The sequence below is a fragment of the Gimesia sp. genome, from assembly GCF_048260065.1.
Classification (GTDB): Bacteria; Planctomycetota; Planctomycetia; order Planctomycetales; family Planctomycetaceae; genus Gimesia.
Window position 1 is genome coordinate 357,119 of the sequence record NZ_JBLXHC010000001.1, and the last position, 57,671, is coordinate 414,789.

35 protein-coding genes and 1 pseudogene (1 of these 36 cut by a window edge) are annotated in these 57,671 nt (G+C 51.1%); 30 read left to right on the top strand and 6 right to left on the bottom strand.

What is annotated here, in order from left to right; genetic code table 11:
* The first annotated feature begins 79 nt into the window (after window positions 1-79).
* Window positions 80-7,018 (top strand): hypothetical protein, encoded by a 6,939-nt coding sequence (locus ACN0YN_RS01315; RefSeq protein ID WP_417383170.1) that lies wholly within the window; start codon window positions 80-82, stop codon window positions 7,016-7,018.
* Between the two features lie 158 nt (window positions 7,019-7,176).
* Window positions 7,177-8,589 (top strand): TadE/TadG family type IV pilus assembly protein, encoded by a 1,413-nt coding sequence (locus tag ACN0YN_RS01320; protein WP_417383171.1) that lies wholly within the window; start codon window positions 7,177-7,179, stop codon window positions 8,587-8,589.
* A gap of 180 nt (window positions 8,590-8,769) precedes the next feature.
* Here ACN0YN_RS01320 and ACN0YN_RS01325 read toward each other — a convergent pair whose 3' ends face one another.
* On the bottom strand, window positions 8,770-9,345 hold the full coding sequence (locus ACN0YN_RS01325; RefSeq protein ID WP_417383172.1) for a TadE/TadG family type IV pilus assembly protein: 576 nt from the start codon (window positions 9,343-9,345) through the stop codon (window positions 8,770-8,772).
* 322 nt (window positions 9,346-9,667) lie between these two features.
* Here ACN0YN_RS01325 and ACN0YN_RS01330 point away from each other — a divergent pair, with 322 nt between their 5' ends.
* The 7 genes from ACN0YN_RS01330 (at window position 9,668) to ACN0YN_RS01360 (ending at window position 23,628) form a co-directional block, all read left to right on the top strand.
* Window positions 9,668-10,252, top strand: coding sequence for a TadE/TadG family type IV pilus assembly protein (locus ACN0YN_RS01330; protein WP_417383173.1), 585 nt, complete (start codon window positions 9,668-9,670; stop codon window positions 10,250-10,252).
* 66 nt (window positions 10,253-10,318) lie between these two features.
* The gene (locus ACN0YN_RS01335; protein WP_417383174.1) at window positions 10,319-10,693 is read left to right on the top strand and encodes an STAS domain-containing protein; all 375 of its coding nucleotides are present in this window, start codon (window positions 10,319-10,321) and stop codon (window positions 10,691-10,693) included.
* A 308-nt stretch (window positions 10,694-11,001) separates the two neighbouring features.
* Window positions 11,002-11,928 (top strand): DUF4132 domain-containing protein, encoded by a 927-nt coding sequence (locus tag ACN0YN_RS01340; RefSeq protein ID WP_417383175.1) that lies wholly within the window; start codon window positions 11,002-11,004, stop codon window positions 11,926-11,928.
* Window positions 11,925-16,997: a hypothetical protein gene (locus ACN0YN_RS01345; protein WP_417383176.1), complete on the top strand. Its 5,073-nt coding sequence runs from the start codon at window positions 11,925-11,927 to the stop codon at window positions 16,995-16,997. The genes ACN0YN_RS01340 and ACN0YN_RS01345 overlap by 4 nt, the downstream gene beginning before the upstream one ends.
* 9 nt (window positions 16,998-17,006) lie before the next feature.
* Entirely contained in the window at window positions 17,007-18,230 is a 1,224-nt protein-coding gene (locus tag ACN0YN_RS01350; RefSeq protein ID WP_417383177.1) for an ATP-binding protein, read from the top strand.
* Between the two features lie 32 nt (window positions 18,231-18,262).
* Window positions 18,263-21,835, top strand: coding sequence for a DUF5682 family protein (locus ACN0YN_RS01355; protein WP_417383178.1), 3,573 nt, complete (start codon window positions 18,263-18,265; stop codon window positions 21,833-21,835).
* Complete coding sequence (locus ACN0YN_RS01360) at window positions 21,832-23,628, top strand: hypothetical protein (protein WP_417383179.1); 1,797 nt, start codon at window positions 21,832-21,834, stop codon at window positions 23,626-23,628. Before ACN0YN_RS01355 ends, ACN0YN_RS01360 begins: the two co-directional genes overlap by 4 nt.
* 340 nt (window positions 23,629-23,968) lie before the next feature.
* On the opposite strand, the gene ACN0YN_RS01365 is transcribed toward ACN0YN_RS01360, so the two are convergent.
* From ACN0YN_RS01365 to ACN0YN_RS01375, 3 genes are all read right to left on the bottom strand, one after another.
* Window positions 23,969-24,532: a hypothetical protein gene (locus ACN0YN_RS01365; protein WP_417383180.1), complete on the bottom strand. Its 564-nt coding sequence runs from the start codon at window positions 24,530-24,532 to the stop codon at window positions 23,969-23,971.
* A 167-nt stretch (window positions 24,533-24,699) separates the two neighbouring features.
* Complete coding sequence (locus tag ACN0YN_RS01370) at window positions 24,700-25,236, bottom strand: hypothetical protein (protein ID WP_417383181.1); 537 nt, start codon at window positions 25,234-25,236, stop codon at window positions 24,700-24,702.
* Between the two features lie 442 nt (window positions 25,237-25,678).
* On the bottom strand, window positions 25,679-26,515 hold the full coding sequence (locus tag ACN0YN_RS01375) for a hypothetical protein (protein ID WP_417383182.1): 837 nt from the start codon (window positions 26,513-26,515) through the stop codon (window positions 25,679-25,681).
* Between the two features lie 488 nt (window positions 26,516-27,003).
* Here ACN0YN_RS01375 and ACN0YN_RS01380 point away from each other — a divergent pair, with 488 nt between their 5' ends.
* From ACN0YN_RS01380 to ACN0YN_RS01475, 20 genes and pseudogenes are all read left to right on the top strand, one after another.
* Window positions 27,004-28,422: a mechanosensitive ion channel family protein gene (locus ACN0YN_RS01380; RefSeq protein WP_417383183.1), complete on the top strand. Its 1,419-nt coding sequence runs from the start codon at window positions 27,004-27,006 to the stop codon at window positions 28,420-28,422.
* A gap of 12 nt (window positions 28,423-28,434) precedes the next feature.
* Window positions 28,435-28,698, top strand: a pseudogene (locus ACN0YN_RS01385) (hypothetical protein); the annotation flags it as partial.
* A 700-nt stretch (window positions 28,699-29,398) separates the two neighbouring features.
* Window positions 29,399-30,694, top strand: a complete 1,296-nt coding sequence (locus tag ACN0YN_RS01390) for an efflux RND transporter periplasmic adaptor subunit (RefSeq protein WP_417383184.1) — start codon at window positions 29,399-29,401, stop codon at window positions 30,692-30,694.
* Window positions 30,695-30,698: 4 nt separating this feature from the next.
* Window positions 30,699-33,770, top strand: coding sequence for an efflux RND transporter permease subunit (locus tag ACN0YN_RS01395; protein WP_417383185.1), 3,072 nt, complete (start codon window positions 30,699-30,701; stop codon window positions 33,768-33,770).
* 5 nt (window positions 33,771-33,775) lie between these two features.
* Window positions 33,776-35,125: a V-type ATP synthase subunit B gene (locus tag ACN0YN_RS01400; protein ID WP_417383186.1), complete on the top strand. Its 1,350-nt coding sequence runs from the start codon at window positions 33,776-33,778 to the stop codon at window positions 35,123-35,125.
* Window positions 35,126-35,135: 10 nt separating this feature from the next.
* Window positions 35,136-35,759, top strand: coding sequence for a V-type ATP synthase subunit D (locus ACN0YN_RS01405; protein ID WP_417383187.1), 624 nt, complete (start codon window positions 35,136-35,138; stop codon window positions 35,757-35,759).
* On the top strand, window positions 35,756-37,540 hold the full coding sequence (locus ACN0YN_RS01410; RefSeq protein ID WP_417383188.1) for a V-type ATP synthase subunit I: 1,785 nt from the start codon (window positions 35,756-35,758) through the stop codon (window positions 37,538-37,540). The genes ACN0YN_RS01405 and ACN0YN_RS01410 overlap by 4 nt, the downstream gene beginning before the upstream one ends.
* On the top strand, window positions 37,531-37,974 hold the full coding sequence (locus ACN0YN_RS01415; RefSeq protein ID WP_417383189.1) for an ATP synthase subunit C: 444 nt from the start codon (window positions 37,531-37,533) through the stop codon (window positions 37,972-37,974). Before ACN0YN_RS01410 ends, ACN0YN_RS01415 begins: the two co-directional genes overlap by 10 nt.
* A 27-nt stretch (window positions 37,975-38,001) precedes the next feature.
* Window positions 38,002-38,655, top strand: coding sequence for a hypothetical protein (locus ACN0YN_RS01420; protein ID WP_417383190.1), 654 nt, complete (start codon window positions 38,002-38,004; stop codon window positions 38,653-38,655).
* 14 nt (window positions 38,656-38,669) lie between these two features.
* The gene (locus tag ACN0YN_RS01425) at window positions 38,670-39,332 is read left to right on the top strand and encodes a DUF2764 family protein (RefSeq protein WP_417383191.1); all 663 of its coding nucleotides are present in this window, start codon (window positions 38,670-38,672) and stop codon (window positions 39,330-39,332) included.
* Window positions 39,316-41,124, top strand: coding sequence for a V-type ATP synthase subunit A (locus tag ACN0YN_RS01430; RefSeq protein WP_417383192.1), 1,809 nt, complete (start codon window positions 39,316-39,318; stop codon window positions 41,122-41,124). The genes ACN0YN_RS01425 and ACN0YN_RS01430 overlap by 17 nt, the downstream gene beginning before the upstream one ends.
* Window positions 41,125-41,171: 47 nt before the next feature.
* Window positions 41,172-43,325, top strand: coding sequence for a glycogen debranching protein GlgX (gene glgX / locus ACN0YN_RS01435; RefSeq protein ID WP_417383193.1), 2,154 nt, complete (start codon window positions 41,172-41,174; stop codon window positions 43,323-43,325).
* A gap of 15 nt (window positions 43,326-43,340) precedes the next feature.
* Complete coding sequence (locus ACN0YN_RS01440) at window positions 43,341-44,063, top strand: LOG family protein (protein ID WP_417383194.1); 723 nt, start codon at window positions 43,341-43,343, stop codon at window positions 44,061-44,063.
* Window positions 44,064-44,120: 57 nt separating this feature from the next.
* On the top strand, window positions 44,121-46,601 hold the full coding sequence (locus ACN0YN_RS01445) for a glycogen/starch/alpha-glucan phosphorylase (RefSeq protein WP_417383195.1): 2,481 nt from the start codon (window positions 44,121-44,123) through the stop codon (window positions 46,599-46,601).
* 183 nt (window positions 46,602-46,784) lie between these two features.
* Window positions 46,785-48,677: a PAS domain S-box protein gene (locus ACN0YN_RS01450; protein WP_417383196.1), complete on the top strand. Its 1,893-nt coding sequence runs from the start codon at window positions 46,785-46,787 to the stop codon at window positions 48,675-48,677.
* A 19-nt stretch (window positions 48,678-48,696) separates the two neighbouring features.
* Complete coding sequence (ppk2, locus tag ACN0YN_RS01455) at window positions 48,697-49,494, top strand: polyphosphate kinase 2 (protein ID WP_417383197.1); 798 nt, start codon at window positions 48,697-48,699, stop codon at window positions 49,492-49,494.
* A gap of 133 nt (window positions 49,495-49,627) precedes the next feature.
* A complete protein-coding gene (locus ACN0YN_RS01460; RefSeq protein ID WP_417383198.1) occupies window positions 49,628-50,959 on the top strand; it encodes a flavohemoglobin expression-modulating QEGLA motif protein in 1,332 nt (443 codons plus the stop codon).
* A 62-nt stretch (window positions 50,960-51,021) separates the two neighbouring features.
* Window positions 51,022-52,392, top strand: coding sequence for a ZIP family metal transporter (locus ACN0YN_RS01465; RefSeq protein WP_417383199.1), 1,371 nt, complete (start codon window positions 51,022-51,024; stop codon window positions 52,390-52,392).
* A gap of 486 nt (window positions 52,393-52,878) precedes the next feature.
* Window positions 52,879-54,342: a hypothetical protein gene (locus tag ACN0YN_RS01470; RefSeq protein ID WP_417383200.1), complete on the top strand. Its 1,464-nt coding sequence runs from the start codon at window positions 52,879-52,881 to the stop codon at window positions 54,340-54,342.
* A gap of 96 nt (window positions 54,343-54,438) precedes the next feature.
* Window positions 54,439-55,344, top strand: coding sequence for an SgcJ/EcaC family oxidoreductase (locus ACN0YN_RS01475; RefSeq protein WP_417383201.1), 906 nt, complete (start codon window positions 54,439-54,441; stop codon window positions 55,342-55,344).
* Here the strand turns inward: ACN0YN_RS01475 and ACN0YN_RS01480 are convergent.
* Window positions 55,338-55,694: a hypothetical protein gene (locus ACN0YN_RS01480; RefSeq protein ID WP_417383202.1), complete on the bottom strand. Its 357-nt coding sequence runs from the start codon at window positions 55,692-55,694 to the stop codon at window positions 55,338-55,340. The two genes, ACN0YN_RS01475 and ACN0YN_RS01480, sit on opposite strands and share 7 nt — an antisense overlap.
* 142 nt (window positions 55,695-55,836) lie before the next feature.
* Here ACN0YN_RS01480 and ACN0YN_RS01485 point away from each other — a divergent pair, with 142 nt between their 5' ends.
* Window positions 55,837-56,697 (top strand): hypothetical protein, encoded by an 861-nt coding sequence (locus ACN0YN_RS01485; protein WP_417383203.1) that lies wholly within the window; start codon window positions 55,837-55,839, stop codon window positions 56,695-56,697.
* A gap of 120 nt (window positions 56,698-56,817) precedes the next feature.
* Here the strand turns inward: ACN0YN_RS01485 and ACN0YN_RS01490 are convergent, their stop codons facing one another.
* A protein-coding gene (locus ACN0YN_RS01490; RefSeq protein ID WP_417383204.1) for a transporter substrate-binding protein crosses the window boundary here: on the bottom strand, window positions 56,818-57,671 show its 3' portion. Its footprint extends 1,495 nt past the window's final position; the window shows 854 of its 2,349 coding nt (coding positions 1,496-2,349); its start codon lies beyond the right edge, outside the window — the gene reads right to left on this strand; its stop codon occupies window positions 56,818-56,820.

Sequence of the window (57,671 nt, forward strand, 5' to 3'; positions counted from 1 at the left end):
CAATGAGATCGACGTTGCTGACTTTAACAATGTGCGTGTGGAAGGCACGACCGGCAATGATGTTCTGGATTTCTCTGCTGTGGCCTTTACTAATTTTAACAGCAGTTTCCAGGTCTACGGTCATAACAATAACGATACGATCACGACGTCTGACATTTCCGCAGGTGTACGGTATCAGGGGGGGCACGGTAACGATCACTTCATTATTGGTGATGCCGATGCAACTTTCATCTACGCGGGATCGAATAACAGCTCCGACAGCTTCACCACAGCCGGCACAGGTCTCGGTAAACTTGTCGCCTTAAACGATAACACTGTAATCGGTCTGGCGAGCGGCTTCAACGACGGAGTTGTGCGTATCAATGAGATCGACGTTGCTGACTTTAACAATGTGCGTGTGGAAGGCACGACCGGCAATGATGTTCTGGATTTCTCTGGTGTAGCCTTTACTGATTTTAACAGCAGTTTCCAGGTCTACGGTCATAACAATAACGATACGATCACGACGTCCAACATTTCCGCAGGTGTACGGTATCAGGGGGGGCACGGAAACGATCACTTCATTATTGGTGATGCCGATGCAACTTTCATCTATTCAGGGACAAATAACAGTTCCGATTCGTTTACCGGAAATGACAGTGGGCAGACCGTGACGATTCTGGCGCTGAGTAATAATACAAATATCGGCCTGGCAGACGGCTTTGAGAACGATGTGGATCTGATCGATGACGGCGGATTCTCGGGTGTCAAAATATTTGGTACCACAGGGAGTGATACACTGAATTTCGAAGAGGTTCAATTTGCCGGTACGATGTTGATCCATGGCCATAACGGGAACGATACCGTGACGGCCACCCTCGATCGCGGACATGCCCTGACATATAATGGGGGCTATGGCAACGACACCCTGTTTCTATCCCTGACTGATGCTGAAGCACAGGACGTTGCCGTGCAGACTGCCCTGGACGACTTCTTCGCTGTCTATGACGGTAGCACCCCTTACACATTTGGCACTGACGGTCCGAGTTCGGCTCTGGATGGTATTACGATCCAGGATTTTGAGTCAGTGCTGATCCCGCTGGTGGTCAGTGGTGCCGGGGATTATCGTGTGGTTCGTAATGACCAGGGAGCCGGGACCGCCGATGATGAAATTGAAATTTACCGGGACGGCAATCTGATCGCGAATCAACTGATCAGTCGGACGAGTGAAGTCCGTGTGCTCGGGGCTACGAACTCCAGTGACTCTCTGGAAGTGGATTTCAGCGGCGGTGACCCTGTTCCAGTGCATAATGTTTTCTTCAATGGACTGGGCGGCAGTGGATCTGATGAATTGCTGATTACCAACGGCAGCCACACCGACACCATTTACACCTATGAAAATGCCCATGACGGCAGCATCAGCCTGGACGGCTCCCTTATCAATTATGTCGGTCTGGAGCCGATTACAAACACCGGTACTACTACAAATGCGGTCTTCAATCTCACTGAAGGGGGAGATGTTGCAACACTGACCGATAACGGGGCGACTTCGAGTCTGACCGGAAGCAGCTTTGAAAATACCACCTTCACTAATCCGACTGGTTCATTGACAATCAATGGCGGTGGAGGTGGGGATCAGTTCCTGTTTGGTGGCGTTTACGACGTTGCCCTGGACCTGGTCGTGGATGCCGAGACGATTTCTGTAAACCATGATCTTACGGTGAATTCCTTCACGTCGACTGGGAATACCCTGTCATCCGGTAGTTATGATGATATTTTTGCGATTGCAGGGGATATTGATATCACGACCTTCAGCGGCAAGATCGATGTCCGCGGGCTGCTCGATGCCCAGAATGGTGGCAGTGGATCGATTTCGCTGAACGCAGCGACGACGGTGTATGTCTCAAGCAGCATCACGACTGATGGGGGAGACTTTACTTCTGCAGGTACCAGTTTTACTGTTGGGGGAATCATCTCTACAGGCAGTGGAATCGTAGATCTGGACGGCCATTCGGGCGACATCTCCCTGGGGAGCGATGTATCCGCTGCTGCTTTCTCGGCAACCGGGGGAGCAACATTCTCTACTGGCAGCGGTGATAATATCAGTGTCACGGACGGAAACATCGATATCACGACTTCCAGCGGTAAGATTGATGTCCGTGGTCTGCTGTCTGCTCAGAATAGTGGGGCTGCTGCGATTACACTGGATGCTGCAACGACGGTATATGTCTCGAGCAGTGTGACGACCGATGGTGGCAACTTCATTTCTTCAGGAACCGACCTGACTGTAGGCGGAGCCATTACCGTTGGTGCCGGTGATGTGAATCTGGATGCCCAGACAGGGGCGATCTCCCTGGGTGGCGATGTGACGGGGGCAGCTTTCTCCGCGATCGGTGGAACGATGTTCTCGACCGGCAGTTATGATGACATTAGTGTCTCTTCCGGGAATATCGACATTACAACTTCCAGCGGTAAAATCGAAGTGCGTGGTCATCTGGACGCTCAGAACAGTGGAACCGCGACGATCACGCTTCATTCAGGAACGACGGTTTATGTTTCCAGCAGCGTGACGACTGATGGAGGTAGCTTCGTTTCTTCAGGAACCGACCTGACTGTAGGCGGAGTCATTACCGTTGGTGCCGGTGATGTGAATCTGGATGCCCATACAGGAGCGATCTCCCTGGGTGGCGATGTGACGGGGGCAGCTTTCTCCGCGATCGGTGGTACCTCATTCTCGACTGGTACCTATGACGATATTCGCGCCACGGCAGGGGATATCGCCATTACGACTTCGAGTGGTGAGATCGATGTGCGAGGACTGCTGGAGGCCTCGAATAGTGGAACAGGGACGATCACACTGAATTCAGCAACGACTGTGAATGTTTCAAGCAGCGTTACCACGGATGGTGGCGGCTTTACTTCTTCCGGAACGGATCTGTTAGTAACAGGCGCCATCTCCGCGGGCACCGGTGCCGTCAATTTGGATGGTCATATCGGATCGATCTCGCTGGGAGGTGATGTGACCGGTGCTTCCTTCTCTGCAACCGGTGGTACGAGCCTGACTACGGGGACCTACGATGACATTCGCGCGACGGCGGGTAATATCGACATTACGACTTCCAGCGGCAAGATCGACTTGCGAGGTCTGCTGGAGGCTCAAAACGGTGGAACTGGTGCGATAACCCTCAATTCTGCCACCACCGTCAATGTTCTCAGCAGTGTGAGCACCGATGGTGGAGATTTTCTTTCTTCAGGATCGGATCTTTTAATCGGAAGTGCCGTTAACACCTCCGGGGGGAACATTGTCTGGGATCATGGCAATGTTGCGTTACAAAGTGATGTTAATACCGGGGGGGGCAATTTCACTTCCGGCAATGGTACCGGGGATCTGACGACCGGTACTTACGATGACATCCGGACTGCAGGGGGTACTGCCACATTTGACCACAAAACTACACAGGTCAACGGGCAAGTCAATACAGACGGCGGTGATCTGAACGTGACATTGCACCTGGTGACTGCCAATTATGGGCCAACATTATTTTATGTAGCCTCTGGGAATCTTGTCTTTTCAAACAGTTCGGTCCTGACGGTTGATGCCTCGGCCGTGGATCTGGAAGATGATGCTCCCTTCGACCAGTTCGATGTGATACGAGCCAACAATGGCGATGTGATTGAATCCGGCCTGAGTATAGTCAGTGGGCAGGATGCGAACGGTGACGATACGGCGTTTGTTTACGAAGTGATTACCTCTGGTTCGAGCGAGATTCTCCGGTTAACCGGAGCGCCTCTGTTGCCGATCGTTGCCAGTGGGGCAGGGGATTATGTTCTGCAACTGGAAGATCTTGGCACTGCCAGCACAAATGACGATGAGATCGTGTTGTACCGGGATGGAGCAGAAATTGATCGTCGGGCTTACTTTGCTACAAGTTATGTGGATATCACCGGTGCCATGGGGACCAGTGATTCGCTCACGATCGATTTTGATGGCGGGCTGCCTGTAGTGCCTGGTCTCGGCAGTGATGGTGGAAATCCCATCCCGATTGACGGAGTGACTTTTGACGGACTGGGAGGGGCGGGCAGTGACACGCTGATACTTGAGGGAGGCACTTTTGATGCCGTGACCTTTAACTACGATAATGCCAATGATGGGGATATCGAACTGGTTGACGGGGCGGTGACTTCCAGCGTGAATTTCCTGGGGCTGGATCCCATCGTGGATACGACGACCGCTGCTGTGAAAACCTTCAATCTGCTGGGAGGCAATGACTCGGTCTCACTGTCCCGCGTCGATGCGACCACTTCGGTTCTGAGCGGTGCGACGATCGAGAACACGACCTTCACGAATCCGACGGATTCCCTTGTGATCACTGGTGGTTCAGGAACTGATACGATTTCTGTTACCGGTGCCAATCTGGATCTGGGGACGGCGGGAATTGATCTCTCTGCCGAAACGATCAACATTCAGGCTGGACTGACGGCTGCCTCAGTCGCGACCAGTGGAGTCAACCTGAACGCCAACAGCGGAAAAGATATCACATCGACTGAGGGGGATATCACCTTTACTCAGTCGGGATACATCAGTGCCGGCGGATCAGATCTTTCTGCTGCCAACAGTACCGATGACGCTGCGATCACGCTTGTGGCCGGGAGTGGCGGCCATGATATAGCCGTGAGGTCTGTGACCACGGATGGTGGTAACTTTACTTCCACAGGCGGACGTCATTTGAATGTGAATTCCGACATCCTGACCGGGGGCGGTCTGGTTGATTTGAATCATACCAATGGGAATGTGACGTTGTATGGAGATGTGACGGCAAGTGCGTTTCAGTCGGACGGAGTGAATCTGAGTATCTCCAGCAATCACGATATCCACGTTTCGGGTGTGCTGGGGAGTGGTGAAGGGATTGATATCAACCACACAGGTGCCGTGAGTATGGGCGGGACCGATCTGATCTCCGATGCTGCCGGGGCAAGTATAATTATTAACGCTGGCAGCGGCGGTCATGATGTGACGGTGCGTTCGGTGACGACCAGTAATGGCGACTTTATTTCGACTGCTAATCGACATTTCACGGCTAACTCATTCATTAACACCGGGAGCGGTCTGGTTGATTTGAATCATACCAACGGGAATGTGTCGTTGTATGGCGATGTGACAGCGAGCACATTCCAGTCGGACGGAGTGAATCTGAGTGTCAGCAGCAATCACGATATCCACGTTTCGGATATCCTGGGTAGTGGCGAAGGGATTGATATCAACCACACCGGTGCCGTGAGCATGGGCGGTACCGATCTGATCTCTGATGCTGCCGGGGCAAGTATTATTATCAATGCTGGCAGTGGCAGTCATGATGTGACGGTGCGTTCGGTGAAAACTATCGATGGTGACTTCGTTTCTACCGGAAATCGTCACTTCACGGCTAACTCATTCATTAACACCGGAACTGGTCTGGTAGATCTGAATCACACTAATGGGAATGTGTCGTTGTATGGCGATGTGACTGCGAGCACATTCCAGTCGGACGGAGTGAATCTGAGTGTCTCTAGTAATCACGATATCCACGTTTCGGATATCCTGGGGAGTGGCGAAGGGATTGATATCAACCACACCGGTGCCGTGAGTATGGGCGGTACCGATCTGATCTCCGATGCTGCCGGGGCAAGTATAATTATTAACGCTGGCAGCGGCAGTCATGATGTGACGGTGCGTTCGGTGAAAACTATCGATGGTGACTTCGTTTCTATCGGAAATCGTCACTTCACGGCTAACTCATTCATTAACACCGGAACTGGTCTGGTAGATCTGAATCATACCAACGGGAGTGTGTCGTTGTATGGCGATGTGACAGCGAGCACATTCCAGTCGGACGGAGTGAATCTGAGTGTCAGCAGCAATCATGATATCCACGTTTCGGATATCCTGGGTACTGGCGAAGGGATTGATATCAACCACACCGGTGCCGTGAGTATGGGCGGGACCGATCTGATCTCCGATGCTGCCGGGGCAAGTATTATTATTAAAGCTGGCAGCGGCAGTCATGATGTGTCCGTGCGATCGGTGACGACCAGTAATGGCGACTTTATTTCGACTGCTAATCGACATTTCACGGCATTTTCGAACATCAATACCGGAACCGGGATTGTTGACCTCAACCATGGGGGGGGAAATATTACCCTATATGGAAACGTCAATGCGGGGGCTTATGAAGCCAGCGGTGCGAACTTCAGCATGTCCAGTAATCATGACATTGTTGTCAGCGGGAACATTAGTGGCTACGGCATCAGTGCGATTCACTCCGGTTCTATCAGCCTGGGCGGGACCGATCTGGTTTCAACGGGAACACTGGGCAGCATCAATCTGCAGGCCGGTGGCGGCAGTCATGATATTGTCCTCAGGTCGGCTACCACCAGCGATGGGAGCATTCTCATTTCGGGTGGTCGTCACCTGACATTGAATGAGGATCTGGAAGCAGGCGGGACAGGTGCCGTTAACCTGGTTCAAGGTGGTACCCTGAATCTGGGAAACCATGATATTACGTCATCATCCTCAGTATCGATCTCGGCTGCAGCGATCAATGGTGGTTCCAGCTCATTGATTTCGTCAGGAACTGATCTGACTCTCATCAGTGGAAACAATATTGACGTGGGAGATGTTATATCCGGCGGTGTCTTCAATGCCTCTGCAACGACGATGACGCTCTACGGGACTCTGGACTTTGGTGACACAATGGGGTTCATCTACGGTAACCTGGTTGTGGCGTCGTCCGGGGAACTGGTTTTTGATCTCTTTTATGATAACGCTTTTCAAATGTTGATCGTAACGGGTGACCTGACGTTGATCGCCGGGAATACGGTTACTGTCGATGTGGGATATGACTATTCTCTGTCCGAAGGTCTCGGTCTGCTTCCTCTGGCACAGACCTTTGGTGACGAGACGGGCAGTGTTTCCCATGTTCAGAAGCAGGGAGATCCAGCTGAGCTCGCTAAGATTGATGATGTCTTTTCCAACCCCGATGGGATTTTTGCTTCAATCTGATTTTTTTAAACGCACGGAGGCATTTACTGTTACCCGGATGCTCAACAGGCATCCGGGTTTTGCCACTTTCTAATGCGTATGAAAAAAGCCTGGGAGGTTGTGATCTGCAGGAAACTGAAACTGTGGATTTTCGATCAATCAGAATGAGAGCGATGAATATGGGCCTGCCTAGTCAGAATAAAAAACAGCGCCGGGGCGTTGTGACCCTGGAACTGATCCTGGTCATGCCAGTCATGATCATTTTTGTGCTCGCCGCAGTTGAGTTTGGTGTCTTACTGTCTCAGATTAAGCAGGTAGAATTTGCCAGTCGCGAAGGTGCGCGGCTGGCTGCAGTGCAGACTCCTGGCGATCTCTCTACCGCAATCGGGACTGTCTCCAATCGCGTTGAGCGGGTATTACAAACAGGTGAAATTCCCGGGTACTGCAAAGTCATTCTGCAACACAATGTGGCAGCAGCGAGCAATCCCACGCAATCGACGGGAAGTTGTAACTGTCCGACTCCCACGACGCCTGCGTTACCTTCTGGGACTAATCTCGCTGCAGTGCGGGTGACGGTCTGTGTGGGGATGGAGAAACTGGCTCCTGATTTACTGTCATCATTCGGTCTTTCCCTGAACGGGAAAATCGTTTCGCAAACGACGACCTGGCCTTATGTCGAAGTACAGAATGTAAATTACTCCGGGAATATTTATGTTGCTAACACTGTTCCCCCCGGTCCGGCAAATGTGACACTGGTTGACCCGAGTACTGCCAACCGGTCGATTGCCTCAGCAGCAGGAACGGGAACCGGGCCCGCTCCCCTGGGGACGACCGATATTGTATGGGATGACGACAACCAGCGGATTATTTATTCGGACAGGTTCCAGCAGTCGATTGTGGCAGTGGACCCGGCGACCGGGGATCGTACTGTGATTTCTGCATCATCCGGCTCAACTGTAGGTTCCGGTCCTGCATTACTGAATGTTTCCGGGCTGGCGCTCGAACCTACCGGCACGATTCTGGCACTCACCAGCTTTTCGGGATTGATCCGGATCAATCCGGCTACGGGGGATCGGACGGTGCTTTCCAGTTCATCTGTGGGAACGGGGTCTGTCTGGCTCATGGGAGACAGTGTAGCGGTCAACGCGACTGGTGAGATCTATGTCGTGGGACGTAGTCCTTCGCTGGCTGGCGTGTATGCAGTGAATGCTGTGAGTGGAAACCGGAGTGTCGTTACAGCTGATACATTCTCGACTCCGCCACAAATCAGGATTGGAAATCCGGCAGATGCGATCTTCAATGCCTCTGGAGAGCTGTTGATTGCCAGTAACCTGAATATTCTTTCGATCAATGTCGCTTCCGGGACGAGAACACAAGTCTCGGGGGCAGGACTGGGTACCGGTTCTGCCATTACGTCTCCTCAGGGGATTGCCGTGCAGACAGACGGGACCATTCTGGTGAGTGACAGCGCATTACAGGCAGTGATGGCAGTTGACCCTGTCAGCGGGAACCGGACCGTGTTTTCGGGATCAGGAACCGGGACCGGAAGTAATTTTGGAGGCGGGATTCGTGACTTGACGATCGTGCCGTAGTCAGGCACAGATTGGGTCATCTGGGGGCCTGCTCAAAGGAACTGACGACCCGCAGTTGAGTCGTTTTAGATTTTGAACTGAATACTAGACTGTGTCCAGTTTTACTGTAGCGTCTCCAATGCCGTTTGGGACGAGTATATTAGATTGAATGACGCTATGGTTAAATGTGATGCGCTCTAGTTAGTCGAGGCCGGCCAGGGCACTGATTTCAAATCGTTTCCCGGTCAGCGAGAAACCAAATGAAGAGAGGAGATCTGGCAGCGGGGATGAGCCGCTGGAATCGGTCAGGTTCACACAGACTGTGACTTTCGTTTCTGTGGCTGAAGGAGTTGGTCCTACGGGAGAGCCGTTAATGTTTGAGTTCCCCATGGTTTCAGTGGGATTGGTACTTTTCTGAATGATGACGAGCACGTTACCAGCACCAGGAGATGCAGGTTGCTGATTGACGTCCAGATTTAAGGAATTGATGGCGAGATATTGATGAATCAGGTTACCGACAGAATTTGTTGTAGATCCGTAGGTCGCAGATTCACGGGCGCCTTCGACGGTGGCAGTAGTGATGGTCTGCTGCAACATCGAATACAGACTGAATTCCATGATGGCAAGTGTCATGATCAGAATAATGGGGAAGGCCAGGATGAACTCAAGCAGGACGGAACCCCGTCGTTTTTTTCTGGCCGCACTTCTGACAAAGACATCAGCCGTTGTTTGAGAAATGATTGATTCTTGAGATTGTGTTTGATTTTTAAGAGCCATGGTTAATCCTGCAGAAGTGTTAACAGAAAGATACATATGTATACATTTCGATAATGCTTGTTAGCATATCATCTGTGCCATCTTAATTGAGCTGACAACATTTCAAGTGGAATTCAATTTGTCATTCAGGAAGAACTTTTGTTCGAATCAGTATTACAAAGAGGGCAGAGTCCTCTGGTAACCAGGAACGCAAATTGCTTGCCAGAGTGTGTGTCGGTTCGAAAAAAAATAAGTTTGAAAGTAATTAGTTTTAGAGTGTGAAACAGAAATCTTTTATCCGGTAATTAACTGGCATAAATATCTATTTGAATGAATGCTTCTTATGAGACGAATTGAATTCCGAAAACGATCCTTCCAGAAAAATCGACGGGGAATCGCCATCGTCTGGCTGATTCTTTGGGCGAGTATTTTCCTGACTTTTTTTTGCGTGTTTTTTGAAGTCGCAACACTCTGGCAGGCACAGGTAGAGTTGAATGACTCTCTGGATGCCGCGGCACTGGCAGCGGTGAGTGAGTGGAAGACGCAGCGCGATATGAGTAATTTTTCAACCGAAATTCCCAGAAATGTTGGAATTGATTACGCTGCCGCTAATCCTGTTATGGGGGATACGGTCTTCCTGGGAGACAATTATGATCCAGGTAATTCACCCAATCAAAACAGTTTGTGTTCCGGAAATCTTGTATTTGGGAATCTCACCAGTTCCGGCAGCGATTATATTTTTAATGCAGGAACAAGTGGAGGATTACTGGCCGTAAGGACCCAGGCAACGATTCCTCTCTATGGATTTTGCCAATCGCTGTTAGGCGTCACTTTCTTAAATGTGTCTGCTTCGTCTACCGCGTTTTATGACACGGGGAGCGGTAGACCTCGGCTGGTGCGGGTTACATCTTACAGTTGTTCAGATTGAGCCTCTTGAGTGCACTCATCCAATGAAATGATGTGATTGAAGAAGTTTATTACTGCAGGAAGTAAAATGAAGGTAACCAATTTCGAAATATTCGAGACTACGATCAGAGATGAGAAGCTGGTCGTGATACCTCAAGGCTCCACGCAGGAGTTTTCTCATAAACAGATTCAAATCGAATCCAATCATCTGATAAGGCTCTTTAATTCACCAGAGTTAAAGAGTGTGATTGTTGATCTCAGCCAGGTTGATACCCTGGACAGTGTTATGATCAGTGCTCTCACCCGCTTACTGCAACTGGCCAGACATACGGGAGGACAAGCTGTTTTCTGTAACGTTAGTGATCGGATGCAGGCTGTATTAGAACGCATCAAACTGGGAACGCTTTGGCCTGTCTTTGACTCTCTCGACAGTGCCGTCGCCTGCATCACTCTGAAGCAGTAAAGCACAGTATCTGATTAATGAGATGACTGTGTTTTCCTGGCACTCGAAGGACTCCTGCCTGACTTCGCCTCAAGTTATGCTGTTAAGATTATTCCGCTGCTTTCTATCTCCCTCAAGATCCGACAGGTTCGTATCACTCCCCCTGAGCCCGCTTGCATTCAGGTAGCGGTATGTGATTTAAGATTTCGTGAATGTGACGATCTCGACAATCTGTCACCAGCGGTGAGTTGCTCTACGAATGTTGATAATGTCATAATGTCCTCTATCACATTTCTGATCGATTCACCTGTCTGACAGCGGAGACTGAGATGACGCCCACCGCACCGAAAAAGAAAACCCAGGAAAAAACCGAACCGGAGATTTCCTGGCTGGAAGCGGATAAAGAATATGGCTTAGGCGTGTTGAACGGGAAACTGGTTGCGCGTAACCCCAAGGGAAAAAAACTGGCAGCTGTTCCCAAGTGGCTCAAAGAGACTGAATTGGCTGACCAGTTGCTGGCACTCTGTGACTGGCTCGCAGAGCATGAAGCGGAATGCAGACACCGCGTGGAAATCTGGATGCTGCGTTCTCTGCCGGTCCCCCGGGAAGCGATAGAAAAGATCTGGTTCGATCCGGGCTGGTCCGAAGCACTGCAGAACATGGTGGTCACTCCCGTCGATGCCAAAGGGAAGCCCAATCCCGAGCAGACCGGTTTACTGCGCGACATCGTGAGTAATAAGGGAATCGGCGTCGTCGATCGGGATGGGGAGACCCAGTGGCTGAAAGCCGCCCAGGTGCTGATCCCCCATCCGATTCTCATCGATGGTCTGGAGGATCTGCGGGAAATTGCAGTCGATATGGAATTTTCGCAGTCCGTAAATCAGCTGTTTCGCACCGTCTTTGCTGCGACCGAAGAACAACAGGACTTAAAACAGATCATGGATTTTCGAGGGGGGCGATTCGACCAGTTGAACTTCGCCACATCGCTCTGCAAGCGACTGGGATACCCGGTCCGCGGCGGCTATGCCTGTAATCGGATCTGGGAGGACGAAGTTCCGCTGGAAGCACGCTACTGGGTGGGAGACGATTATCCCGAAGCGGAAACGACGACCTCGGAATTAATCTTCGTCGACGATGATCAGGTTCCCCGGCAGATTTCCACCGTTGGGCCGGTGACCTTCAGTGAAGGGATGCTGATGGCTTCGCAGATTTATGCCAAACGTAAAGTTGAGAAAGAGGAAGGGGACGCAGCATGACGACGGTGGCAACCAGACTGGCAGCAGGCGGACTGTTACCGGCAAAGACGAAGGCAGATCCGACAACGACGGAATCCATTGTAGCCCGTGCCTATCAGCATCCGGTTTTGGGTAACCGATGTGTCGTAAGACTGGCTTCAGATCGACTGGGCGAGGCGGAAGACCTGGCGATGGAATTTCTCGGCTTTGAAGCGCCTGAAGTCTCAAAACCAGTGGCGGTCCAGCAGCGTGAGATTCTCAGCTTTGCCGCTTGGGCGCTGATCAACGATCCTGATAATGCCCGCTTTGCCCTCGATCTGGTCAAACAGATGAAGAAGATCTCGCGCAGAGCAAAATCCAAACCGGGGCATGCCTGGGATGCTTATACGGCAATCGCAGACGAACTGGGACGTTCGGCCCGGCATTTCCTGCCTCCGTATTGGGAAGAGGTAGGGCAGACTTATAAAGAATTGAGCAATCAGACCTATGCAGGACGCGCATTGGGAAAGTCACTGGTGGCGGAACGCGTGCACGCACTCGAATCGGATCGCGAACGGCGGCGCGATGTCGTCCTGGAGTTTGCGCTTTCCGGTTGTCTGTCGGCCAAGGCCCTCTCCGAGTATGTTCAGGATTTGCAGGGGCAGTATCAGCCTGAAGAAGCATTCGAAATATTCCGGGATCTGTGTACGCGCAGGACTCGGGGCGGCATGGCTCCCTGGGCGAGTCTGGCCAAAGATTTCATGAAGCTTGCGAAAGCAGCGGGCCTGAATGCGGATGAGGAACTGGAACGCTGGCTGGAGGGGGTGATTGATGTTCCCGCGATGGAACGGGCACCGCTGCAGTTCTGGAAGTCCTGCAGTAAACACTGTCAGAAGCTTGTCGCCCGAAACCCTGCGTTTGCTATTGCTTTACTGCAGCATACCAAACCCGTGGACGATTATCGCAATCTGGGGAAAACGGAGGCCTGGCTTGAACTGCTGGATCAGTGGGGGACGTTCGAATTTCTCTGGGAAGACGGGCATCAGGGAGCTCCGCCTCTGGGAGAGCCGATTGCAGTCTGGCTGGGCCGCCTGTTGAGAAATGTGCGTCCCCTGCCGGACCGATTACTGGATCTGTTCCAGAAACTGGTTCCCCGATTGCGCGCCGAGGGCGCACCTCTCGCGCTGGCAGAAAAACAGCGATATTATTACCGATCGATTGATATCGATCTCCTGGAAGCAGCACTGGCTAATGGCGTGCTGGTAGCCGATCCACCAGCGGCCGCACCGATTGATTTTCAGGGATGGCTTGCCCGGGAGAATGACCATGCACTGCGTAACCAGGACATTGTGCATGCGGCTCAGGATGAACGATTTCACGACAATCTGCTGCAGTCTCTCGATGATGCACTGACGCCGCGCAACAGGCGACGTGTCTATGGTGCTTATATTCAGGCGGATGAACAGCTGACGTTCCCGGAAGCCGCCAACGATCGTCCGGGGATCAGTGAGTTGTGGCGGCAGCATCTGGCCGGACTGATCGACGAACTGGAAGAGTGTGGAGCAGCCAGTTTTATTAATTTCAGCGAACGTCTGTTTGCGACGCTCTGGCCGGAATCGCTGAGTCGATTTCCGGATCTGGCCGGTCGTCTGACGGAGTTCAATCCTGTCAATGTGCTTCTGCGTACTCTGCAGGCCGGCGTGATCGATGAGTACGGTCTCCCTGCGCTGGAAGAGGCCGTCGAGCAGAATGAAATCAAGATCGAGAAATCTACGAGTTACTATCGAAATACCTGTAATTGCACGCTGACTTTTCCTGATATCACTCTGTACGATCAGGGAGCTGCCTGGGTGGTGCGGGGGACGGGAAATACGACGAAACATGAACTGCAGGTTCCCAAAGATTCTAAGGTCGAATCGGTACACGTGGTGGGGGATGACCTGGCTGTGGGGTGTGTCGATAATTCCTGGCGTCACTTCTTTTTCTGGGCCAGTCAGCCCGACCAGGTACGCTCCTCCGAATATGGTTTCGCCAATTCTTGTCTGGCGGTTCCCCGAGAAGATGGCGGGGTGTTTCTGGGCGGACGGGTGATTTATCCGGGAGACAGGAAAGGGCCGGATTCACAGCCGTTTATGCATGATGGAACGCGTTTCTGGATCTGTGAAAATAGCTACGATACCCCCAGTGGCGAGTATAAATGGATGCTGTTTGAGGTTGATCCGCAGACAGGAAAGAAGCTGCGCACGAGTTTGCCGGCCTGGTTTGAAACAGAGAACCGCGAACAGGCTGTCTTTGAATGTTCGGCGTTAATACCGGCTGCTCCCGGATGCGAAAAGAGCCCCCTGGGTATTCAGGACGGGATGCTGGGCTGGAAGGTGGTGCAGCGCGGGGATGGCAGTTATTACGGGGAAGGCATTGACGGGCGTCGCTGGGATCAGCCTTTGATAGACGGCAAGCAGGGAGCACAGGTCCCGGTTGGCCTGTTGCAGCAGCCGGGGACTGAGAACTATCTTCCCATCTCAACCCAGAGAGAGCTTCATAGTAATTTCAGTTGTTTATGGGATCCTGCAGGCAGCACGGTGATTGCCCGCCTGCAACCATTTACCACACGTTCTGCCGCCGGGCAGACTTTGCTTCTGCCTGTCAACTACTGGCATCTGCTAAAACCTCGGCATGAAGCTTCGTCGCGGAAATTACGCAAGATCAGCATGAAACAGTGCCGGGAATTATTTGATCAGGCAGAGCAGGACCTGCAGCAGCTAAAGCAGAAACGGATCGAAGATCGAACCTTGAAGCATGACGATCTCCCCATGCCTCCGATGCCGAAACTGGTCGCTGCTGTTAAAAAGTATCTGCCTCAGGCACCCGAACGAATGGTGACGGGGATAGCCGAGGTTGTCGGAGACGTGACTTCGCTGATTCTCGATTTCAACAAAAAGCTGAAAGACCTGGCTGAGTGTGCGGAGCAGGAAAGTTCCGATGCTTCCGGTACCTCGGAACTGGTGATCGAAGCAGCCAGCCACTCCTGGAATCTGCCGCGCGTGACCTATTATTCGTTCGATGAGGAAAATGCATCGCTGAAAAAACATCTGACAGCAGTCGCGGAATTCCTGAAAGGAGAGACACCCGCCGGGCCTCTGCCTGGCAGCCGGTATGTCTGGTATCAACTGCTGGAAGGGATGAGACTGCAGAGCTGGCGGGCTTACTGGCAGGCGACAGTATCCCAGCTCGAACAGAAATCAACTAAGAAAGCACACTGGTTCGAATTACTGGCCCTCTGGAGCGAACTGGGACTGAGTGATCTGCCGGGGCAGTTTGCAGTGATGGAAGGCTGTCCCGAGAATGCAAAGCAGGACCAGTACGGGCGATATGATGTCGAGACGAATGCGGGGGACTCGTATTCGCTCCAGAAGGGGAAAGATCTGTTTATCGTACTGGAATGCAATCGTTACGGAGGGTTGCCGTTCGAAATTCTACGGTATTCGACCGCGAAGACTCCCGGGAAACCGCCGGGGATCAAGGTGCAGAACATTCGCGATTTAAAACCCACCGTCAGCAGCGAAGAATTAACAGCCATGGTGCAGGCAGTTCAGGAGCACGACGACCTGGCACTGCCAACGCCGGAAGAACTGAAAACCGTCGCCGAGAAACTGATTGTGTCGCCGGCTGAAATTGCCATGATCTGGCTGGCTGGATTGAAGATGGATCATTACGGCTACAATATTCTTCCCACAGAAATCCGAAACAGACTGGGGCTCAAAGTGGCAGAAGTGAGTGCTGCTGCACAGTCGCTCAAAAATCTGAATGAGGAACTGTTCGCAAAACTCTGTGAATCGATTGTGACCCCGGCGGCAGCGCCGTTTGCTGACGATCGCGGGCCGGCATTTGATTCGCTGGTCGAAGCCTGGGAAGCCAATATGCCTCGACGTCTCCCGTTAGATGCCGATCTACAGAAGAAACTGTCCGCCATCGCGAAAGAGTCTTCCTGGAGACGGGAGAGCCAGGAGCAACTGCTTGCATTGGCGACCAACCCGGAAAAAGATCCGCTGCTTCAACCACATGAAATGCGGATTGAATACACAGAAGACGGACATTATCCTGCTCTGGAAATCGTCGCCAGAAAACAGGAAACGGCGATCGATGCGGGACTGCTGAAATCAATCGCGCAGCTGGTAGGCCTGATTCACAATTTCACGCCGGCCGGTCATGCTGCACGTGCCACGATGCCGGCCCTGATCAAACAGGTAGGCAAGTTACTCGACAGTCCCAAAACGCTGTTCCTGTTGCGTCTGGTATATCTCCACAATTACGGCACGACAAAAAATCCAGCTCCGTCAGAGTGGTTGAATCAGAATCTGGGAAAAGGCAAGAAAGAGAAAAAAAATCAGCTGCTCAGGTACGATGATGAACTGCTTTCAGCTGTTGCCTGTGATGCGATTCATCAGGTTGATATCGCGTTTCACCCGGCCGCCCTCAAAGGGCCTGTGGAACTGGATCGGATGCAGGGGATTCTGAATATGGATGTGGGCGAAGATTATTTCGGCAGTATGCAGTATGGACTGCCAACCGTGGTTCTGTTGTTGAGTCCGGGTTTCAAAAAACTGGAACAGGCGATCTCTGCATCCGGCTATGAACCGGAACAATGGCTGCAGAATCCGCTGTTGACGGCGCCTGAAGTTGTGGCGGAGATTCAGAAGAAGAATAAACTTACCGAAGAAGCCGCGATATTATATGCTCAACTACTGGCTCTGCCTGATCCTACTACGGCAAATCTGCGGACCTGGAATGACTGGACACCTGCCCGCATTAAAAAGGCTTCGGCAGAACTCATCAAAAAAGAACTGGTCATGGAAGCCAAGCGGGCCCGGGCAGGGCGGAATATCTTTCTGCCTGGTCCCTGGACCGAACAGAAGACTCCCTGGTTACCTCTGGAAACCTGGAAGATCGAGCTCTTGACTGAATTGGATCTGGGGAGCTCGACTCCGTTCCCGGCAGGAGGCCCACTGGTCTTGCGGCCTTTCGAGGAGCTCTTTGCAGCTGCCTGGGAGCGTGTCAAAGCGGGAGATGCACCGCGCTATGAAGAAGTCAAACGGAAACGCAATAGAAAGTAATGGAACAACATGGCTAAAAAGAAGGCAGTCAGGAAGACAACAACAGAAGCAGGCGCTTCCCCCGCAGCCAGTCAAAATTCAACACGCCAGCAGGCGCCCGCCGAGGAACGCTACGCGGAGGAACTTGCATTTCTTCGTGCCGTCGATGACGGGCCGCGACCGGCCGGCTGGTTGCTCTCTCCCGAGCGGGTGGTGGATTTTCTTTGTGGAACGAATGGAGAATCGATCCGGGCTCCCTCGTCCAGCAATCTGTCGGCAGGGCTGCCGAAGTCGATGAAACTGGAACCGAAGTTTGTCGGCCCCCGTTCGCTGGTGGAACGCTGTGTCGTAACTCTGGCGGGTGAACGCGGGCTGCTGCTGGTCGGTCAACCGGGGACGGCGAAAAGTATGCTGGGCGAACTGCTTTCGGCAGCCATCAGCGGAACCAGCGCGCTGACCATCCAGGGAACCGCTGGTGCCAGCGAAGATCATTTCAAATACGGCTGGAACTATGCGATGCTGCTGGATAAAGGACCGCGTCCGGAAGCACTGGTGCCGTCTCCCGTTTTTACGGGCATGCGACAGGGAGCTCTGGTCCGCATCGAAGAAATCACACGTTGTCTGCCGGAAGTACAGGATTCGTTAATCAGCCTGCTCAGTGAACGTCGTCTGATGATTCCGGAACTGAGCGGCGCGGAAGGCAGTCTGTTTGCGGCACCTGGATTCAATCTGATCGCCACTGCGAATCTGCGGGACCGCGGTGTATCGGAGATGTCGGCGGCGCTAAAACGTCGGTTTAATTTTGAAACCGTGCTTCCAATCGCAGATCCGGAACAGGAAGTCCAGCTGGTGGGAACCCGGGCCCGGGCAGTGCTGCATGAATCCGGGCTGACCGGGGACGTCGATCAACGACTGCTGGAAATTCTGGTCACCACGTTCCGTGATCTGCGGGACGGACAGACCGGCGAAGGCTGGGCGGTCGAACGTCCTGCAGCCGTGATGAGTACAGCGGAAGCAGTCACCGTGGCTGCCGCCATCACACGACAGGGGGCATTCTTCACCGCACAGAAAGACCCAGTTTCGCTGATTCCCGGCTATCTGCTGGGAGTCGTCTTCAAAGATAACGTGGATGACCGGGATCGTCTGCTGGCTTACTGGGACGGTCCCGTACGTCGTCGGGGTGAGCAGGATCCGCTCTGGAAACGGATGTATGAACTGCGGGATATCCTCGAAGATGCCGAGCTGGAAATCTGAACGCCAGCATGACGGAATGGACTTCAGATCGCATGAACGAGCAACCTGAAGAAGTATTAAAACAGATTACCAGTTGCGCAAGCCCCTGGCTGATCGGCGTACGGCATCATTCAGCGGCGCTCTCCCGGGTGATGCCCACTCTGCTGGATGCGTATCAGCCTCAGGCGATCCTGCTGGAAATGCCCCCTGATTTTCAGAAATGGCTGGAATACCTGGGACACGAGGAACTCGAAGCCCCCGTCGCGCTGGCTGCGTGCAGCGATGCGCAGCTCATTTCATTCTATCCACTGGCAGATTTTTCTCCCGAACTGGCCGCCATTCGCTGGTCGTATCTGCATCAGGTTCCGGTGACGCTCTGCGATCTGGATCTGTCAACGATGGCCCGCGTGGATCGTTCTCGGGACCCGAGTGACGCGTCTGGAACAGCGCCGACCTGGCTAGAGAAGATGCTCTCCCGCATGGAAGTGCGGGATACCGGTGCCCTCTGGGAAAAACTGGTCGAAACGCCGGCGGCAGGGGCAACACCCGAAGCGGTCCGGCGGGCGGCACTGCAGTTTGGCTGGATGGTGCGTTCTTCCGCGGGGGGACCGTCCCACTCCGATGCACATCGGGAAGCCGCCATGCGGGCCGCAATCGCTGACGCGCCGTCGCGTTCGGCTGTGATTGTCGGCGCTTTTCATACAGCGGCCCTGCTGCCGGAGCCGCAGCTCTGGTCGCCTCCCGCTCCTCTGGAACAGCAGACTGAGAAAGAGGAGGCAACTGCTCTGGAAACGTCGCTGATTCCTTATTCCTTCGGACAACTCGATCATCGCAGCGGTTATCCCGCAGGCATACAGGACCCGGTCTGGCAACAGCGAATGCTGTCGGCAGTAACGCGGGAAGAGACCGAACAGATCATCGCGGATCTGTCTGTAAAACTGTGCCGACAATTAAGACAGGCAGGCCACGTTGCCGGTACACCGGATGCTGCCGAGATTGTGCGCTTCGCCAGTGACCTCTCTCGACTGCGTAAGTTCCCGGTCCCCGGACGCGCCGAGTTTCTGGAAGCGATTGAAACTGCCCTCGTACAGGGCGAACTGCTGGGACGCGGCCGGGCGGTCGCGGCGGCTGCCCAGACTGTACTCGTGGGGCAGCGGATGGGACGATTACCGCGAGGAACGCCGCGCAGCGGTCTGGCACTTCAGATTGAAGCCGGCATCAAGCGTTTGAAGTTACCCTCAGTGGAATCGGTCGGTCAGGAGCCACGGGAACTGCGGCTCGATCCGCTCCGGTCCAAACTGGATCGTGCGCGGGCTGTGTTTTTACGACGCCTGTGTCTGATCGGAATTAACTACGCCACACGCAGAGAGCTGGAACAGACCGGCGTGCGTGAGAACCTGACAGAGGTCTGGCGTGTGAAATGGACGCACGCCACATCAGCAACCGTCGCCGGCTCCGGCATGCATGGCGTCACCCTGAATCAGGCTTGCGAGGCTTTTATTCAGCGGATTCATCAACAGGAAACACCGGACAGCGAACGTGATGCCTTACCCCCGGCGACTCTGCTGGCGCAATTAAACACCGCTGCCGAATGTGGGCTGGGTGATGTGACAACCAGACTGCTGGTCCTGATGCAGCAAACATTTCCCGGGGCCGCAACCACCGCACAGCTCGTCGAGGCAGCCACCCTGCTGCGGCGGATTCAGTCAGGACATGTGCTGGGCTTACCCATTGAAGAGGATGAGACTGCACCGCCAGACGTGGAACTGTTTCAGGTACCAGCCGAGCTGCTCAGCATTCGGGCTCTGATTGAAACGGCGTTGTCACAACTCAAGGGGCTGCAGGGCTCGGACGATCCGGCGGACGTAGTCTCTCTGACCGATTTGACGTCGTTGATTATCGGAGTCGCAGAGGACGCTGCAGACGATCATCAGGAGATGGGATCGCTGCTGCCTGGATTATGCAGTCAACTGAATCGCCTGCGTCGGCACGGATCTTCCCGTATGCAGGGGGCTTCCTGGGGAACGCTGCTGCTGGCCGATCAGGTCGAGGAAGATGCGTTTCAGAGCAGTCTTGCCGGTTGGTATGACGCCGCCTCCAATCAGGAGGGCCGAGGTCATCTGGCCGCGCGGCTGGGGGGACTGCTGGTGCCATTGCTCCCGCTGGTGCTGGTCAATCCGGACTGGCTGGCTGGTCTGGACGACTGCCTGCAGGACTCAGACGATACTGATTTCCTGGCACGTCTGCCTGCACTGAGGAAAGGCTTTCAAGCAATCGCCCCCCATGATCGGACCCGTCTGCTGAACGATCGCCTGCTATTGCTGGAGCCTGCTGGCCCCACAGATTCCAGGGTTCGACTTGCCGCTGATCCGGAACAGCTGGCACGCAATCTTACTGCTGACCGCGGGGGACGGGCAGCGGTCGCACAGCTCTTTCCCGAATTCCCGCTGCAGCTCACGGACCGCAAAGATGCGTATGCCGAACACACGCGAATTTCTGATCCGCCGGGTGAAATGAAACTGGCGGATCGCTGGCGACTGATTCTCGGTGTGCAGGGTTGTGCTGCACCCCGGGCGAAGCAGGTCGCGGCGGCGCTGGATCAGTTGTATGGACGCTCCGAACGTGAGGGGCGCCAAGAGCAGGATGATTTGTCGCAAGGCAGGGGAGGCACCGAAGACGCGACGCCGGGAGTCCGCGAATGGATCGAAGATGTGGATCGCCTGTTCGGAAAAGATGTGTGCGAGGAAGTACTCGGTGAAGCCGCGGCCGGCGGTCGGACTGCTGTGCTGGAACACCTCGATCAGACACGTGTGAAACCTTCAATCGAACTGCTGGAGCAGGTTCTATCGTTGAAGGGAGGTCTCTCTGAGCGGGAGCTGGCACTCTTAAGGAAACTGGCACGACAGATCACAGAGCGGTTGGCAAAGCAGCTGGCGAATCGTCTGCAGCCTGCACTGTCCGGCCTCAGCCTGGCCCGACCGACCCGCAGACGAAGTCCGCGACTCGACTTCGCTCGCACGCTGAGTGCCAACCTGCACACGGCGTATCGTAAGTCCGATGGCCGCATCTCGATTGCGCCGACGCGGATGGTCTACCGGTCTCCTGCCCGCAGGCACATGGACTGGCACCTGATTTTTGTCGTCGACGTTTCCGGGTCGATGGAAGCCTCAGTCATCTACAGTTCGATGATGGCGGCCATCTTTTCCGCGTTGCCAGCCATCGATGTGAAATTTTTCGCCTTCAGTACACAGGTGATTGATTTTACAGGGCAGGTCGATGATCCACTCTCCCTGCTGATGGAAATTCAGATCGGCGGCGGAACACATATCGGGCTGGGACTGCGGGCTGCACGCGAGGCGATTAAGAATCCGTCGCGCACCCTGGTGGTGCTGGTGACCGATTTTGAAGAAGGCTTTTCGGTTCCCGAACTGCTCGCGGAAGTGACCATGCTGTCGAATGCCGGAGCAAAACTCATTGGACTGGCAGCCCTCGATGACGAAGCCAAACCCCGCTACCACGCCGGGACGGCAGCGGCCGTTGTCGAAGCGGGCATGCCCGTGGCCGCCGTCAGTCCGGAACGACTGGCCGAGTGGGTTGCCGGCCAGATTCGGGGAGGCACAAAATGAATGCTTCCAGTCGTCCTTCCGTCAGTCCTGCTGTGATCGCCGCCATCATTGAATCCGCGCCTGACCGCGTGCGTCGACGTCTGGATCGATCGCCTGACGCCGCTGGTGAATGGAAGTGGATCTTTGTGGATGAGGCCTGGTCGATCACCGCGGGAAATGAAACCGTCACACTCTCCGGGCAGCATTTGACGTCGGTCGATCAGCTCAGCTGCTCCTGCCTGTTGACGCCGAACTGCTTTCATATCGCCGCTTGTCTGACCAGTCTCGAAGTCGCGCTGCTCGAGGATCATCCCCAAGAGGTGGAACCGGAAGAGACGCAGGATTTCGTTGAGGAAGCAGCAGAACCCACGGGAACGGAACTGTCCGACGAACAGAAAAAAGCGGTCGCCGGCTACGAGATCGCGATCACACGGATTCTGGAAGCAGGCGTGGCCAATGCCGGAGTCTTTCTCCAGTCGCAACTGTTACGGGCGATCCACCAGTGTCGAGCCGCGGGACTGCACCGCATCGCTGCGAGCGGCGTCAGAATTCTTACGGGAGTGACCGGGTTTCGCAAGCGGGCTCCTGAACAGGATTCTCAGCAGCTCGCGCTGGACCTGGCAGAGGCGCTGGAAGCGCTACATCATCTCCAGGCATCACAGCCGGTTGCCGACTTCTGGATCGGAACCGCCCGCCGGGCACAGTTTCCCGTGAATCCCCGTAAGCTGCAGGGAGTTCTCGCCGAACCGGTCATGACGCGCAGTGGCTATGCCGGGGCCAGCGTGCTGTTCCTGGGAGGCGACGACCAGTTCTATACAGTGGGCGAGGTGCGGCCCGGCGATGAGCAACTGGCCCGGGATGCCTATCGCGGAGGCGTCCAGATGGGACCGCTGATTCAACCGGCACAGAAACTGGCCCGCAGCAGCTACCTGGGGACGGAGTTGACGGCCTCGCGCGAGGGGCGGCTGGGACGGGGCACCCGCGTGAAGATCGTCGAACAGGGAGAATCGTCCTGGCAGAGTCCCGAGTTTGAAAAACGCTTTCAACGTCCGCTGAGCGATCAATGGAATGCGGTCTTCAATTCAGGCCTGCTTCCTCCGGAAGCGAGGCCCGCGGGCTGGGACCTCGTTTTTCTGACCGGTACCGTTCTGGGAATCTGCGGACCTGTCTTACTACTGGAGCTGTCTGAAAGCAGGACCGTCATCGAACTGGCGATCGAAAATGACCACCCGGCCCTCTGCTTTCGTGAAAATTTACGCATCCTGAGTTACGCTCCCGGCCTGGCTTTGAAGATCGTCGGTCGTCTGAGTCTGCAGAGCTCCCTCCGCGTCTTTCCGCTGGCTCTGGTGCAGGAGGAAGCTGCTGATGCGGGAGACCACGACGACAGACCACGGCTCGATCTGCCCCTGGAGTTCCAGGGGCGCCTCTTCCTCGGATTCGACGAATTACAGCGGTCCCACCTGCAGCAGGCACAGTCGACCGAAACCGTCCTCACACAGCTCCCTGCCGGGGGAGAGCCGGATCAACTCTCTGTGTTAAGACGTCGCTGGATCGCGCTGATGATCGGCGGGCTGAGCTCCCAGCGCAAAACCAATCAGTCATTTCATGCGACCGACCTCAGCCAGTTGAAGCAACACGGTTTCGAAACCGCCGCTGCCTTGCTGGATCGTTATCCCAGCATCGCCGCGACAGCGGAGCTGATGATCGCCAATCTCTTTCTGGCCTCGGCCATCTATCTGAAGCATTGCCAGTTGGAACGGTCACGCGCGCTGGCGTTGCATTATCTGGAAGCCGGCTTGGGCCAAAGGCTGTAAAACAAAAAAGCCTTAAGCTATTAAAGCTTAAGGCTAATAAAAATGAGGGCGCAGGGACTTGAACCCTGGACCTGCGGATTATCAGTCAACGAGTAGGAGTATTGGAATCTACTATTATAGCCTCAAATGCTAACTGTTTAGAGTTCGGGACTTTTACATATCACTCAAAGGGCATGCAAACACCATTTGAACGCCGTTTAGAAACGAAAGTTGGTGACACAGTATCAGAATCTTCGTAAGGCAATAGTTACACTTCGTGAAAAACAAGACGTTTATTGATACAGAATTCCGTTCCGTCATTGTCTCGGAACGAGAAAAACAGAGACATTCTGGTATGGAGCTACTCTCCCAGCTTAACAACCGGGTGATACGTAATTTCCTGAACGATGGTGTTAAGGTCAGGGTAACTGAAGTATTCCAAATCCACTTTATCAAGAGTGGTTTTGTTAAATGTTGCAGTGACAACGATATTTTTATAAGTCCACCCTCCGGGTTCATCCAACGGAGTTTCTAACCTGAAAATTAAGTTTTTAAAATCATTGTACTCAGAACGGTGTAGTGCCTTGAGGACGGCGGTGATTTCTTTTTGTAAATCTGACTCTCTTAAAGTGGGACCAGTCCCAATATGAGAATGTCTTTCAACATCTAAACTTGAATTTATTTTTTTGACGAAAACAGTCCCACTAATGTTGGCACCTGCAACAATCTCATACCTTAATCGATCCAGTGTACCCAGCGGTTGGGATGGGCCTTGATAACTCATTGTTTTGAGAACATCCAAAATACCGACAATCACCAGCCCAATGATCAGTAAACAAATCACAATAACTCCAAGACACCCTCCAACGCCAATGGACACTCCTAATAACAGCGTTCGGTTACGGCCTTCCTCGTGTTCTGACATTCATACACCCTCAAAAATGCCCGCTTCCTGAATGTGTGTCTATGTTCAAGTTACAATGGTTTTAAAGGACATACAAGCCTTATGAATTAGAAAGGTGAGCTACTTTTCAGTGTACTTCTTTTAGAAGCAACTCCCTGCCATTCTTCTTTACAGCGGGACTGATCCTGTTAAATAGAGTCGGAGGGGCGAAGCATGTGTGCCTGCCCGCCTGGCGACAATCTGATCAGAACAGAACTTCTTGGGTAGTTTCGAGTGACACTGATGTTCAAGGATGGATTTTGATCAGGAACTAGGATTCCAGCATCACCTGCTTGAGCTCCGATAAATTCTTCCTTCGTTGCAGTAATCAGCTTATGAGCGCCTCTTAAACTGCTGGCAACTTCGATTCTCTTCTCAGGCTTTTCTTCTTCCGTTTCACTTTTATGAATCTGCCCACTCAAGCCTGATTTTTCGTAGCGTTCTGGTTCAACATAGGAAACGATGACCTGGTCGTCATTTTCGCCCGGAGGGAGTGGAGTTTGTGCTGGAGCTTTGCCAACTTCTTTCTTGGCCCAGTAGCCACGTGGGGGGCGGGGGATAACATGGCGTTTACAAAGCTTGGCCAGCCCGACATCAGAAAGTCCAAATTCTGTCGCCAGGCGAGAGGCTGGGACGGACCAGATTTGTTCGTATAGTTGCTGCCGGGAGAGCTTTCTGTCTGACATAATACTAACACCCTTGCAATTATTGCTGAAAAGGTGTCGTCTATTTTGCCAACTGTGTCGTGACAGTCAAATATTTTCTGTGGTTTGAGCAGTCCTCATCCGCCCAGCCACCTGTAAGTCTCTGAGGCTATTTTGGGTAACTGCAGGTTACCCGGAGACTTTCAGTGTCCGCATGTCGGACCAATTACAAAAGTGGTTGTCAAGTTCTTCAGAGTGTGAATCGTTCTCTACTCAGACTGGTCCTTGCCCCTCCAATTCACGCCCCAACCAGGCTATCGACTCGTTCATAAGTTTTTGAGGGACCGTCGTGTAGTGGATTTCCTCTTTCTAACAACGACAGGTAAAAAGACTTCATGTGACTGTCCCAGCGAACGGTGACTAAGGTCACCCTGTAAACCACACGCTGGATATCTGCCAAACACGGAATTGCTATCAAGAAAAATTAATCCGGAACCCGGATGTAAATCTGATCAAATTCGTCCTGGACCGAGGGGATCGGCTTCTGGGGCGTCAGCTTCATCACCAGGTCTTCATCCAAAACCTGGACACGGTATTTCCAGCCCTCGGGCAGTTTTTTGAACTTCTCGCCCAGTGTTGTGAGTCCTTTTACAGGGATTTTGTGCCCTTGCAAGATGTAGACGTGACCTTCCGAGTCAATGATTTGATACACGGGCTTGCCCGCCTTCCAGACAAGGTTTTGATATTTCGCGGGGGAAAAGACTGTGTACTTCGGAATATTTAATGTGCCGGGAGGAAGATGGGCGCCGAATACCATGTCCGTTCCAGCAACGTTCACCGGCTCGGAAGCCATCACCCCGACTTCGTCCATTGACCACCACTGCGGTCCGTTTTTGTGTACAGACTTGGCGCCGAATTCCTTCGCCAGTGCTTCGAGGTCAAGACCGTCCCACCACTGAAGATTGGCCGTGGCCAACGGTGACGTGCTATAAATGTCGTTTCCTTTTTCGCCGTAGTTGAATACGAGTTCGCAGTATTGATATTCACGCGAGTTCGGTAGTGTCTGCATCGTGAGAGTCATTTCCTTACCCTCTCCCGTCGTCATCGCTACTTTTTCGGCTCCATCCGCTGTCAGTGTCGAGTCCGTCGTTTTCTCGCCGGTGTCAGGCATTACCGAATGTTCGATTTCAGGTGTTTGCTTACTGGAATCCTCTGAAGGGGCGGATCGATCGGCGACTGGCTTTCCGCTGCAAGCCCCCAATCCGATGAGGGCTGATATGAAAGCGACCATCAGGAAAGGTTCCTTAAATCTCGGCATCATTTTTTTGCTCCCTTTATTTCATTTTATCTTCGAAAATGTTCCCACCTGGTGAAGCACGGTCCTGGAATCGTTTCATCAATCTCCGGCTCTTGAATGTTGTCAGGCCGTTCTTTTCAATTCGGAGAGTTGCCCATGTTTCGCAGTATCAGCATACCGAAGTCGGCACGGTTTATGCTATCGTGAAGCCCTTTTCTACGAGGGCACCACTCGATCCAAATTGATGCTCAGGTCATCAATGTAAAATTCTATGAAAATGGCATCTGCTTCTATAGTGGAACAGAAAAGGGCACAAGCTAAAGCGACCAGATAACTGATCGCATGTGCCTGTGTTATCATGCTGATAGATTCAATCAACGGAGTCTCATGATCATGAATTTACAGTGCGTTTGAGATGAGACAATTTGGTAAGTGTTGAGTTTTCATTGATTATGGTATCTTGTTCACTCGGTGTTCTGTTTCTCATACAGCAATGATTGCAGGGAGCTCTCGTGGATCGCATTTCATTTCAATTATTTCTTTTAATGAGCTTGGCTGTCTGCCTACTCGGCGAGAGAGTTGCTAGCGGAGATGAGACTTCCATCAATTTTCGTCCTGCTGATACGTCCAGCCCGCGGAGCACACTCAAAGAATTTATTGATGCCAGTAATGAAATTTATGATTGCATTCGCGAAAACCAGTTTCTGGATCGTAATTCCAATGAATTTCGCGCAATTGCGTTACGAATGCTGGACTGTCTCGATCAGCGTGACTTACCTGAATTTGCCAGCGAACAAAGAGCTGCAGAGGTAGCGATCTGTCTGAAAGAAATTCTGGATCGAGCTGACCTCCCACCCTATGCCGAGATTCCTGGAATTGAAGAAATCAAGGACGATGACGAGACACTTTCCCGCTGGCGGATTCCCGGCACCAGAATCACTATTGCGCGTGTAGACGAGGGGGCTCAAAAGCATGAGTATCTGTTTTCAAGAGAGACCGTTGATAATGCCACAGGTTATTATGAAGACGTGAAATCATTTCCGTATCGAACAACTGAACCCAAAACGACTCCTGGTTTTTATAACTGGTATTATTCGTCACCGGGGAGCCATCTTATTTCTCCGGTTATAAATAAACTGCCACTCGCGTTTCGAAATCAGTTTTTAGGGATGGCTGTCTGGAAATGGCCTGCCCTGATCCTGTCCAGTGTTGTCGCGGTTTTATTGATGGTTTTAATCTACCGAATTCACTTCAAACTGACAAACCTTTGGAAAGACAGGAATACAGTTCTCTATAGTCTAACCATCGTGTTTCCTGTTTTGGCTATGCTGACACCGCTGCTGGTCAGCTATCTGGTGAAAGACCTGTTGGTGATACGTGGAATACCATATTACATTATCGATTTTTCAGCACTGTTCGTTTCGCTGATCGCAGCGATGTATGTCGTGTTTGCCCTGAGTAATCGCGTGGCTGAAATTATCATCACTTCCCCGCGAATTAATCGACAGGGGTTGAATGCTCAGTTGATACGCATCGTATCGCGCTTAATGAGCCTGGTTCTGGCAGTCGTGGTTTTTCTGATTGGTGGTCAGTATCTGGGGATTAAACTCATCACCTTATTGGCCAGTGCCGGGATTGGCGGGTTGGCGATCGCACTGGCAGCGCAGGATACTTTAAAAACACTCTTCGGTACGATCATGCTGATGGCAGATAAACCGTTCCGAGTGGGAGAACGCATTCAATTCAATAAATATGATGGCTTTGTCGAAGATATCGGCCTGCGTTCTACACGCGTACGCCTGTTAACGGGAAACCTGGTGACGATTCCCAATGATGAACTGGCCCGATTTGACATAGAAAATATCACCCGACGCCCTCATATTCGCAGGAAAGCCAATATTAAAATTCCGCTGGATACACCTCGTGAGTAAGTCGAGCAGTGTCTCCATGTCATAAGAACCGCTCTCAAAGATCATGAGGGGATGAATCCGGATTTTCCTCCGCGCGTATTTTTCGATGAATTCAACAATGATTCATTCAACATCAAACTATTCTTTTGGTTCAGCCCTCCTGAATATTGGGACTTTCTGGCATTCAGCGAAAAGCTGAATCTCACCATTTTTCAGGAATTTGAAAAGCAGGGGATACAATTCTCGCAACCTTATCGGGTTGTGCATAACGAAGAATCGAAAGATCTGAAAACCTGATTACGGCAGCAGGGTTCCGGCAAAAACAGGATTGTCTGGATTATTAAAATTCGTTCCAGCAAGTCTGTTAACTGTCGTTTTTCCTGGCGTCACTACTCTGTCGCATGAATAAAAAACATTTCATTAAATTCCAGATCTTGTTCTATATTTTAGTTGCGTCAGAAAGTGATAAAGATCAATATGTTTTTGAAGATAAGTTCCACATCAAACCATAGATACCCCAACGGATTTATGTGTGTGACGGAATTAGGTAGATCACAGATCGGACCATCGAGATGAATAAATCATCTGAACATCTTCATGGCACTCCAAATACTTTAGATGAAGCAAGCATCAGGTTGGCGACTCAGCTGATACAATTAGAATCACCTCCTGTCTCGAACAGCACTCGCTGTATTGACGCATCGCTATCTCAGCTCCATCAAGGTCCGTCAGATCGCTTTAAAAAAACGATTGTCTCAGACAGTCCTGTTCCGTCAGTCTCTCCGTACCAGATTCCTGTTGCCTGTCTTGCTGCGACAGAGTTGGGTACACAAGGTTTCTTCATGCTGCTTTGCTTTCCCTCTGTCAGTTACTGGTGGAGGGATCGGAGCAGGAGTTTCGTCCACTCAGTTGGCGAAAACTATTTAAATCTCAGATCACAATCATACAGCCAGAATTGTTCTCAGTGGGTTCAGTACAGATTACGAAGTACACCAATATGACAAAATTAATCAAATCTCAAATTGTCGCTATTAGAAGTGTTTCATTTCAACTGCGAAACGTGATGTGGATCGCCTGCTCTGCGATCTCACTGGTTGGGTGTGCTGAACCGGCTGCACGTCCGGAACCTGTTCGACCGGTAAGGGCAATCAAAGTCGGTGATCTGAATGCCATTCAAGGGAGAGCATTTCCTGGACGGGCGAATTCGAAAGATGAGGTGGATCTTTCCTTCCAGGTATCGGGGCCTCTGATAGCGGTGCCAGTTGACGTAGGCAGTAATGTCAAAGCCGGTGATATCGTAGCAACCATCGACCCCAGAGATTTTGACGAAGCCCTGGAAAGTGCAGAAAGTAATCTGGCACGGTCACGGGCCAACCTGCTGGCGATGGAAAAAGCACGTCCCGAAGAAATCAAACGTTTACAGGCAGAGGTGGCCCGCGCAGAGGCATCCCGTAAACAGGCTGATGCAGAGTATGATCGTACGAAGGGGCTCTTTGATAAAGGGGCTACCACAAAGTCGGAACTCGATATCAACATTGCCCGTAAAGAAAGAACGGCGGCAGAACTGCTGTCGGCTCAGGAGGCCCTCAATATCGGTCTCCGTGGGGAACGAAAAGAAGATCTGGATGCAAAACGGGCCGAGATTCGCGCCCTGGAGTCCGCAGTCGAGGTTGCCAGAAACCAAAAGGACTACTCGGTGCTGAAAGCTCCCTTTGATGGCAGGATTGCTGCCAGGTACATCGATAACTTTCAGACAGTTCAGGCGAAACAACCCATTGTTCGCGTAATCGATATCAGCAAGATCGAAGTCACCGTTCAAATTCCTGAGAGTCTGATATCGCTGGTCCCACGAGTCAAAAAAGCCATCTGCCGCTTTGATGCATTACCGAATCAGGAATTCACGGGACAGGTCACTAAGATTGGTCTGGAAGCATCAACAACAACGCGAACTTACCCCGTCACTGTTCAGATTGACCAGCCAGACAAACCGACCATTCTACCGGGTATGGCAGGGACAGTTCGGGGAGTTTTCGATGCCGGCGACACAGAAACAGCACTTCTCGTCCCTCCGAGTGCGGTCTTTACGGCCGAGGATGACCAGCAGACCAGTGTCTGGGTTGTTAATGCCGATGATGAGAAGGTTTCCCGCCGTCCCGTAAAGACTGACAAGTTAACAACTGGAGGTATCGCTGTGATAGAGGGATTGAAGACCGGCGAATGGGTGGTGACGGCAGGTGTGAATTCACTACGCGAAGGACAGCAGGTGAAACTCCAGAAGACGGAGAGTCACTAGAATTATGAATCTTGCTAAACTTGCTATCGAACAACGTGCGACGACTTACTTCGGAATCATTCTGATTCTGGTAGGAGGCACGTTCTGCTATTTTCAACTTGGGCAGTTAGAAGACCCCGAGTTTTCGGTGAAGACTGCGGTGATCACAACCACCTATCCGGGAGCCAGTGCTGAGCAGGTCGAACTGGAGATCACAGATCGAATCGAGACCAAACTCCAGGAAATGGTTGAGCTTAAAAACGTATATTCCAATTCCCGCCCTGGTCTGTCGATCATCAAAGTCGATATCAAGAGCAACTACTGGTCTGACAGGTTACCACAGGTCTGGGATGTACTGCGCAAAAAGGTCGCAGATGTGGAACCGACACTGCCTCCCGGTGCTGGAAAACCCAAAGTAGGAGACGACTTTGGGTATGTCTTCGGTTTTTTGCTGGCTGTCAGCAGTGATGGCTATAACTATGCCGAACTGGAACGCTACGTCAAGGATATGCGAAAAGAGTTGAGTGTTGTCAAAGGAGTCGCACGAGTGGACCTGTGGGGCGTTCAGGACAAAAAGATTTATCTCGATGTTTCTTCCCCTCAGTTGTCAGAATTAAATATCACTCTCGATCAGATCACAAAAACACTCCAGTCACAAAACCTGGTGGTTGATGCAGGTCGTGTGGACTATTTCACAGAGAGGTTACGTATCGCCCCAACGGGGGAGTTTCTCTCTCCCGAAGATATTGGCGAACTGGCGGTGGCAGGAGTTGTACAGGACCGCGACGAAATCCTGCGGATTCGCGATATAGCCCAGGTGCGGTTTGGTTATATCGATCCCCCCAACAGCTTCATGCGTCATAATGGACGTCCTGCGATTGCGCTGGCACTGGCCCCCGGAGCCGGTGAAAACGTTGTTCATGTCGGTGAAGAGATTGACAGGCGAATCAATGAACTTGTTGCTGAGTTGCCGGTCGGGATCAATGTAGAACGGATTTCCTGGCAATCCGATCAGGTCAGTGAGTCAATTGTGGCCTTCATGGTCAGTCTGCTGGAAGCTGTGGCGATCGTATTGGCACTACTGGCCCTGACGATGGGAGTGCGTGCTGGAATTATTATCGGGATCAGCGGTCTCGTGTTTCCGATCCTCGGGACATTTATTGTGATGGCCATCGTGGGCATTGATCTGCACCGGATCTCATTGGGTGCGATGATCATTGCCATGGGCATGATGGTCGACAATGCGATTGTGGTCACCGATGGGATCATGATCCGCATTGCGCAGGGCATGGACCGGAAACAGGCTGCCATCGAAGCTGCCAGCCGACCGGCAGTACCGTTATTAGGGGCAACAATTGTCGCTTGCATGGCATTCTATCCCATTTTTGCATCGAGTTATGATACGGGCGAATACGCAGGGAGTCTGTTTACGGTTGTCGCGATCTCGCTGCTGTTGAGCTGGGTCTTTTGCCAGACGGTAGCTCCCTTGATGTGCATCGCGATGATACCTGCTCCCCAGGCGGGACAGGAAACAAGTGCTCCATTTCAAAGCCGTTTCTACAATCAGTTTCGCGGGTTGCTCAGACTCACAATCCGGTACCGCATCATGTTCATGGGAGGCATGGTCGGCTTGCTGGCAGTCGCTGTCCTTGGGTTTCGCTATGTGCCACAGTTATACTTTCCGGACTCAAGCCGTTTACAGATTATGATTGACTACTGGGCACCGGAAGGAACCCGCATTGAAGAAACCAGTGCCGGACTGCAACGCATTGAAGATTTCCTCGAGAAGCATGAAGCCACGGCATCAGTCAGCAGTTTTATCGGTAAAGGTCCGCCACGCTTCTATCTGCCAGTAAGTGCCGAAGACCCTTACACGTCGTATGCACAGATCATCGTCAATACAAATTCTCTGGACGGAGTCAATCAGCTTCTGGCAGACTCCGATGCCTGGGTACAGGAGAATGTTCCGGAAGCCATGGTGCGCGTGCGAAAATACGCCGTAGGGGCATTTGACGACTGGAAAATCGAAGCGCGAATCAGTGGTCCAGCGAATGCAGATCCGGAAACACTCCGTCGACTGGGGGAGGAAGCTGCTGATATTTTACGAGGCACTCCACTGGCGAAGGAAGTCCGCGTGAACTGGCGAGAGAAGGTAATAGCGCTCACACCAGAGTATAACCAGGAACGGGCTCGGTGGGCAGGAGTTTCACGCGAAGATCTGGCACGGGTGATGCGGCGGTCATCGGACGGTATTGTTGTTGGACAATACCGCCAGGGGGATGATCTGATCCCGATCGTGGCTCGTAATAACGCAGCGGAAAGAAGTCAGGCCGCGACCTCTCTGGATGCGTTGCAGATTACCCCCCGCTTGTCGACTCACCCTGTTCCAGTACTGCAGGTGATCGATGGGATTGAGACCCGGTGGGAAAACCCGATCATCTGGCGCTGGGATCGCCGACGCGCCATCACCGTGCAGTGTTCACCAAATAATGTGACTGCCCCTACATTACGCAATGCAGTAGTAGATCAATTTAATGACATTAAACTACCGCCAGGCTATCGACTTGACTGGGACGGCGAATACTGGAGTGCGAAGCAGTCTCAGGATGCACTCACTCCTGGTATCGTCCCGGCGATTGTTGTGATGTTGTTTATCCTGGTAGCGCTGTTCAACTCCTTCCGACCGATGGTTATCTGCATGCTGGTAATTCCATTTGTAATTATCGGGATCACAGGGGGACTGCTGCTGACCCAAACTCCGTTCGGTTTCATCGCCTTGCTGGGGGCGATGAGCCTGTCTGGTATGATGATTAAAAACGCGGTTGTGCTGTTGGATGAAGTCAATTCCAACATTGGTAGAGGACTGAATCCATACGATGCTAATATTGAAGCAGCCGTCTCCCGTTTGAGTCCGGTCGTCAATGCTGCTGGAACCACTGTGCTGGGCGTCTTACCGATGCTGCAGGATGTCTTCTGGGTAGCCTTAGCAGTGACTATCTTTTTTGGTCTGATCGTCGGTACGCTGCTGACTATGGTCATGGTGCCAACTTTGTATGCGTTGCTGTATCGTCTTCCCCGTACCCGACCCGAGGAGTAGTCGAAGTGTATCAAGATTTACACCAGTTGATCCGTTACACTCGCATTAACGAAATCGTTGGCGATGTGATTCGACTCCGCGCCAGGGACGTGGCACTTGGTGACATGGCTGTGGTCGAGAATACGAATGGCGAGCAGTCTCTGGCGCGTGTGATTGGTTTACAGCGTGATGTCGCCAGCCTGCAGGTTTTTGCCGGCGGAAAAGGGCTTTCCACTGACGCCACGGTTCAGTTCCTCGGTCGACCTCTTGATGTGGTGTATTCCCCTAATATTCTGGGTAGAATTTTTCGCGGATCAGGAGAGCCGATGGATGGAGGCCCCGACCTCTCAGGTGATCCGCACGTCAAAGTCGCCGGTCCGACCGTAAATCCCGTCAAACGTGTCATGCCTTCCAAAATGATCGAAACCCGGGTACCCATGATCGACTTGTTCAACTGCCTGGTTGAAAGTCAGAAAATCCCGATTTTCTCAATCGCGGGAGAACCACATAGTGAGCTGCTGGCACGAATCGGTTTTCAGGCAGATGCAGATGTTCTGGTTTTTGGCGGCCTCGGACTGATCTTTGATGATTACCACTTCTTTCGGACCGCTTTTGAGGAGCACGGCGTATTTGCGAGAACGGTTATGTTCGTCAATCAGGCTTCAGATCCTCTGGTTGAACGCCTGCTGGTGCCTGATATGGTACTCGCTGTCGCAGAAAAATTTGCCGTCGAAGAAAACAAGCGCGTGCTTGTCCTGTTGACGGATATGACGGCATATGCAGATGCCATGAAGGAAATCGGCGTTGCACAGGAGCGAATTCCCGCCGTGCGTGGTTATATGGGGGATCTTTATACTCAGCTGGCACAACGTTACGAGAAGGCATGTGATTTTAAAGGCGCCGGTTCCGTGACCATTCTGACCGTAACGACAATGCCGGGAGATGATGTCACACACCCGGTTCCTGACAATACCGGCTATATCACCGAAGGCCAGTTTTATCTCCATGGAGGAGTGATTGATCCCTTCGGATCGTTGTCACGGTTGAAGCAGCACGTGATTGGGAAATCGACCCGCGAAGATCATTCACAGATCATGAATACCATGATTCGTTTTTATTCCGAAGCAACCGAAGCGCAGCGCAAACAGGCGATGGCATTCGAACTCTCACCGTTTGATCATAAATTGCTGAAGTTTGGTAATTTGTTTCGAAAGCGGTTCATGGATATCCGGGTTTCCATGGGAGTCATTGAGGCTCTGGACCTGTGCTGGCAGACACTGGCGGAATGCTTCGAACCGCAGGAACTGCTGATGAAACAGAATCTCGTTGATAAATATTTTCCTCAACAACCCAGTCAGACTGGTAAAGACCTGTAGTATCTGAACGATGGCAAAACTGCGACTCAGCAAAAATTCACTTCAGCAACAGCAGCAGCAACTAAAGCTGTACGAGAAATTATTGCCCTCGCTGGATCTCAAACGCCGTCAGCTGACAGTCGAGGCGCAAAAGGCCCGCGCAGAATATGAGGCAGCCCTGGCTGCTGCAGAGTCCCTGGAAACACGTATCGGTCAGGAATTACCCATGCTGGCAGATGAGGATTTTGATTTGACCGGTCTGGTGCGGATGACAGGCTATCAAGTTGGAGAACAGAATGTCGTCGGAACAAGGCTACCTGTTCTGGAACACGTCAAATTTGAGATATCGGATTATTCGCGCCTGGGAACGCCCGCCTGGGTAGATATTCTGGTGGAACGATTGAAAGCCGCTGCTGAAGCACGTGTTCGAATACGGATTGCTGAAGAACGCGTGCAGATTTTGAAAGCCGCAGTCCGTCGAATTACCCAAAGGGTCAATCTGTTTGATAAGATCCTGATTCCGACCGCTAAAAAAAATATCCAGCGAATCCGTATCTATCTGGGGGATGCTGAACGGGCTGCCGTTGTGACCGCCAAGCTGGCAAAGCAAAAACAGGTCGGCAGCGTACAGTACTCAGAGGGAGGGGGCGAATGAGTCTGATTCCTCTGGAAAAGGTGACATTTATCGGAATGACAGCCGATCGGGAACGCTTGCTGGATGATCTCCATGAACGAGGCTGCCTTGAATTAATACCGCTGGAGGGGGATGCTTCCTCTCCTCAGATCGGGGAACAGGAAAGTGATGCTACAGAAGCACTGAGGTTTCTTCTGACCTGTCCCCAGCATCGGAGTCAGGTGAGCGATGAGAGCCGCTTCAACGCTCTGGACGTCGAACAAAGGGCTCTTGAACTGCAGAAAAATCTACGTGCGTTGGAGTCAGAACGGGATGACCTGCTGCTCAGATTGCAAATTGCGAAACCATGGGGGAAATTCCAGTTTCCTGAGCTAAGTGAACTGGGAGGGCGTCGGCTGTGGTTTTATGTTGTGTCTCACAAAGATATGCCGGCGGTTGAGGCAAGTCCTTACACGTGGGATATCATCAACCGGGATCAGCGATTCTGTTACGTCGTTGTTGTGTCGGAAACGAAACCCGAATCGATGCCAGTACAGCGAGAGCATATCGGTTCCCGTTCACCTGAAGAAATGGTTCAACGATTGGACGAAGTCGAACTGGCTATTGTTGATATCGAAGCTGAAAGAACCTACCTGACGCGCTGGTGCACGCTGTTTGCCAGAAATCTCGCCCGACTTGAGGATGCTGACGCTCGCGCACGCGCTGCAAAACGGACACTCGAATCAGGTTCTCTGTTTGCTCTGGAAGCCTGGGTCCCCCAGGAACATGTTGCAGAGCTGGCGGATTATGCATCCGGAGAGGGACTGGTATTTCAGAGTCGCCCTCCCACTGCCGAAGATAAGCCGCCGACACTGATGCGAAATCCTCCCCGGACAGTGTCGGGAGAAGATCTGGTTACCTTTTACATGACGCCTGGTTACTGGACATGGGACCCGTCCAGCACGGTTCTGATTTCCTTTGCCATCTTTTTCGGGATGATTCTGGCCGATGCTGGCTATGCGGCTCTCCTGGGGCTGGGATTACTGGCCTACTGGCGCCGATTGGGACGCTCGGAGTCTGGGCAGCGTTATCGCCCTCTGCTGTCATTGATTGTGATCATGTCTCTTGGGTACGGCGTCCTTGTGGGAAGCTATTTCGGGATTGCTCCTTCACCGCAGTCAATCCTCGGTCATTTACATCTGCTGGATATGAATAACTCAAACTTGATGATGGGGATTTCGGTTCTTGTTGGCGGAGTGCACGTTGTACTGGCAAATGTCATGAATGCCAGACGGTACCCGAACTGGATCGACAGAATGGCTTCAGTGGGTTGGGCTGCTGCGGTATGCGGTGGTCTGCTGGTCGCTGCTGGAGCCGTCGTACAAAACTTTGTAATCTTAAAGTATATTGGATTTTCAGCGATGGCAGCAGGTCTCCTGCTTGTATTCGGATATACCGCACCGCATGAAAAGCCCCTCAGACGGTTGGTACAGGGGTTTCTTGGTTTGACAAGAATTTCTTCTGCGTTCGGAGACATTCTGAGCTATCTGCGACTGTTCGCGCTGGGACTGGCTTCGGCTTCACTGGCACTGGCTTTCAATGACATGGCAGCAGGAATCCGTAGCAGCATGCCTCGATTCGGGCTGTTATTGTCCGTGTTGATTCTTGTGTTTGGACATGCCCTGAATCTGTTGCTGGGCGTGTCCAGCGGAGTCATTCACGGCCTGAGATTAAACGTCATCGAGTTTTTCAACTGGGGATTAAAAGACGAAGGGCGACAGTTTATCCCCTTCCGGCGAAAGGAAGATTCCTTATGGAAATGATACTCACTATGGGTTGGATTGGTCTATATGCGCCGCTGGCACTGGGGGCGATCGGTAGTATGATCGGTTGTCTGCGAGGCGGTATGGCCGCTTGTGGGGCCATGCTTGAAGTTGAAAGCGGTTATGGCCGGTTCGTCGGGGTGGCAGCCATGCCTTCTTCACAGACGATTTATGGAATCGTGGTGACTATGGCGCTCCCGGAAAAAATCAGTGCGGGAAACTCGCCGGGGATATTTGCCCTCGGTGTCCTGGCAGGTCTGGCATTGATGTTTAGCGCAATTTCACAAGGTACTGCCTGTGCTTCTGCGATCAATGCCTCCAAGAGTAAGGCGGAAGTTTTCGGGATTTCACTGGCACCAGCTGCTTTAATCGAAGGGTTTGCCGTGTTCGCTTTCGTATTTGCCCTGGTTTTGGCAGGTCGTTTACCTGAATAAGCTGAGTTTGAGATGAAGGGAAATAAAATGAATACTTCCACGACCACAACCTCTGGCGTGCAGCAACTGATTGATCAGATTCGAAATCAGGGGGTACAATCAGCCCAGGAAGAAGCAGATCAATTGTTACAGGCTGCCCGGAAGCAGGCAGCTGAAATTATTGATCGGGCAAAGTCAGAAGCGGCAGCCGAACAATCCAGGTCCCGCAACGAAATCGAAGCTTTTCGAGCGGCTTCGATGGATGCACTTCAGCTGGCTGTCCGTGACACTGTCCTGGAACTGAAATCGCGGATCGTGACCCGCTTTGAAGAGTTCGTCGAGCGACTGGTCGTTTCTGAAACTCAAGATAAAGAGCTGGTACGCGACATCGTTCTAGTCTTGTCAGGGCATGCCGTTGATGAATTCATCAAAGACAAGACGATCCAGGTAAAAGTATCACAGAGTCTGTTGGATGGAGAACCTGCCTTTGAGGATGAGGCCCGTCAGGCAATCCTGGGATTATCGAGTGAGATGCTGCGTGAGGGACTGGAGCTGGCGACAGACGATGAAATCAAGGGGGGCGTGCGCGTCTTGCTCGTCGATGATAAACTCGAAATTGACTTGTCTGATCGTGCCGTTTCACAGTTAATTGCTCAACGAATGATTCCACGTTTCAAGTCGATACTCGAAGGTAAAGAGTAACAGGAAATCAAAAGATGTATTACGACTTGATAGCCAGCCTGCCTCGAATACCGCATTTCACTCGAGCGGAACGATTGCCGATTACCGAACTCAGATTGCGGCAGAGACTGAAGCTGCTGAATTCTGAACATTCCCGACAATTACAGGCAGCTCTTACACTTGTCAGCTGGCGTCCTGAGCAGGTATTGGAGATTACAGATGAGACCATCGTCCAGGAATTTGAAAAGCTAATGTCACATGATCTGAATGGCGAGCTCAGAAACTACGTCGGTTTTCGGCTGGAACAGCAGACAATGCTTGCTGCGGTGCGTCATAAACGCAGGGGAGTAGACTTGGATGAACTTTCCGACTCCTGGGGGATCGCACCACGGGCACACATGATCCGTCGGAACTGGGATGTCCCTCATTTTGGTTTAGCGTTTCTACATCCCTGGTTCAGCCAGGCATGTAAGTACTATGACTCGGAAGATGCTCTGGGGTTGGAGCAGTTACTGATGGACGTCGCCTGGAGACGTCTGACTCAGTGTGCCGAACACCGTATGTTTGGTTTTGAAGCAGTCTTTGCCTACGTTTTCAAATGGAACATACTGGAAACGTGGCTCAAATCTGATGCGGACCGAGGGAAAACACGTTTCAAAGAATTAATCGATCAGGTGACGCATGTCGAAAACAACTGACTCCCACATTCATCATACAGCGACCGTAGTTGAAGTCCGAGAGAGTCTCGTTCTGATCGAGTTCGATGAACAGACTGCAGTTCGTAAAAACGAAGTCGGTTACATCTGTGTCGGCGACGAACGGCTTAAGGCAGAAGTTTTGCGTATTCGTGGACGGACCGCCGACATGCAGGTGTTTGAAGACACTACTGGGGTTCGTGTCGGTGATCAGGTGGAAATGACAGGTGAAATGCTCGCAGCAACTCTGGGCCCCGGTCTGCTGGCGAATGTATTCGATGGGCTACAGAATCCACTTGCTACAGTTGCAGATCAGTACGGTTTTTTTCTGCCTAGAGGAGTGGCGGTACCACCTTTAGACATGGATTGTGAGTGGAAATTCACTCCCCAGGTCTCGGCAGGAGACCGCGTCCCGCCCGGGGGCATACTGGGGACCGTTCCAGAGGGGCCAATTGTCCACAAGATCTTCGTGCCCTTCAATGAACCGTCGCCGGTCACCGTCACCTGGATTGGAGAAGGCAATTTTACACTGAGAGATCCTGTCGCACGGATTCAATCTCAAGGCACGGAACGTGAAGTGCTAATGAATCAGCAATGGCCTGTCCGCAGGTCAATTCCCGATCCCCTGATTCGCAAACGGTTTGCTGAACGACTCTACTCACAGGAACCATTAACCACGGGCACACGCATCATCGATACATTCTTTCCTGTGGCCCGTGGTGGAACAGGTTGTATCCCGGGCCCCTTCGGTGCTGGTAAGACTGTGTTGCAAAGTAGCATAGCCCGCTATGCGAGCGTTGATATCGTCGTCGTTGTCGCCTGCGGTGAACGGGCCGGAGAAGTTGTGGAAACGATCACACTCTACCCGGAAACTACAGATCCTCGTACCGGCGGCACTTTAATGGACCGGACCATTATTATCTGCAATACATCTTCGATGCCTGTCGCAGCGCGTGAAGCCTCAATCTATATGGGAATCACGATTGCCGAATATTATCGACAGATGGGTTTAAATGTTTTACTGATTGCCGACTCAACGTCACGCTGGGCACAAGCCATGCGTGAGACATCAGGACGTATGGAAGAGATTCCAGGGGAAGAAGCATTTCCGGCTTATCTCGATTCTTCGATAAAGAGTGTCTACGAACGGGCCGGTGTGATTCATTGCCCTGATGGTACGGATGGCAGCCTGACAATGATCGGAACAGTGTCGCCGGCTGGAGGAAACTTCGAGGAACCGGTCACACAGTCCACCCTGGGCACTGTTAAGACATTCCTCGGTCTATCCTACGATCGCGCGTATAAGCGGTTTTATCCAGCGATTGATCCACTCATTTCCTGGTCACGATACCTGGACCAGCTTGCTCCGTGGTTGTCTTCCAATCTCGAACCAAACTGGGTTCGAGATGTAAAACGACTTCATGAATTACTGAAGGAAGGTGATTCAATTAACCAGATGATGCAGGTGACGGGTGAAGAAGGTATCACCTTAGAGGACTTTATCATATGGCAGAAATCGGTTTTGCTGGACATGGCCTATCTGCAACAGGACGCATTTGACGAGACCGACTCCTGTATGCCGCGAGAACGACAACTGGAAAGCCTGCGGATGATCAGGAAATTTATTGATACCGAGTATGTCTTTGAAAATCGGGATCAGGCCCGCGATTATTTTACTCGAGTGACGGGGGTGTATAAAAACTGGAATTACAGCCCACCTGATTCACCAGAGTATGAGAAATTCAAGAATGAGATTTTTAACCTACTGGAACGGCAGGACGCAAGTGTGACATGACGCCGGGGATTTGAAGAGCTTGAGCTGAAAGTAACAGAGTGATCATCATGTCTAAACAGCCCCAATCTGAAATTAAGGGTGATGAACTGGTAGGAAAGGGGCATGTTGTGAAAAGTGAATCCCGCAAAATCAGTACTTCTTCCGACTTGCCAGATCGAACGACTGGTAGAAGTTCTCCGCTCGGAGCGACTGTCGTTGAAGATGGTGTCAATTTTAGTCTTTATTCACGTACTGCAGCTGAAGTTGAATTGCTTTTATTTGACGGTGTGAATGATGGTTCCCCAGCACGCGTGATCCGGCTTAACCCCGCAGAGAACCGGTCTTATTTCTACTGGCATGTCTTTGTTCCCGATGTGAAGCCGGGGCAACTCTACGGTTATCGCATCGACGGGCCGACAGATCTCTCCAGTGGTCTGGCCTTTGATTCAAATAAGCTTTTGCTCGATCCTTATGCCAGGGGAGTGGCTGTTCCACAAGATTATCAAAGAACACTGGCTTACGAACCTGGTGACAATACCGCAACGGCAATCAAGGGGGTCGTTGTTGATCCACATGATTACGACTGGGAAGGTGATCTGCCACTCAATACGCCCGCTTCACGTACGATCATTTATGAGCTCCATGTAAGAGGATTTACGCGTCATCCGAATTCCGGTCTGACTGCGGATAAGCGAGGGACCTATGCCGGTTTGATCGAAAAAATCCCCTATCTGCAGGAACTGGGGGTGACCGCGGTTGAACTGCTTCCCGTTTTTCATTTTGACCCACAAGACTGCCCCCCTTGTAAGGTGAATTACTGGGGGTATGCGCCCATTTCCTTTTTCGCACCACACCCTGGCTACAGTTCAAGGTTAGATCATCTGGGGCCGGTAGATGAATTCCGAGACATGGTGAAGGCACTACATCGTGCTGGTATAGAAGTAATTCTGGACGTCGTATTCAATCATACAGCCGAGGGTGATGAACAGGGACCGACACTCAGTTTCCGTGGCATTGATAACCGCACCTATTATATCCTGGAGGAGGGGGGAGCACGCTACGCCGACTTCTCAGGCTGTGGAAATACGCTGAATGCCAATCATCCGGTGGTCCGCCGCATGATTGTAGACAGTTTACGATATTGGGTCGAAGAGATGCACGTCGATGGGTTCCGCTTTGATCTGGCGTCGATTCTCTCCCGAGACGAAAGTGGAAAACCACATCCCAACCCTCCAGTCTTATGGGACATTGAATCTGAGCCGGCACTGGCAGGGACAAAGTTACTCGCAGAAGCATGGGACGCAGCCGGTCTCTACCAGGTAGGAAGTTTTGTGGGAGATGCCTGGAATGAATGGAATGGCAGATTTCGTGATGACATTCGTGATTTTTTCATCGGAGCTTCCGGTTCCGTTCGTAGTGCCGCTGACCGCATGGTCGGAAGCCCGGAAATCTATGGCCATAAGGAACGGGAAGTAGAACACACCATCAACTTTGTGACGTGCCATGACGGTTTCACTTTAAACGATCTCGTCTCTTATAACGAAAAACATAACGCGGCAAACGGCGAAGACAACCGTGACGGTTCGAACGACAATCGAAGCTGGAATTGTGGTGTAGAGGGACCCACGACTGATCCACAAATTGAGCAATTACGTAATCGACAGATTAAAAACTTTTTGGCGAGTACTTTGTTATCACTCGGAGTACCAATGATTTTAATGGGGGATGAGGTACGTCGAACTCAACAGGGAAACAATAATGCCTATTGTCAGGATAATGAGATCAGCTGGTTTGACTGGTCACTTTTGGAGCAGCATACCGACTTGTACCGATTTGTCAGATTGCTTTGTGCCAGACGTTCTCAACGCGAGTTGTCACACGAACAGTTTCCTGTGAGCCTGAATGCCCTGCTCAGTAATGCAAAGAAAGCCTGGCACGGTACCCAATTAGACAGGCCTGACTGGAGCGATCATTCACACAGTCTGGCTTTCCAGGCCACTCTTACGACTAACGAGATGCAGTTTTATCTGATCATGAATGCATACTGGGAGTCTCTGGAATTTGAGTTGCCGCAACTTGAGGAAAACAGGTGGCGACGCTGGATCGATACCTCTCTCGAATCACCTGAGGATATTGTAGAACTGGAAGATGCCCCTGAAATTATGACTGACAGGTATCTGGCTGCAAATCGCAGTGTAGTGCTGCTCTATGCCAGTATTTGAATTGTGGAGCAATTGATGAACTCGGACAGAAAAAATGAGAATGAATCAGGAACCGTCAGTCTGGCAGATGAGGATGCTGTCAAAAAAATTCTGGTAGATTCTGTGTTCAATCTCTGGGAGACCGTAAATAATCTGACGCGGCTCAAGCCATCGAAACAGGAACGTTACCGAGTAACCATTTTTGGTTCGGCGCGGGCACAACCAGGTTCGTTTGCTTACGATGAAGTCAAACGAGCGGCAACGGCTTTGACCGAACTGGGGTGTGACATCATCACAGGAGGTGGCCCAGGACTCATGCAAGCTGCTAATGAAGGGAGTTCGCTGGCAGCCCCCTCTGATGAAAGTCATTCCATGGGAATTCGAGTTCAACTGCCGTTTGAACAGGAAGTGAATGCCTTCGTGGAACAGGCATTCGAACATAAAACATTCTTTACCCGACTACATCACTTTGTTTTGACTTCAGATGCCTACATTGTAGCACCCGGAGGAATCGGAACTGTACTCGAACTGATGATGATCTGGCAACTGTTGCAGGTGAAGCACATCCAGGGGACGCCATTAATTCTGGTCGGTCAGATGTGGAGTGACCTTGTAGACTGGGCTAGAACCCATCTGGAAAGTACACAACCGCCTCTCGCGAATCCCGAAGATATAGATATTCCATACTGCGTGGGTACTGCAGACGAGGCGATAGAAATTATAAAAAAACATCATCTGGAATGGTCTCAGCAACACTGATCTCCCGAAGTAACCTGAATTCCGGCCCTGACTGGACAGAGAAAATGAGGAAAACCAATGGCAAAGAAAGCGGAACGGGATAATCTGCATCAATACGAGTGTGGACCATATCGATTTGCGGATTCAGTACATGTGGATAATTATGATCGGCATCTCTGTTTCGACCACATCGTATTGCCGAAAAAAGCATCTCAAAGAGAAAGGTTTGAAGCCGTTTCCCGCTCTCTGCGGGACCTGCTGGCCCAGCGTTGGATTCTGACCGAACAGACTTATGAGAAGAAAAACCCAAAGCGTGTCTACTATCTCTCGATGGAGTTCCTGATAGGACGGACCCTCGTCAATAATATGATCAACCTGGGGGTTGAAAATTATGTGCAGGAAGACCTGCAGTCCGATCCAAATTTGAACTGGTCAGAAGTCGTAGAATCCGAACCGGATGCAGGTCTGGGGAATGGTGGTCTTGGAAGACTTGCCGCCTGCTTTATCGACTCACTGGCAACTTTGCAGATACCGGCCATCGGATATGGTCTTCGCTACGATTACGGAATATTCAATCAGATGATTGAAAATGGATATCAGTCTGAACAACCAGACCACTGGCTGGCTCACCCCGATCCCTGGGAGGTGGCACAACCCAGCGAGACGATCGGCGTCCCTCTTGGTTGTTCATTTCGACTGCAGAATGGTGTACTCAGGGCTATACCCGGTAATTCAAGCCGACTACTGGGGGTTCCCTATGATCGGCCAGTGGTCGGTTATGGCGGCCGGACGATTAATACTCTCCGTCTCTGGCGGGCTGATTCCCCCGATTTTTTTGATTTCGGGGAATTCAGTTCGGGAGATTTCGTCGGTGCGATTGTCGGCCGCATGCTGGCAGAAACTGTCACTCGAGTTCTTTATCCCGATGATTCGACAATGGAAGGACAGGCACTACGGTTCGTTCAGGAATATTTCCTGGTCTGCTGTTCTCTGGGTGATATTGTTTTCCGCTTTCGCAGGACAAATTCCGACTGGAATCTGCTTTCTGACAAAGTTGCCATACAGTTGAATGATACCCATCCGGCAATGGCCGTTGCAGAGATGATGCGGATTCTGCTCGATGAGGCGGGGCTGGGTTGGGAAGATGCCTGGAAACAGACAATCAATACTCTGGCCTACACGAATCATACGCTGCTGCCTGAAGCTTTGGAAAAATGGCCTGTTCGATTTTTTGAACTGGTCTGTCCGCGCCTGCTGAATATCATCTATGAAATAAACCGTCGTTTTCTGGAAGAAGTCCGTCAGAATTATCCAGGCGATGAAGCGCGCGTCAGTCGCATGAGTATTGTTGACGATTCTCCCACCCAACAGGTCCGTATGGCGAATCTTGCGATCGTGGGGACGCATAGCACGAATGGAGTGGCGCAGATTCATTCCGAATTGCTGCGTACTCAAGTGGTCTCTGATTTTGCAGAACTCTTTCCGGAACGATTCAATAACAAGACGAATGGTGTCACTCCGCGGCGATGGTTACTGTCAGCCAATCCTGAACTTGCCAGTTTGATAACAAAATCTATTGATGATGTCTGGATAACCGAATTGAACGAACTCAATCGATTGCGTCCACTGGCGGAAGATTCTGGGTTTCAAGCAGAATTCATGAAGGCGAAACAGGCATCTAAACTACGTTTTGCGTCCTGGCTTAAAGAAACCACAGGAAGAATAATTGACCCGAATACCATATATGACAGCCAGATTAAACGGATTCATGAGTACAAGAGACAATTGCTCAACGTTCTGCATATTGTCATGCTCTACCGTCGACTCAAGGACGAACCTGGTTTGGATCTGCCTCAGCGTACCTTCTTTTTTGCCGGGAAAGCCGCTCCCGCGTATCGACTTGCCAAACTGATTATCAAGTTGATCAACAATGTGGGGCAGGTGATCGACTCCGATCCGGGTGTGAATGAAAAAATCAAGGTTGTCTTTCTCTCGAATTATAATGTCTCTCTGGCCGAGCGTCTGATTCCTGCGACTGATGTGTCTGAGCAGATTTCAACCGCCGGTTACGAGGCCAGCGGCACCGGCAACATGAAATTCATGATGAACGGTGCTGTCACAATCGGTACGCGTGACGGGGCCACTATCGAAATGGCCGAAGAAGCAGGTGAGGACAACATTTTTCTGTTTGGACTGACTGCCAGTCAGGTAGCTGATTCACGTGGCTGGTATGACCCCAGGTGGCATTACGAGAATGAACCAGAGATTCAAGCCGCGATTGATTTAATTTCAAATGATCACTTCAGCCGGGAAGAACCTGGAATCTTTGGACCAATTTGTGAAATGCTGTTAACTCAGGGAGACTACTTCATGCATCTGGCTGATCTGACATCCTATGCGAACACTCAAAAACAGGTAGGGGAATTGTATGATGACACGAATGCGTGGGCACGGATGGCAATTCTTAACGTGGCTTCTTCCGGAAAATTCTCAAGCGATCGTACAATTGCGGAGTATGCTACTGACATCTGGAGAGTCACTCCATGTTCTGTTGACTAAACCATGTTTTGTATCTGAAAACGGAAATAATTATTGGTTTTTCGAAAAGTAAAGTGAGTACATAGAATGCGGACTGATAAAGATAATCCAGATTATTTATTTGGGTTAATTGCGTTATCGAAAAACCTTCTTAGTGCAGAACAGTTACTCGACAGCTACCTTGTCTGGAGCCGACAAAATAAAATGTCTCTGATGCAGGTCCTGATGGATCGAAACGTATTGTCGACCGAACAATGTGCAACGCTTGAGACTCATGTAGAAGCTACCATTATCAATGGTGCTGATGCTACCGAGAGTGGTGAGAGTTCTGCGAGGGAAACGGCTCCTTCTGATACGATATTTGAGACAGTTCTTACTGACTATCAGAAATCGATGGGGCAGGGTAGCCGGGTTCTGAAAAGAGCAGAACAGGATGCCCCGGTTCTGCGCGAACAGATTACGCTCAAAGGACTCTATTCTACCGGGGGAATGGGACAGGTCTGGATTGCCTATGATGAAATACTGCAACGTGAAATCGCTTTAAAGGAACTGAAAAGTTCTATGTCAGATTCGACCCGTAATCGGGAACGTTTCTTCCGGGAAGCTCAGTTAACCGGTGAACTCGACCATCCGGGAGTTGTTCCGGTTTACCAGTATTCTGCGGACGAGGAGTCCGGGCAATTTTACTACACGATGCGATTTATCAAAGGCCGGACTTTCACACAACATATACACGAATATCATAGTCAACGCGATGCATCCCACCAAATGGGGGTAACTGCCGATCTGATTCGGTTACTATCCAAGTTTGTCAGCCTCTGTCAGACCATTGCCTATGCTCATTCCCGGCAAATTATCCATCGGGATTTGAAAGGTGATAATGTCATCCTGGGGGACTTCGGGGAAGTGATCGTGCTGGACTGGGGACTTGCCAAAAAGCTGGGAGATCCTCTATTCGATGCTGACAGGGATACTGTGATCGGTTCTGCGGAAGAAGACGCTGAGGAGAGCCTCTCTGAGACCATGCAGGGAGAAAAGCTGGGGACACCCGCTTACATGGCTCCGGAACAGGCAACCGGGAAAATTGACCAGATTGATTATCGCACGGATGTTTACTGCCTGGCTGCGATCCTCTATGAAATCCTGACAGGACAACCTCCCTTCAGCGGACGCAGTATTGTCGAAGTTCTGGATCTGGTCATTCACAGTACACCGAAGCCTCCTGGCAAGCGGGTTCCTGGTATCCCAACAGAACTGGAGCAAATCTGTCTGAAGGGACTATCCAAGAACCGCGATCAGCGGCAACAAAGTGCGCGGGAACTGGCTGACCACGTACAAACCTGGATTTCGGAAAGGGCTGAACGGAAACGAACTGAAGAGGAACGCGAGCGATTCTTTAGCCTGTCACTCGACCTCCTGGCGATACTGGATGCCCGTGGGAATTTGTCTCAGACAAACCCTGCCTGGGAGACCATTCTCGGATGGAGTAATTCAGATCTGAAAACGATGACAGTGCGGGATATCCTGTTCCAGGAAGACCATCAACGGTTAACAGATGATCTGGATCAGATTCTGGCGGGTGAGTCTATTACGGCAGTTGAGTATCGTTGTCTTTGCAGGGATGGCACATATCGCTGGATACTCTGGAATGCCAGTCTGATTTCTGGTGAGTCTTCGATTTACCTCGTAGGCAGAGATATTACTGAGCGAAAACAGACGGAGCAGACTTTTCATGAGTTGCTGGAGTCTGCGCCTGATGGAATGGTCGTTGTCAATTCAACTGGTCAGATCGTACTTGTCAATACGCAACTGGAGCGACTTTTTGGATTTCAGCGGGAAGAATTGTTGGGCCGCTCAATCGATGTACTTGTTCCGGAGCAGTTTCGCTCGGGGCATTCCAATCATGTAGCACGTTTTTTTAAATCTCCTGATTTCCGACCTATGGGGTCCGGGATTAATTTGAAGGGACAGCGAAAGTCCGGTGAAATCTTTCCTGTTGAAATCAGTTTAAGCCCAGTTCGGACAGAACAGGGGATGCTGGTATCAGCCGCGGTTCGTGATTTAAGTCATCGAAATCAAGAGTTTCGTCCCTCCTGAAAGTTAATAGGACAATCGCATGTCAAAGAAATCATCTGGTAAACTCAAGCGGAAAATCTATGAAAAAGAATTACTGAAGCTACAGGCCGAGTTATGTACGCTTCAAGAGTGGGTCAAAGAGACAGGACATCGCATCATTATCGTCTTTGAGGGGCGTGATGCAGCCGGGAAAGGGGGGACAATCAAAGCGATTACCGAAAGAGTCAGTCCCCGGGTGTTTCGTGTCGTTGCATTGCCGGCCCCTTCTGACCGGGAAAAGTCGCAGGTATTTGCTCAGCGCTACATATCTCATTTTCCCGCGGCAGGTGAGATCGTGATTTTTGATCGCAGCTGGTACAACCGGGCTGGGGTTGAATATGTCATGGGATTTTGTACTAAAAAACAGCACGAGACGTTTCTCAAACGTTGTCCCATGATCGAACAATTCATCGTAGACTCAGGGATTCAACTCATTAAATACTGGCTGGAAGTCAGTGATGAAGAGCAAAAACGTCGTTTCGAAGCACGCATCGACGATCCGGTCAGGCAGTGGAAGCTCAGTTCAATGGATCTCCCCTCCCGGAGTCGCTGGTATGAGTATTCCCGTGCTCGTGACTTGATGCTGGAAGCAACGGATGTCAGTTACGCCCCCTGGAATATTCTCCAGTCAGACGACAAACGACGTGCCCGGCTGAATTGTATTTCGCATCTCCTTAGTCAAGTTCCCTACGAAAAAATCAAGAAGGCAAAAGTCAAACTGCCGGAGCGGTCAACCAAGGGCGAATACGACGATACTGCCAGCCTTGAAGGGAGGATGTTTGTCCCACACCGCTATTGAGAGTACTGGACGGTTCGTATAATGATTTGCAGCAGTAGTTCTTCTATTGTCAGGACTATTTTTCAGGTTCATCGGTTCAGAATCCGACAGTCAGTTCGATGTCCGAACCAATAGATGGAAAGCGAGTTGATGCATGTCTGAAATCGTACCAGGCGAAGACGCCACTGAGATGAGACGCACACCTTCCCCTGTCAACGCGGGCTGGAAGGAGCAGATCCAACAGCTTGATGAGCGCCTGCTGAAACTCGCCAAACCGTTTCTGGTACTCAAGTATCTCAATTGGCCTGATTCGATCGAAGCAGATTTCCTGAAAAACTGGAGAGCCGGACATCCGGAATTACCCGAAGTCGAACTGCAGATTCCAGACTGGAACGACCAAATCGCGGCGTTAGACGAGTTCGTAAACGAATGTAACGGTGATGATCCGATACTGCAGTTTTTACGGCGGACTGGTGCAAGTTATGCCGAAGCAGGGCGTATGTTGATGGCAGCCGGATCATCCGAGTTTACAGAGCGTTCAATAAGTCTTTATGGCAGACCTGACGAGGTTTATGTAACCCAGGCGTTTACCGGTGTTGATGCGGCAACCTTTCTACTGGAAAAGACTGATCAACTCAACCGGGGTTCATATGTCTTGCCAGCAAATGCCGACCTCCCTGCTGATCAATTTGCTGAGAAATTAGGTCAGGCGGTTCAGGCATATTTCAAAGATGATGCGGTCGAGGTAATCGTCGATAACAAACTCTCCTCAAAAGCAATCGCCGGGACGACACGTATCCGGGTGCGTGAGTCTGCCTTTTTTTCCGATCTCGACTTTGATCAGCTTTACAATCATGAGGCTCTGATCCACATGGCTACGGCGATCAATGGGAGGCGACAGCCGAATTTGAAAAGTCTCTCACTTGGTGCTCCCCGAACAACCCGAACTCAGGAGGGGATTGCTGTATTTTCCGAAGTTGTGACACGTTCGATGGATATCAATCGTCTGCGACGTCTGGCATTGCGAATTCAAATTCTGCAAAATGCATTGGACGGTGCTGATTTCATTGAATGCTTCGAACAGTTCCTGAAGGCGGGACAGGATGAACTCGAGGCTTATAAATCTACTCAGAGAATCTTTCGTGGAGGAGATGTCCGGGGACAGATTGCATTTACAAAGGACTGTGCGTATCTCAAAGGCGTAATGGAGACACATGTGCTGATGAACGTTGCAATTCGAGATAATCAACCACAAGTGATCGAGCGATTGTTCGCCGGCAGGCTGGCACTAAGTGACGTGATTACCCTGGAGCCCTACTTTGAATCGGGTTTTCTGCAGAGGCCGCATTACGTCCCTCCCTGGGCTCGCGATACGCGACGTCTGGCAGCATCTCTGGCATACTCATCTTTCATGATGAGTGTCAATCTGGGGGCCGTGACCTTACAGCGGTTTGTTGATTCTGCAGACCGAAAAGAATCGGTATGAGAGTAAATATGATTCGTGTGTGATTAAGCAGCTATCTCAAATTGACAAAGGAACGCAGAATATTGACCGAACTGTCCATCTTACATCTCTTCTGGGCTCTGATCCTGGGGGCGATTAGTGCCGTATCTCTTCCTCTGGGCTCGTTCATCGGGCTCAAAATTAAATTCAGGCAGGGATATATAGCGATATTTGCAGCCTTTGGTGCAGGGGCACTGATCGCCGCTCTTAGCGTGGAGCTTGTGGCCCCCACATGTTTTGCATTGAGTGAGGAAAGTCACGGCGAGACTCAGGGGCTCGCCAGGGATAACTTTTATGCGTTGATCGTCGGTGGGATTCTTGGAGGACTCCTGTTTATCACGCTCGATTCGCTTGTGAATGATAAGGGGGGATACCTTCGTAAGCGAGCTACGACTCTCGCTCATTATGCGGCTCGTCGACGGGAGAATATTCAAAAGAAACTGAAAGGAGTCTTCGAAATACATCCCTTTAACGTGCTGGCTGAGGAACAGAGAGAGCTACTCGCCAGTACGCTGCGTCCTATAAGCCTGAGACGCGATGAGCAGTTGTCAGCCTCACAAGATGACGCATTGATCGTGCTGGAAGGTGAACTCGAAATCGAACTCGAAAATGGTGTTGTCGAACTCGCTGGAGCGGGTTCATATGTCGGAGTCCTACTGCTGTTTATTCCGGAACTGGCAAGTCACTGCCAGGTGAAATCGAGGGGCGACACACTCTGTCTTGCGTTGCGGCGGCAGGATGTTGATCGCTTGAGGGGGATTTCTCAGGAATTTGACCAGGCCTGTCGTGATCTGGCGGGAGAACACATGGAGCGTCTGGAACAACACCTGATCCTCCAGATACAGAAATCCGTCGAATGGACTCGTTCCGCTGCAGGTGCCATCCGGACGGGCGCTGAAGTCCCTGGCATGACCATCCACCGGATGCCTGCAACCCATCACGGGACACCCGTAGCTGTCTGGCTGGGAATTCTTCTAGACGGAATTCCGGAAAGTCTGGTGATCGGCTCAGGACTGTTTGTGACACTCATTAATCATCCAGATGTGGACTCTTTGACATTTTTTCACGTGATTCCCTACACATTGATTGCAGGACTTTTTCTTTCAAACTTCCCGGAAGCACTATCCAGTTCGGCTAATATGCTGGATGTCGGGTTGAGTCGCAACCGCATCTTCTGGATGTGGTTCGCCTTGATGGTGATGACCGCTATCGGCGCTGCCCTGGGGTTTCTGCTGGCTGGACTGATCAGTGAGACATGGCTGGTGTTTGCGGAGGGCGTGGCTGCCGGAGCGATGCTGACCATGATCACCGCTGCCATGATCCCTGAAGCAGCCGCCCATGGCCACCCGAATCGGGTAGGATTGAGCACCCTGGCCGGTTTTCTCACGGCCGTCTGTTTTAAATTACTGGAGTGAAGCGATACCTGGTTGTGAGAAGATTTATTCAGGAGTAAGCAGAATATTATATCTACATTCGTGGATGGGAATGAAAGAAAGGTAGCCCGGTAGTGTTTTGACACGGTTAGAATCAGGTTCTGTGAAGACTGGTTTGAGTCGTAATGGGGCATTCATTTCAATCAATATTGATCTGTTGCCGAGACTCTCCGGAGGACTTTTCGTAATCAGGGCTGGTAGGGGAAATAATCTTTTAAGTGATGATTAATTATTGGAAAATCGATTCGAATTTGTAGCTTCGAATGATTAGGATGATGAGAGGTGCCAGCCTGAATTCGCATTATGGGATGGTACCGTACCTGCTCTGAATTTAAGTTGGATTATGTATTAATTTTCCCTGATCAGCAGCCAGGGTTCCATTTCTAAGGTTGGCACATGAAACACCTAGATCAATTCAATTTACACATCGTAGATGTATCACTAATGAGGTCGCTTCACAAAGCAAGTATGAAGTCCTTCCTGGTAGCAGCAGTTTATTTTTCATTTGTTCTATTCTTCCAGTCAGCAGCGGAAGCGCAGTTTGAAGACTTGCTCAATAGAATCCCAGCGAATGCCAACTCGATTGTGGTGATCGATGTTTCCAGGATGCATGACAGCACGCTTGCCAGAAAAGAAGGCTGGATGAAAAAGCATGAGGCTGCCTTTGTAGAACGACCCATTTACCTGCCTCCCGAAGCAGAAAAGATTGTTGTTGCAGCACAGATTAACTTTGCCAGTCCTCTGGATCAAAACTGGGAACTGGCTGTAATGGACATGAAAGAACCGATCCCGATGCGATCCATTGCGAGGGCAGAAGGTGGGTACGTCGATTCAATCAACGGTCTCCATGCGGCGTGGGCTCCCAGTGATGCCTATTTTGTCCGACTCAGTACTTCTGTGATGGGATTGATGCATCCCGCCAATCGTCAGGCAGTCTCGCGGTGGGCAGACTTCGGGAGAAAAAACTCCAGTCCTGTGATTTCAACTTATTTAAAGCAGGCTGTGAAAGCAGTGCGCGCGAATGGTCCACAAATCGCGATGGCAATCGACTTGAAAGATATTATCCAACCTCATAAACGTGAAGAATATTTGAAAAACTCGAAAGTACTTCATGGTAATGAGCAGTCCGCGGAGAGGCTCGCAGAATTATTGGACGGCATACAGGGAGCCACTTTGGCTGTTGAAGTGGGCAGCCAGGCAGAGGGTGAATTACGCATTGATTTTAGTTCTGAGACAGACATGATCTCTCCTTTTGCAAAATCAATGGTGTTGGAAATTATGGATGAACTGGGAATTCATCTGGATGACCTGGAAAAGTGGAAAACCGAATTAAAAGACAAGTACATTATCCTCAGTGGCCCCCTCTCCACGGATGGGATGCGTCGTGTTTTCAGCATCCTGGAAATCCCTTCGACAAAATTCAGTGAATTGAAAGATGAGGTTGTCAGTTCAGAAAAGACAGACTCTCCAGATGAAGTTGCCCAGGCTTCTCTGACTTATTTCAAATCGGTCTCAGTTCTGATTGATGATTTGCGCAAATATTTACAGTCGAATCGTGATAATCACAGTCTCTATTCAGAACGCTATGCACGAAAAATAGACAGGCTACCCATATTGAACGTGGATGAGGATCTGCTCACCTGGGGCTCGAATGTTGCGGAAACGCTTCGTGGTGTGGCTTTAGCAAAAAGAGCCGCAGGAACAAGAACTGGCGTGCGAAATTCAAACGTCTATGGCAGCTATAGTTATAATTATGATCCCAATAATAATTATTATTATGGTACTCGATCCAACGCGAGTGTGAAAATTCAAAACCGTACTGAGGAGCAGGCGAAAGCGACAGGAGTTCGCTATAATAGCTGGAAAGAAATCGAAGACTCAACAGCGGCAATTCGGAGAGAAATGACGAAGCGTTATCAGATTGAGTTTTAGGATCAAATCCTTTAAGCAGGGGATACAGAGTAGAAATTAACAACTTAACTCTAACCCAGAGGTATTAATTCCCGAGAGGTCTGAAGGAAAATAAGAATGATTCGCACGATCAGAAATAGGTTGTTTTGTCTCAGTATGCTTTGTGCAGGAACAGTCACGTATGGTGCTGATCAGGCAAAAGACAAAGAGGCGATTGAAAAATCAATTCAGTCTTACATCGCCGCATTCAATGCCGGCGACGCAACGAAGCTGGCATCACACTGGGCTCCTGATGCCGTTTACATCAATCCGCTCACAGGCTCTGAGGTTGAAGGGCGAGAAGCAATCACCAACGAGATGCAGGCGATCATGCAGGAGGTCAAAGGGACCAGGCTCACTGTTGATGTTGAATCCATTCAGTTCATCTCTCCGGGAGTTGCCGTCGAAAAAGGGACTTCTAAACTGATTTCTCCTTCAGGTGAGATAGAAGACTCAGTTTATACCGCGATCCATGTCAAGCGAGATGGAAAGTGGTATCTTGACCGTGTTACAGAGGAAGAAATTCCGATCGTTTTATCGAATTATGAACATCTGAAAGAACTGGAATGGATCATCGGCAACTGGACTGACCAGGACGAATCGGGGAATGTTCAGACAACCTGTAAGTGGACTAAGAATAAGAATTTTATTGTTCGTTATTTTACTGCTCACACGCAGTCTATAAATGATCTGTCTGGAATGCAGATTATCGGATGGGACCCCGCCAGGAAACAGATCCGGTCCTGGGTGTTTGATTCTGATGGCGGTTTTTCAGAAGGGCGATGGACGAAAAAAAAGGATCAGTGGTACGTCATGCTGACAGGTACTCTTCCCGATGGTCGTAAGAGCTCTTCAACGAATGTTTTTAAATTGATTGATGAGAATCAATATAGATGGCAGTCAGTGAATCGTATGGTAGATGGTGAACTCCAGCCCAATATCGACGAAGTGACTGTTGTACGTAACGAATCTGTAGATCAATGATAATCCGATACCATAATCTCTAATCGGGACCTTGCCATGAAATCGATTACATATATTCTCACATTATGTGCACTGATTGTTGTTACAAATTCATCGGACGTCCAAGGACGCGGTGGACGCGGAGGTGGCAGGGGAGGTGGATTCAGCCGAGGTGGTGGGGGTGGCTTTTCACGCCCGGCTCCCAGTCGCTCGCCTTCAATGAGTCGCCCCAGTACGCGTCCGAGCAGACCGAGTTCAGGCAGACCGGATATTTCCCGTCCTGGGACAGGTAATGGTCGACCGGGAGGCAACAGACCTGCTACACGACCATCCCCTCCCTCTAACCGTCCGGGAGCGGGACGTCCAAACAACGGTTTTCGACCTGGTCAGGGAGGCCGACCCACACAAGCAGACTTAAGCAAATTTTTAGATATCCCTAATTCTGGTTCAGGACTCTCTGGAGCTGGAAAAATCGCAGGTGGAGCAGCAGCAGGTGGAGCAGCTGCGGATTTCTTGCGTAACACCAGTCCTGGTCAACGTCCTGGAGTAGATCGTGAAGGAAATCGCACTGATCGCAGGAGTGATCGGGCTGAAAACAGACCTGGTACAGATCGAGCACAAAATCGAAATGATCGAGTTGAAAATCGCAATGATCGGCGTGATCAGATTTCAAACGGGAATCGACCTGATCGTATCGAAGATCGGGAAGAACGACGTCAACAGCGAGCCGATCGGCGCGATGAAGTCCGTGATCAGTTTCAGGATAATCACCCTCGATATGATTTCTGGAAAGATCATCCTGACTGGGCTCGATTTCGCTGGAATCGTCCCTACCGCTGGGCAACGTGGGGGTTACTCACAGGCTGGTTTCCCGGGTATGGAGGTGGCACAACTGAATATGAATATGCTTACGGTGAAAACATTTATTACCAAGATGACCAGGTTTACTACGGGGATGAAGCGGTCGCAACAGCGTCTGAGTATGCTGATCAGGCACAAACTTTAGCCGAAAGCGCCCCTGCGGTAGACGAATCATCAGACTGGTTACCACTTGGCGTATTTGCAATCACAAAAGACGGTGAGGACTCCGGTCCGCCTCCCACGTTATTCCTGCAATTAGCCGTGAATAAGCAGGGAATCATTGCCGGAACATTCTGCAATACGACAACAGATAAAACACAGCCGATCGAGGGAATGGTGGACCAGGAAAACCAGCGTGTTGCCTGGGGAATCGAAGGGAAAAAATGGCCTATCATGGAGACAGGGCTCGCCAACCTCACCAAGGATTCCTCAGGGGCACTGATCCATTTTGAAAATGGTGAAACCCAGCAATGGTTAATGGTCAGAGTGGAAGAACCAAAAACAGAAAATTGAATCAGTGATAAACATACCAACTGAATACATGTCGATAAGCGAAGCGGTTGAATTTATGATGTCGACTTCATATCGAAGTTTTGGCACGTTTTGGAAGACGAATCTGATTATATTGAGAAGCTAATTAGCTGGAGCCGACCAGCGGTTTCCCCAGTTGGAGTAAAGGTCATGCAGCAAAGCGCGCCATGCTTCGGTTGACCGGGTTGAAGGATAGGGAGTGGGTATTTCAGGTTTTGCAGCTGTCCAGACAATTTCAAAGGTGCCGTCAGAACTTACTTTTCCGATACGGGGTGTCTTGAAGGTGTGCTGCGTAGCGGGGTCGATACGGACCAAGCCACTTGGGGCCATTGTTCTCTGGTTCAAAATAGCACGACGGATAGCGGCAGGGTTCGTCGTTTTTGCCTCGGTTACAGCCTGAGCCCAAAGTTTCACTCCGAAGTATGCAGCCTCCATAGGATCAGTGATTACCCGTTTCTCTCCAAATTTCTTGTGAACAGCTGCAATAAATTTTTTGTTTTCGTCTGAATCGATGCTCTGGAAATAGTTCCATGCCGCGTAATCGCCAGTCATGGAAGAGGTATCCATCCGATTCAATTCTTCCTCTCCAATACTGAATGATATGGCAGGCACAGCATCCGCAGTGATTCCTGCCTTCCGCAATTCACTGAAAAAAGCAGTGTTGACGTTCCCGTTCAAGCAGTTAAGTATTACATCTGGCTTTGCTTTGATGATCTTGTCAATGACTGGTTGAACTTCGCTGCTGCCCAGTGGCAGAAACTCATTACCCACGACCTCTGCTCCCAGAATCTCCAGCTGGTCTTTAATGATTTCATGAGCAACACGCGGGAAGACATAGTCAGACCCGATTAAAAAAAACCTGCGTTTGTTTTCAAACGCGTAAGCCCATTTGACAGCTGGGATTATTTGCTGATTCGGGGCGGCACCCGTGTAAATGACATTGGGCGACTCTTCGA

What these genes read in the sequence shown, in the direction of transcription:
- ppk2 (WP_417383197.1), top strand. Translation starts at nt 48,697, where the DNA reads ATGTCAAAGAAATCATCTGGTAAACTCAAGCGGAAAATCTATGAAAAA.
- ACN0YN_RS01405 (WP_417383187.1), top strand. Translation starts at nt 35,136, where the DNA reads ATGGCAAAACTGCGACTCAGCAAAAATTCACTTCAGCAACAGCAGCAG.
- ACN0YN_RS01325 (WP_417383172.1), bottom strand. Translation starts at nt 9,345, where the DNA reads ATGGCTCTTAAAAATCAAACACAATCTCAAGAATCAATCATTTCTCAA.
- ACN0YN_RS01470 (WP_417383200.1), top strand. Translation starts at nt 52,879, where the DNA reads ATGAAGTCCTTCCTGGTAGCAGCAGTTTATTTTTCATTTGTTCTATTC.
- ACN0YN_RS01320 (WP_417383171.1), top strand. Translation starts at nt 7,177, where the DNA reads ATGGGCCTGCCTAGTCAGAATAAAAAACAGCGCCGGGGCGTTGTGACC.
- ACN0YN_RS01330 (WP_417383173.1), top strand. Translation starts at nt 9,668, where the DNA reads ATGAGACGAATTGAATTCCGAAAACGATCCTTCCAGAAAAATCGACGG.
- ACN0YN_RS01445 (WP_417383195.1), top strand. Translation starts at nt 44,121, where the DNA reads ATGGCAAAGAAAGCGGAACGGGATAATCTGCATCAATACGAGTGTGGA.
- ACN0YN_RS01365 (WP_417383180.1), bottom strand. Translation starts at nt 24,532, where the DNA reads ATGTCAGAACACGAGGAAGGCCGTAACCGAACGCTGTTATTAGGAGTG.
- ACN0YN_RS01390 (WP_417383184.1), top strand. Translation starts at nt 29,399, where the DNA reads ATGACAAAATTAATCAAATCTCAAATTGTCGCTATTAGAAGTGTTTCA.
- ACN0YN_RS01440 (WP_417383194.1), top strand. Translation starts at nt 43,341, where the DNA reads ATGAACTCGGACAGAAAAAATGAGAATGAATCAGGAACCGTCAGTCTG.
- ACN0YN_RS01345 (WP_417383176.1), top strand. Translation starts at nt 11,925, where the DNA reads ATGACGACGGTGGCAACCAGACTGGCAGCAGGCGGACTGTTACCGGCA.
- ACN0YN_RS01450 (WP_417383196.1), top strand. Translation starts at nt 46,785, where the DNA reads ATGTCTCTGATGCAGGTCCTGATGGATCGAAACGTATTGTCGACCGAA.
- glgX (WP_417383193.1), top strand. Translation starts at nt 41,172, where the DNA reads ATGTCTAAACAGCCCCAATCTGAAATTAAGGGTGATGAACTGGTAGGA.
- ACN0YN_RS01430 (WP_417383192.1), top strand. Translation starts at nt 39,316, where the DNA reads ATGTCGAAAACAACTGACTCCCACATTCATCATACAGCGACCGTAGTT.
- ACN0YN_RS01475 (WP_417383201.1), top strand. Translation starts at nt 54,439, where the DNA reads ATGATTCGCACGATCAGAAATAGGTTGTTTTGTCTCAGTATGCTTTGT.
- ACN0YN_RS01355 (WP_417383178.1), top strand. Translation starts at nt 18,263, where the DNA reads ATGAACGAGCAACCTGAAGAAGTATTAAAACAGATTACCAGTTGCGCA.
- ACN0YN_RS01460 (WP_417383198.1), top strand. Translation starts at nt 49,628, where the DNA reads ATGTCTGAAATCGTACCAGGCGAAGACGCCACTGAGATGAGACGCACA.
- ACN0YN_RS01350 (WP_417383177.1), top strand. Translation starts at nt 17,007, where the DNA reads ATGGCTAAAAAGAAGGCAGTCAGGAAGACAACAACAGAAGCAGGCGCT.
- ACN0YN_RS01370 (WP_417383181.1), bottom strand. Translation starts at nt 25,236, where the DNA reads ATGTCAGACAGAAAGCTCTCCCGGCAGCAACTATACGAACAAATCTGG.
- ACN0YN_RS01360 (WP_417383179.1), top strand. Translation starts at nt 21,832, where the DNA reads ATGAATGCTTCCAGTCGTCCTTCCGTCAGTCCTGCTGTGATCGCCGCC.
- ACN0YN_RS01340 (WP_417383175.1), top strand. Translation starts at nt 11,002, where the DNA reads ATGACGCCCACCGCACCGAAAAAGAAAACCCAGGAAAAAACCGAACCG.
- ACN0YN_RS01420 (WP_417383190.1), top strand. Translation starts at nt 38,002, where the DNA reads ATGAATACTTCCACGACCACAACCTCTGGCGTGCAGCAACTGATTGAT.
- ACN0YN_RS01335 (WP_417383174.1), top strand. Translation starts at nt 10,319, where the DNA reads ATGAAGGTAACCAATTTCGAAATATTCGAGACTACGATCAGAGATGAG.
- ACN0YN_RS01425 (WP_417383191.1), top strand. Translation starts at nt 38,670, where the DNA reads ATGTATTACGACTTGATAGCCAGCCTGCCTCGAATACCGCATTTCACT.
- ACN0YN_RS01410 (WP_417383188.1), top strand. Translation starts at nt 35,756, where the DNA reads ATGAGTCTGATTCCTCTGGAAAAGGTGACATTTATCGGAATGACAGCC.
- ACN0YN_RS01395 (WP_417383185.1), top strand. Translation starts at nt 30,699, where the DNA reads ATGAATCTTGCTAAACTTGCTATCGAACAACGTGCGACGACTTACTTC.
- ACN0YN_RS01375 (WP_417383182.1), bottom strand. Translation starts at nt 26,515, where the DNA reads ATGATGCCGAGATTTAAGGAACCTTTCCTGATGGTCGCTTTCATATCA.
- ACN0YN_RS01415 (WP_417383189.1), top strand. Translation starts at nt 37,531, where the DNA reads ATGGAAATGATACTCACTATGGGTTGGATTGGTCTATATGCGCCGCTG.